Origin of the sequence: Mesorhizobium sp. M0618, from assembly GCF_040320765.1 — a bacterium.
In the GTDB taxonomy this organism is placed as follows: Bacteria; Pseudomonadota; Alphaproteobacteria; order Rhizobiales; family Rhizobiaceae; genus Mesorhizobium.
Window position 1 is genome coordinate 1 of sequence record NZ_JAMYQH010000033.1, and the last position, 56,801, is coordinate 56,801.

52 protein-coding genes, 4 pseudogenes and 1 riboswitch (1 of these 57 running past the window's edge) are annotated in these 56,801 nt (G+C 60.3%); of the genes and pseudogenes, 34 read left to right on the forward strand and 22 right to left on the reverse strand.

Annotated elements, in window-relative coordinates:
* Positions 1-550 precede the first annotated feature (550 nt).
* On the forward strand, positions 551-3,085 hold the full coding sequence (locus NKJ04_RS27560) for a two-component system VirA-like sensor kinase (protein WP_352678362.1): 2,535 nt from the start codon (positions 551-553) through the stop codon (positions 3,083-3,085).
* A gap of 814 nt (positions 3,086-3,899) precedes the next feature.
* Here NKJ04_RS27560 and NKJ04_RS27565 read toward each other — a convergent pair.
* A pseudogene (locus NKJ04_RS27565) lies at positions 3,900-4,639 on the reverse strand (oxygen-independent coproporphyrinogen III oxidase); the annotation flags it as partial.
* A 909-nt stretch (positions 4,640-5,548) separates the two neighbouring features.
* The gene (locus NKJ04_RS27570; protein WP_352678365.1) at positions 5,549-5,707 is read right to left on the reverse strand and encodes a hypothetical protein; all 159 of its coding nucleotides are present in this window, start codon (positions 5,705-5,707) and stop codon (positions 5,549-5,551) included.
* A gap of 6 nt (positions 5,708-5,713) precedes the next feature.
* On the opposite strand from NKJ04_RS27570, the gene NKJ04_RS27575 reads away from it, so the two are divergent.
* Entirely contained in the window at positions 5,714-6,532 is an 819-nt protein-coding gene (locus tag NKJ04_RS27575) for a Fic family protein (RefSeq protein ID WP_352678367.1), read from the forward strand.
* Between the two features lie 23 nt (positions 6,533-6,555).
* Complete coding sequence (locus tag NKJ04_RS27580) at positions 6,556-6,747, forward strand: hypothetical protein (RefSeq protein WP_352678370.1); 192 nt, start codon at positions 6,556-6,558, stop codon at positions 6,745-6,747.
* Positions 6,748-7,053: 306 nt separating this feature from the next.
* Here the strand turns inward: NKJ04_RS27580 and NKJ04_RS27585 are convergent, their stop codons facing one another.
* The gene (locus NKJ04_RS27585; RefSeq protein ID WP_352678372.1) at positions 7,054-8,547 is read right to left on the reverse strand and encodes an NAD-dependent succinate-semialdehyde dehydrogenase; all 1,494 of its coding nucleotides are present in this window, start codon (positions 8,545-8,547) and stop codon (positions 7,054-7,056) included.
* 124 nt (positions 8,548-8,671) lie between these two features.
* Positions 8,672-10,051 carry an aminotransferase gene (locus tag NKJ04_RS27590; RefSeq protein ID WP_352678373.1) on the reverse strand — a complete coding sequence of 460 codons (1,380 nt, stop codon included), beginning with the start codon at positions 10,049-10,051 and terminating at the stop codon, positions 8,672-8,674.
* Between the two features lie 161 nt (positions 10,052-10,212).
* Between NKJ04_RS27590 and NKJ04_RS27595 the strand changes: the two genes are divergently transcribed.
* The 4 genes from NKJ04_RS27595 to NKJ04_RS27610 all read left to right on the forward strand — a co-directional run bounded on the left by NKJ04_RS27595 (position 10,213) and on the right by NKJ04_RS27610 (position 14,130).
* A complete protein-coding gene (locus NKJ04_RS27595) occupies positions 10,213-11,031 on the forward strand; it encodes a transketolase (RefSeq protein WP_352678376.1) in 819 nt (272 codons plus the stop codon).
* Complete coding sequence (locus tag NKJ04_RS27600) at positions 11,028-12,008, forward strand: transketolase family protein (protein WP_352678379.1); 981 nt, start codon at positions 11,028-11,030, stop codon at positions 12,006-12,008. The genes NKJ04_RS27595 and NKJ04_RS27600 overlap by 4 nt, the downstream gene beginning before the upstream one ends.
* A gap of 36 nt (positions 12,009-12,044) precedes the next feature.
* Positions 12,045-13,358, forward strand: coding sequence for an aspartate aminotransferase family protein (locus NKJ04_RS27605; RefSeq protein WP_023737065.1), 1,314 nt, complete (start codon positions 12,045-12,047; stop codon positions 13,356-13,358).
* Positions 13,359-13,446: 88 nt separating this feature from the next.
* Positions 13,447-14,130 carry a GntR family transcriptional regulator gene (locus tag NKJ04_RS27610; protein ID WP_023737066.1) on the forward strand — a complete coding sequence of 228 codons (684 nt, stop codon included), beginning with the start codon at positions 13,447-13,449 and terminating at the stop codon, positions 14,128-14,130.
* A gap of 44 nt (positions 14,131-14,174) precedes the next feature.
* On the opposite strand, the gene NKJ04_RS27615 is transcribed toward NKJ04_RS27610, so the two are convergent.
* From NKJ04_RS27615 to NKJ04_RS33730, 7 genes and pseudogenes are all read right to left on the reverse strand, one after another.
* Positions 14,175-15,968: a hydantoinase B/oxoprolinase family protein gene (locus tag NKJ04_RS27615; RefSeq protein WP_352678383.1), complete on the reverse strand. Its 1,794-nt coding sequence runs from the start codon at positions 15,966-15,968 to the stop codon at positions 14,175-14,177.
* A 32-nt stretch (positions 15,969-16,000) separates the two neighbouring features.
* A complete protein-coding gene (locus NKJ04_RS27620) occupies positions 16,001-18,061 on the reverse strand; it encodes a hydantoinase/oxoprolinase family protein (protein WP_352678385.1) in 2,061 nt (686 codons plus the stop codon).
* Positions 18,062-18,078: 17 nt separating this feature from the next.
* Positions 18,079-19,068: an ABC transporter permease gene (locus tag NKJ04_RS27625; RefSeq protein WP_352678388.1), complete on the reverse strand. Its 990-nt coding sequence runs from the start codon at positions 19,066-19,068 to the stop codon at positions 18,079-18,081.
* Positions 19,061-20,035, reverse strand: coding sequence for an ABC transporter permease (locus NKJ04_RS27630; RefSeq protein WP_352678390.1), 975 nt, complete (start codon positions 20,033-20,035; stop codon positions 19,061-19,063). The genes NKJ04_RS27625 and NKJ04_RS27630 overlap by 8 nt, the downstream gene beginning before the upstream one ends.
* On the reverse strand, positions 20,032-21,534 hold the full coding sequence (locus tag NKJ04_RS27635) for a sugar ABC transporter ATP-binding protein (protein ID WP_352678392.1): 1,503 nt from the start codon (positions 21,532-21,534) through the stop codon (positions 20,032-20,034). Before NKJ04_RS27635 ends, NKJ04_RS27630 begins: the two co-directional genes overlap by 4 nt.
* A gap of 74 nt (positions 21,535-21,608) precedes the next feature.
* Positions 21,609-22,679 (reverse strand): TMAO reductase system periplasmic protein TorT, encoded by a 1,071-nt coding sequence (gene torT, locus NKJ04_RS27640; protein WP_023768625.1) that lies wholly within the window; start codon positions 22,677-22,679, stop codon positions 21,609-21,611.
* 474 nt (positions 22,680-23,153) lie between these two features.
* Positions 23,154-23,658: pseudogene (locus NKJ04_RS33730) on the reverse strand (ISNCY family transposase); the annotation flags it as partial.
* A gap of 368 nt (positions 23,659-24,026) precedes the next feature.
* On the opposite strand from NKJ04_RS33730, the gene NKJ04_RS27645 reads away from it, so the two are divergent.
* Positions 24,027-24,779 (forward strand): SDR family NAD(P)-dependent oxidoreductase, encoded by a 753-nt coding sequence (locus tag NKJ04_RS27645; RefSeq protein WP_286461381.1) that lies wholly within the window; start codon positions 24,027-24,029, stop codon positions 24,777-24,779.
* Positions 24,780-24,790: 11 nt separating this feature from the next.
* Here NKJ04_RS27645 and NKJ04_RS27650 read toward each other — a convergent pair whose 3' ends face one another.
* Complete coding sequence (locus tag NKJ04_RS27650; protein ID WP_032904552.1) at positions 24,791-25,459, reverse strand: GntR family transcriptional regulator; 669 nt, start codon at positions 25,457-25,459, stop codon at positions 24,791-24,793.
* Positions 25,460-25,867: 408 nt separating this feature from the next.
* Here NKJ04_RS27650 and NKJ04_RS27655 point away from each other — a divergent pair, with 408 nt between their 5' ends.
* From NKJ04_RS27655 to NKJ04_RS27690, 8 genes are all read left to right on the forward strand, one after another.
* Positions 25,868-26,527 carry an aminotransferase class I/II-fold pyridoxal phosphate-dependent enzyme gene (locus tag NKJ04_RS27655; RefSeq protein ID WP_352678394.1) on the forward strand — a complete coding sequence of 220 codons (660 nt, stop codon included), beginning with the start codon at positions 25,868-25,870 and terminating at the stop codon, positions 26,525-26,527.
* 543 nt (positions 26,528-27,070) lie between these two features.
* The gene (locus NKJ04_RS27660) at positions 27,071-28,375 is read left to right on the forward strand and encodes an ATP-grasp domain-containing protein (RefSeq protein WP_352678396.1); all 1,305 of its coding nucleotides are present in this window, start codon (positions 27,071-27,073) and stop codon (positions 28,373-28,375) included.
* A gap of 223 nt (positions 28,376-28,598) precedes the next feature.
* Positions 28,599-28,715, forward strand: a riboswitch (TPP riboswitch).
* Between the two features lie 103 nt (positions 28,716-28,818).
* Positions 28,819-30,654, forward strand: coding sequence for a phosphomethylpyrimidine synthase ThiC (gene thiC / locus NKJ04_RS27665; RefSeq protein WP_352678398.1), 1,836 nt, complete (start codon positions 28,819-28,821; stop codon positions 30,652-30,654).
* Entirely contained in the window at positions 30,651-31,652 is a 1,002-nt protein-coding gene (thiO, locus tag NKJ04_RS27670) for a glycine oxidase ThiO (protein WP_352678401.1), read from the forward strand. Before thiC ends, thiO begins: the two co-directional genes overlap by 4 nt.
* On the forward strand, positions 31,621-31,818 hold the full coding sequence (thiS, locus tag NKJ04_RS27675) for a sulfur carrier protein ThiS (RefSeq protein ID WP_352678404.1): 198 nt from the start codon (positions 31,621-31,623) through the stop codon (positions 31,816-31,818). The genes thiO and thiS overlap by 32 nt, the downstream gene beginning before the upstream one ends.
* Position 31,819: 1 nt before the next feature.
* On the forward strand, positions 31,820-32,593 hold the full coding sequence (locus tag NKJ04_RS27680) for a thiazole synthase (protein WP_352678407.1): 774 nt from the start codon (positions 31,820-31,822) through the stop codon (positions 32,591-32,593).
* The gene (locus tag NKJ04_RS27685; protein WP_352678411.1) at positions 32,590-33,195 is read left to right on the forward strand and encodes a thiamine phosphate synthase; all 606 of its coding nucleotides are present in this window, start codon (positions 32,590-32,592) and stop codon (positions 33,193-33,195) included. Before NKJ04_RS27680 ends, NKJ04_RS27685 begins: the two co-directional genes overlap by 4 nt.
* Positions 33,186-33,947 (forward strand): hydroxymethylpyrimidine/phosphomethylpyrimidine kinase, encoded by a 762-nt coding sequence (locus NKJ04_RS27690; RefSeq protein ID WP_352678489.1) that lies wholly within the window; start codon positions 33,186-33,188, stop codon positions 33,945-33,947. Before NKJ04_RS27685 ends, NKJ04_RS27690 begins: the two co-directional genes overlap by 10 nt.
* A 21-nt stretch (positions 33,948-33,968) precedes the next feature.
* On the opposite strand, the gene NKJ04_RS27695 is transcribed toward NKJ04_RS27690, so the two are convergent.
* The gene (locus NKJ04_RS27695) at positions 33,969-34,142 is read right to left on the reverse strand and encodes a hypothetical protein (protein WP_352678414.1); all 174 of its coding nucleotides are present in this window, start codon (positions 34,140-34,142) and stop codon (positions 33,969-33,971) included.
* Between the two features lie 83 nt (positions 34,143-34,225).
* Between NKJ04_RS27695 and NKJ04_RS27700 the strand changes: the two genes are divergently transcribed.
* Positions 34,226-34,747 (forward strand): hypothetical protein, encoded by a 522-nt coding sequence (locus NKJ04_RS27700; protein WP_352678498.1) that lies wholly within the window; start codon positions 34,226-34,228, stop codon positions 34,745-34,747.
* Here NKJ04_RS27700 and NKJ04_RS27705 read toward each other — a convergent pair.
* From NKJ04_RS27705 to NKJ04_RS27715, 3 genes and pseudogenes are all read right to left on the reverse strand, one after another.
* Positions 34,637-35,026 (reverse strand): helix-turn-helix domain-containing protein, encoded by a 390-nt coding sequence (locus tag NKJ04_RS27705; protein WP_352678417.1) that lies wholly within the window; start codon positions 35,024-35,026, stop codon positions 34,637-34,639. The two genes, NKJ04_RS27700 and NKJ04_RS27705, sit on opposite strands and share 111 nt — an antisense overlap.
* Entirely contained in the window at positions 34,968-35,357 is a 390-nt protein-coding gene (locus NKJ04_RS27710; RefSeq protein ID WP_352678420.1) for a type II toxin-antitoxin system RelE/ParE family toxin, read from the reverse strand. The genes NKJ04_RS27705 and NKJ04_RS27710 overlap by 59 nt, the downstream gene beginning before the upstream one ends.
* A gap of 125 nt (positions 35,358-35,482) precedes the next feature.
* Positions 35,483-36,435: pseudogene (locus NKJ04_RS27715) on the reverse strand (IS1595 family transposase).
* Positions 36,436-36,538: 103 nt separating this feature from the next.
* On the opposite strand from NKJ04_RS27715, the gene NKJ04_RS27720 reads away from it, so the two are divergent.
* The 3 genes from NKJ04_RS27720 to NKJ04_RS27730 all read left to right on the forward strand — a co-directional run bounded on the left by NKJ04_RS27720 (position 36,539) and on the right by NKJ04_RS27730 (position 38,635).
* Positions 36,539-36,778 carry a DUF6471 domain-containing protein gene (locus NKJ04_RS27720; RefSeq protein ID WP_352678422.1) on the forward strand — a complete coding sequence of 80 codons (240 nt, stop codon included), beginning with the start codon at positions 36,539-36,541 and terminating at the stop codon, positions 36,776-36,778.
* Positions 36,736-37,614, forward strand: coding sequence for a hypothetical protein (locus NKJ04_RS27725; RefSeq protein ID WP_352678425.1), 879 nt, complete (start codon positions 36,736-36,738; stop codon positions 37,612-37,614). The genes NKJ04_RS27720 and NKJ04_RS27725 overlap by 43 nt, the downstream gene beginning before the upstream one ends.
* Before the next feature lie 97 nt (positions 37,615-37,711).
* Positions 37,712-38,635 carry a hypothetical protein gene (locus tag NKJ04_RS27730; protein WP_352678428.1) on the forward strand — a complete coding sequence of 308 codons (924 nt, stop codon included), beginning with the start codon at positions 37,712-37,714 and terminating at the stop codon, positions 38,633-38,635.
* Between the two features lie 496 nt (positions 38,636-39,131).
* Here the strand turns inward: NKJ04_RS27730 and NKJ04_RS27735 are convergent, their stop codons facing one another.
* The 3 genes from NKJ04_RS27735 to NKJ04_RS27745 all read right to left on the reverse strand — a co-directional run bounded on the left by NKJ04_RS27735 (position 39,132) and on the right by NKJ04_RS27745 (position 41,145).
* Positions 39,132-39,782, reverse strand: a complete 651-nt coding sequence (locus NKJ04_RS27735; RefSeq protein WP_352678431.1) for a hypothetical protein — start codon at positions 39,780-39,782, stop codon at positions 39,132-39,134.
* A gap of 243 nt (positions 39,783-40,025) precedes the next feature.
* Positions 40,026-40,292, reverse strand: coding sequence for a hypothetical protein (locus NKJ04_RS27740; protein ID WP_156933280.1), 267 nt, complete (start codon positions 40,290-40,292; stop codon positions 40,026-40,028).
* Between the two features lie 712 nt (positions 40,293-41,004).
* Positions 41,005-41,145, reverse strand: a complete 141-nt coding sequence (locus NKJ04_RS27745) for a hypothetical protein (protein ID WP_352678434.1) — start codon at positions 41,143-41,145, stop codon at positions 41,005-41,007.
* Between the two features lie 373 nt (positions 41,146-41,518).
* Here NKJ04_RS27745 and NKJ04_RS27750 point away from each other — a divergent pair, with 373 nt between their 5' ends.
* The 3 genes from NKJ04_RS27750 (at position 41,519) to NKJ04_RS27760 (ending at position 44,901) form a co-directional block, all read left to right on the forward strand.
* Positions 41,519-43,174, forward strand: coding sequence for an MFS transporter (locus NKJ04_RS27750; RefSeq protein ID WP_352678437.1), 1,656 nt, complete (start codon positions 41,519-41,521; stop codon positions 43,172-43,174).
* A 387-nt stretch (positions 43,175-43,561) separates the two neighbouring features.
* Entirely contained in the window at positions 43,562-44,212 is a 651-nt protein-coding gene (locus tag NKJ04_RS27755) for an NAD(P)/FAD-dependent oxidoreductase (RefSeq protein ID WP_352678440.1), read from the forward strand.
* A 497-nt stretch (positions 44,213-44,709) separates the two neighbouring features.
* The gene (locus NKJ04_RS27760; protein ID WP_352678443.1) at positions 44,710-44,901 is read left to right on the forward strand and encodes a hypothetical protein; all 192 of its coding nucleotides are present in this window, start codon (positions 44,710-44,712) and stop codon (positions 44,899-44,901) included.
* A 176-nt stretch (positions 44,902-45,077) separates the two neighbouring features.
* Here the strand turns inward: NKJ04_RS27760 and hemN are convergent, their stop codons facing one another.
* Positions 45,078-46,439, reverse strand: a complete 1,362-nt coding sequence (hemN, locus tag NKJ04_RS27765; RefSeq protein WP_352678446.1) for an oxygen-independent coproporphyrinogen III oxidase — start codon at positions 46,437-46,439, stop codon at positions 45,078-45,080.
* A gap of 1,002 nt (positions 46,440-47,441) precedes the next feature.
* On the opposite strand from hemN, the gene NKJ04_RS27770 reads away from it, so the two are divergent.
* From NKJ04_RS27770 to NKJ04_RS27795, 6 genes and pseudogenes are all read left to right on the forward strand, one after another.
* The gene (locus NKJ04_RS27770; RefSeq protein WP_352678449.1) at positions 47,442-48,599 is read left to right on the forward strand and encodes a porin; all 1,158 of its coding nucleotides are present in this window, start codon (positions 47,442-47,444) and stop codon (positions 48,597-48,599) included.
* 18 nt (positions 48,600-48,617) lie between these two features.
* Positions 48,618-48,881: pseudogene (locus NKJ04_RS27775) on the forward strand (thiazole synthase); the annotation flags it as partial.
* Positions 48,882-48,935: 54 nt separating this feature from the next.
* Positions 48,936-49,238 carry a hypothetical protein gene (locus tag NKJ04_RS27780; protein WP_352678492.1) on the forward strand — a complete coding sequence of 101 codons (303 nt, stop codon included), beginning with the start codon at positions 48,936-48,938 and terminating at the stop codon, positions 49,236-49,238.
* Positions 49,239-49,293: 55 nt separating this feature from the next.
* Complete coding sequence (locus NKJ04_RS27785; protein WP_245261429.1) at positions 49,294-49,488, forward strand: beta/alpha barrel domain-containing protein; 195 nt, start codon at positions 49,294-49,296, stop codon at positions 49,486-49,488.
* Positions 49,466-49,834: a bifunctional hydroxymethylpyrimidine kinase/phosphomethylpyrimidine kinase gene (locus NKJ04_RS27790; RefSeq protein ID WP_245271027.1), complete on the forward strand. Its 369-nt coding sequence runs from the start codon at positions 49,466-49,468 to the stop codon at positions 49,832-49,834. The genes NKJ04_RS27785 and NKJ04_RS27790 overlap by 23 nt, the downstream gene beginning before the upstream one ends.
* A gap of 475 nt (positions 49,835-50,309) precedes the next feature.
* Positions 50,310-50,804 (forward strand): MaoC family dehydratase, encoded by a 495-nt coding sequence (locus NKJ04_RS27795; RefSeq protein WP_031194149.1) that lies wholly within the window; start codon positions 50,310-50,312, stop codon positions 50,802-50,804.
* A gap of 823 nt (positions 50,805-51,627) precedes the next feature.
* On the opposite strand, the gene NKJ04_RS27800 is transcribed toward NKJ04_RS27795, so the two are convergent.
* Together NKJ04_RS27800 and NKJ04_RS27805 are read right to left on the reverse strand one after the other, a co-directional pair.
* Positions 51,628-52,077: a type II toxin-antitoxin system VapC family toxin gene (locus NKJ04_RS27800; protein WP_352678453.1), complete on the reverse strand. Its 450-nt coding sequence runs from the start codon at positions 52,075-52,077 to the stop codon at positions 51,628-51,630.
* The gene (locus NKJ04_RS27805) at positions 52,074-52,376 is read right to left on the reverse strand and encodes a hypothetical protein (RefSeq protein WP_023778360.1); all 303 of its coding nucleotides are present in this window, start codon (positions 52,374-52,376) and stop codon (positions 52,074-52,076) included. Before NKJ04_RS27805 ends, NKJ04_RS27800 begins: the two co-directional genes overlap by 4 nt.
* Before the next feature lie 395 nt (positions 52,377-52,771).
* Here NKJ04_RS27805 and NKJ04_RS27810 point away from each other — a divergent pair, with 395 nt between their 5' ends.
* The 5 genes from NKJ04_RS27810 to NKJ04_RS27830 form a co-directional block, all read left to right on the forward strand.
* On the forward strand, positions 52,772-53,002 hold the full coding sequence (locus tag NKJ04_RS27810; RefSeq protein ID WP_352678456.1) for a recombinase family protein: 231 nt from the start codon (positions 52,772-52,774) through the stop codon (positions 53,000-53,002).
* A 372-nt stretch (positions 53,003-53,374) separates the two neighbouring features.
* Positions 53,375-53,704, forward strand: coding sequence for an ArsR/SmtB family transcription factor (locus NKJ04_RS27815; protein ID WP_245260337.1), 330 nt, complete (start codon positions 53,375-53,377; stop codon positions 53,702-53,704).
* A gap of 28 nt (positions 53,705-53,732) precedes the next feature.
* Positions 53,733-55,070 carry a serine hydroxymethyltransferase gene (glyA, locus tag NKJ04_RS27820; RefSeq protein WP_352678459.1) on the forward strand — a complete coding sequence of 446 codons (1,338 nt, stop codon included), beginning with the start codon at positions 53,733-53,735 and terminating at the stop codon, positions 55,068-55,070.
* A gap of 53 nt (positions 55,071-55,123) precedes the next feature.
* Positions 55,124-56,296 (forward strand): methionine adenosyltransferase, encoded by a 1,173-nt coding sequence (metK, locus tag NKJ04_RS27825; protein ID WP_352678462.1) that lies wholly within the window; start codon positions 55,124-55,126, stop codon positions 56,294-56,296.
* A 96-nt stretch (positions 56,297-56,392) separates the two neighbouring features.
* On the forward strand, positions 56,393-56,801 hold the beginning of the coding sequence (locus NKJ04_RS27830) for an adenosine kinase (protein ID WP_352678465.1). The gene runs 584 nt beyond the window's last position; only the first 409 of its 993 coding nucleotides appear in the window; it begins with the start codon at positions 56,393-56,395; its stop codon lies beyond the right edge, outside the window.

Here is a 56,801-nt window from a genome sequence, read left to right on the forward strand (position 1 = left end):
CGGTCCAGGCCCGGCGAGTGGGCTTTGAGCAGCACGTGTCCGAGGCGCTCCGGCCGCTGTTCGATGGTCGAGCTGACGAGCCGCCTACCGGTCCAGAGGAGCTTCTGCGACTGGAACAAGGGTTTCGCGAGGTGCTTCAGCGAGGGCAGGATCATCAAGCCGCCTCGTCTTTTTTCAGCGATCCAAGGATGCCCGCTGGACGGGATGACCCCAAGGGAAGCGTGTCGGACGCTTTCGCAGCAGCCGGCTCTAGGCACGCCGGAGTCGAGGCCGCCGCCCCGCCAGTGTTAGCTGCCAGCCAACAGCAGATCCGGCCCTCGCCAGTTGCGTTTGACCGGCCGGTATCATCCTCGGCTGCTGCAGGCGTGCGCTTGTATGCCCCTTCGATGATCTCTCGGAAGACCAGTTCCGAAAACTGCGATCAGTTGCCCGCCTTGTGCTGCCGCCTCGCCGTCGAGGTCGAAACGCCCGCGAATCAATGGAAGGTCAGCGGGCCATGGGGGCAGAGTGCAACGGCGTCTACACCGCCTATTTGAGGGGAGAGGTACACTTGGCTTTCCTGTTCCAGCAGCATCCGGCCGCACACCGACGCGATGGGGAGCTAGAATTCAAATCGGATCTTCGCAAGGCACGCACCGCGGATCAAACGCCGTTCGTTTGGGAAAAATGGCTCAGTACCGACAAAGCTTCTGTAATGGCCCTAGTGGCCTCGGTCGCGCTCTTGGTCGCGATACAGTGGCAAGACCCCCAGATCAACGAGGCGGTCCTAAGCGAACTGCGGACGATTCAGATCAACTACGCATTGCTCCAGCGAGACGTCGCCCGCGCCGACATGGTATTGGACTTCCGTTCCGTTGCTTCTACCGGGCAAGCATTAAAAAGGAACCTTCAAAACTACCAACGCCTTGTTGAGATTTCGCCCAATGAGAGCTCCGGGGTGCACTCCAGGTTGGTTGCACAGCTCAAAAATTCCCTCGGAAACACAGAAGCTGCCATCTCGGCCTCGGCCGCGCAAAATGAGCTTCTGCAAAGCTCTCTCGTACGCTTTGCTCGCTCGGCTAATCGCCTTCGGGGGGGAGTGTCGAACAGGCCTGAATTTTCCAATCTGATCCTTCAATTTTCGGCCAGACCGGGATTCAGCCTCGCATTACAAATCGATCAGTCTCTCCGCCGACTTCCTCCTAGCCAGGACCAAGTCACGGAGGATGTTGCCCGCGAGGGCCGCGCTATCCTGTCCTCAATGTTGAGGTTGGACCGCGCTGTCAATCGGATCCCATCCTTCGACACGTTCGCCAAGGCTGCCGAATTGGAGCGAGAACATCTGAAAGCCTACAGCTTCGCCAGCGCGCAAGCGCAGCGTACACGACTTTTCTTTGGCTTGGTGTCCATATGCCTCTGCTTGTTTGCGACCATTCGAGCCTCCACGCTGCATGTGCGGACGAACCGGTTGGAAAGGCGGTTAGAGCTTGAAGCGGCGATGAGTGAGATCGAAGCTTGTTTCATCGACAGTCAAGCAACGAAGGCTTCGCGGCGCTTCTCCACCGAAGCAGCGCTTAGACTCATTCAATGCGTTTTCGATGCCGATCAATGCGCGCTTGCTCTGGTGGATCCGAGTATCAGCAGGAATACCGAGTACTTTGTCGCGAACAAGCGCATGCGCGTCTGGAACGCCACGCTAATCCATGAAGTCGTCTCACTTGTACACCCGGAACAGCCAGTGTTTCGCGTCGTTCCGGCGTCGGAAGTGGTTCGGACTGCCGTAGGCACTACCGGTGTTTGTCAAATTGTTGGTTGCAGGGCCTCCGATCAGCAGGCTGCGGTTTGTATCCTTGTTTTTGAAGGAGATCGCTCACCACCCTCCACAGACGACCTCCTGGTTCTGGCGAGCGCTACTGTGCGTTTAGGCAACCATCTTGAAATGCAACGTGTACACACGGAACGTAACCTTTTTGAGAGTCGATGGGAGCATGCGGAAAGGCTGACGGCTGTCGGCACAATCGCAAGCGGCGTTACACATGAATTCAATAATGTTCTAGGAGCAATAGTCGGCTACGCAGAGATGGCTAAAGGTCTTGTGCGTCGCCCCTCGAGAATTCGGGGCCACATCGGCCAAATTATCTTGGCCAGCAACCGAGCCAAACTGATTATTGATCAAATTTTGTCACTAAGCCGAAATCGGAAGCGCGTGACGATGCCTTTCGACGTCTCGGAGAGTGTAATGGATCTCGCGCCATTGCTGCGGGTTACACTTCGTGCGGATGTTCAGTTGAACTTCAAGATCAACGAGTGGCAAACGGTGATCGAGGGCAGCCCGACCGAGATACAGCAGATCCTTATGAATCTATGCAAGAACGCGTCGGAGGCTCTCTTGAATCAGGGCCGTGTCGAGATTAGCGTTTCTCGCGCTCACGTCTGTCAAACGAAGCCCGTGGCTAAGGGCACCTTGAAACCGGGAGATTACGTTCTCCTCTCCATCAGCGACGATGGCCAAGGAATCGCAAGTTCGGTGCTTCCGCATATCTTTGAGCCCTTTTTTACCACGCGCTCTCGCGTCGGCGGGACCGGACTGGGTCTTGCTGCAGTGGACCGCCATGTGAGCGCGCTCGCAGGATGCCTTGACGTCACCTCGGCTGTTGGCCGAGGTACACGCTTCGATCTCTACTTACCGGCCTGCGCTGAGGAGCAGGTCAGAGCTGATAGCGCTTTCGGCCCATGCGATGGATCACTTGGCAACGGAGAAATCATTGCAGTCGTTGACCCCGATCCAGCAGCGTTGGAGATCTACAAGGATAAGATCGCCGCGCTGGGTTATAAGCCGGTCGGCTTCGCGACCTTCGAGAGTCTTTGCGACTGGATCGAGAGCGGGAAGGCAGCCGACCTCCTAATTTTCGATAAAGCGACTTTCCTCGGGCCAGGACAGCCCGAAGCCGTACGTACCACCCTGATGACGGTGCCCATCATCGTCGTTGGTGGAAGCGACCACATGCCGATCACATCTGGTAATCAGACCTTCGTCCTTTGGCTAGCCAAACCGGTCTCGTCCAGGACGATGGAGCATGCAATTCGTAGGATGATAATGGCATGATGCCGCCGACGCGCTCAGGATACCGAGCTACCGAGGCAGTCGGAGGCGGAGCCGGCCGGGATCCGGCAAATACAAGAGCGTCGGACGATCTCTGCGCACCCGGCTCATGGCGAGTTCCCCTCGAACACTGTCGTCGGCTTCCGCTCAAGGAAGGCTCCCCGACCACGGCAAACCTGCCGCCGTGCTCGTGACCGTCAAGGACAAGTCGCCGCGCGATGAGGTCTGCGGGCCTCCATCCTTGACAAGTCACTGCGCGCTGGCGGCCACAGGCGACGGGTAATATAAGGTCGGGACGAGGAGATGGTCGCCAATCGGTCACGCAAGATGGTTGACGAAATGACTCGAGAGCAAAGCTTGACAATCATCGCCCCATTCACGCCAGACTTCTCCTGTGCGTTCATCATCGGCTACGGCTCCTCGCTGCCCCGACAAGGCTATCGCCGCCCGGCCGGGCAAGCGATATCCAAGGTTCCGACGTGTTCCTTTCATGCTAGATTGACCTAGGCCCCGGCAGGGCGGGAGCATGAGGCTGGGTTCTCGGTCGCGGATCTGTGAGGCAAGCACGGGGTAAGCGACGGCTCGACCCACCATTGGGAAGGCCGGCTTCGGCACGGAGGTGCGGCCTCGGCGTTGAGAGGCATCGGATCGGGTGTAGCAGGACTTTCGAACTAACTGCCGACAACACACTGGATAGGCTGTTCTCGTCGTTCGGTCCAGTTCACCAACGCCTATGTCGACATTTTACGGCGCTTCACTACTAACCGGGCACCGCACGATGGCAGCTCGTTCTCTCCGGCAAAAGATACCCCCTGTGTTAGCTTCCGTGTGTCTGCTTGCCCTCACCTGCGGGATACGTAAGGCCATCCCTAAAAGCATCGAATGCGGCAGCGACAGCGCGAATCCCAAAGCGATGCTCCCGCCGTACGCGGACAAAACCGTTTTCGAAGTCCACTATTCCGTCCTTGGCCAGCATCGCCAAACGCTCATCTGAACCGCGAAGACGGATCGGATCAGATCCGTGGGCGACACAGATTGCCGGCACGTCAGCCTCGAAATCGCACAATAATCGCTCGATGATTGCGGCTCGCACGCGGTCGTCGTCTGTGAGGCGATGGCCCTTCGATGTCGCCAGTCGGCAGCTGCGATGTGCCGGATGTAGAAATCCCGTGTAACTTCGTTTTGAACGTACCCCTGGCCGATGCGGCCGATAGCCGACGCGCCGAAACAGATCAGGGTTCTGCAGGTATCGGCAGAGTAGCCCAACGAGTTACGTCGCAGGCGACCTGTTTCCTGTGCCAGCGCGAGCTCGTCGTGCGGCAAGGCGAAATGGTCGAGCCCGATCTCTCGGTAGCCGGCGGCAACCAGCGTCACCGCGACAGCCGCATGCTGTTCAGCGCGGGCAGCGCTGTGGGGAAGAAATTCCGCCTCGATGAGGCGCTGGTTCTTTATTTGGGATGGGATATGCGAGTAGCCGAACAAGGCAAGCCGGTCGGGGCGCATGGCGACCGCTGCCCTCGCTGTCTCGACCCACGACACCACCGTTTGACGCGGCAGGCGTCCCATGGTGATAACAAACCACCTTGCCGCTGAGCTCGCCTGTGTCTTTGCGTTATGCCAGTCCGTTCCGCTTAGATGTCTTGGCTGTTCCCGCCGAGACCTCACGCGCACCGTTTTGTTCCCACCATCCCTCCCCGTCAGCTCCGCCTGGGAAATTCTGCCAGCTTGCCGGATCCGACGAGATAATGCAGCGCTGGGACGGACTTTGCTCGCCAGCTAGCGACCGTGGTGATCTCTGCCAAAAGGACGAGGCCATGAACGCGATCGGCGCTAACGGTGGCGGTTTGTATAAGCCTTGGGGTGGGAACTGGGCCTTCTATGCTGGCGCCACATACAAGCTCAACGAGACAACTTCGTTCTACCTTCGGCTCTCCCGGTGACCAGCTCTCAGTAGCGTCGCGGCAAACGTTGCCTATGGGCTTCTTTTCGATTTCACAGCTACGGCCACTCCAAACTCAGCAGTCGGCAAGATGGAAGCTTCCAACGGGAACTCCCCAATGCGAACAAGAAGAGCAGTGTCGGCAGTAATCCTGCGCTTCGAACGCTCATCCTAACGCCGTGAAGCGTTGAGCTCCGAGGTTGGGCAGAGCAAGCCCGCAACACGCTCCAAGAGAACGGCGCATAGAAGCCATACGAGATTGCAGCCTAGCCTTCGGGGCCGGACGTTGTTTCATATCAGACCGGTGGGGATGAAGCCTGCCATCCAGCACCCGGTCAGTTTCAGGTCAAACTTGAACTCCCAGTCGGGTCAGAACGCGATCAACTGGCAGTCCGACGCACTTAAAAATGACAAATGGATCGCCTGCTTTTGGGCCATCCATGGGGAATTCGGGCGAGAGAGAACAAGCTCACACAGCATAAGCGAAGCTCCAGGCGAATCTTGCGCTGGCCGAGGCAGAACCATGTTTAAAGCTGCCTGTTTTCCACCTCGAACCTGCCTGAGTCCGGCCGATCGTCATAGATCGGCCAAAGCATCGGCCAGATGGCTCCCCCAATTACGGTTTGTGCATAGTTGTCAGTACGATAGGCCTGCCGAACATCGGCCATGATCATCATCGGCAGCATCGATTTGTGTCCAAGCCTGGCAGCGGTGGCAGTGCCGAGGCCCGCAAGTCCGCAATTTGGCGGAACCCAAGATCGGCCAATATGGAAGAGAGCGTACAGCGCATCGAACCGGCACGCCTACCCGATGTATCCGAAACTATCTCGGATGCGCTGGTAGAGCTGTCGGCGACGTCGGCTGTTTTGGGCAAAAGCCTGCACTCGCGTACCGCAGCCAACCTCGCCCATCTCGTGCGCATCATGAACACCTACTACAGCAACCTGATCGAAGGCCACGATACGCGCCCGCGCGACATCGAACGGGCGCTGGTCGGAAATTTCGATCGAGACGAGAACCGCCGCAATCTGCAGCTCGAGGCGGCCGCGCACGTTCGCCTGCAAGCCGAGATCGACCGCGTGGCTGCCGATGGGCAGTTGCCGGAACCGGCATCGGTAGGTTTTCTTCGATGGCTGCACGCGGAATTCTATCGCGATGCCGAAGCGCCCATGCTGACCATCAAGGGTGCCGGCCGTGAGTTCGTCACGGCGCCAGGTGAGTGGCGATCGAAGCCAGAGCATGATGTCGCCATCGGCCGGCATGAACCGCCTTCGAGCGATCGCGTCAACGATTTCATGCAATACTTTGCCATGCGTTATCGCTTCGATAAGCTGGGCAAGGCCGGACGCATCCTGACCATTCCTGCCGCGCATCACCGCTTCAACTACATTCACCCGTTTCCGGACGGCAACGGACGCGTCAGCCGATTGATGAGCCACGCCATGGCCCTCAGGCCGGGATCGCCGCGCACGGGCTGTGGTCGATCTCACGAGGCTTGGCACGTGGCGTGAAAAGCCGAACGGATTACAAGAGCATGATGGATCATGCCGATATGCCCCGCCAGGGTGATCTCGACGGACGTGGCAACCTCTCCGAACGCGCACTCGGCGATTTTACCTTATGGTTCCTGCAGGTGTGTATCGATCAGGTGAGCTTCATGACCGGACGTTCGATCTCGACACGTTGGCCAAGCGGCTGTATCGGCATGTGGAGCGCAGTGGTCTGAAGCCCGAAGCCGGCCGCCTCGTGGAGGAAGCGCTCACGCGCGGTGAGTTTGACCGCGGCGAGGCATCCCGTATTAGCGGACTACCCGAACGTACGGCGCGTCGAGTGTTCAATGACGTAATCGCGCTCGGACTATTGGCGTCGGAAACGCCAAAGGGCCCAGTGTCCCTACGCTTTCCGGCGGACGCTCTGGACGCGCTGTTTCCGGAAGCTTTTTCCGGAAACGTAAGAGCATAGGGCGCTCACGATCTTAGGTCACTTCTCCTCGGAACCGGAAAGATTTTCCACCGGATCACCGGCGGGTTCGTCATTCCGCGTTCTGAGACACGGGAAAAGCCGGCGCACTAGAGCCGAGGCCGCCGATGCAGACATATTTGGTATCGAGGTAATCCTCGATGCCCTGATGTCCGCCTTCCTTGCCGAGGCCGGATTCCTTGACGCCGCCAAACGGTGCCTCCGGCGTGGTGATGAGGCCTTCATTGACCCCGACCATGCCGTATTTCAGTCCTTCCATCACGCGGAAGGCGCGGCCGAGATCACCGGTGTAGAAATAGCAGGCGAGGCCGAACTCAGTGTCGTTGGCGAGCGCGATTGCCTCTTCTTCGGTCTCGAACCTGAACACCGGGGCGATCGGGCCAAAAATCTCTTCCTTCATGAAGCGCATCTTGGGTGTCGCGTTGGCAATGACGGTCGGCTGGAAGAACGAGCCGCCGAGCGCATGGCGTTTGCCGCCGGCGACAACCTTGCCACCCTTGGACGTCGCATCGGCAATCAGCTCTTCGACCTTCTCGACCGCCTTCTCGTCGATCAGCGGCCCCTGCTGCACGCCGTCCTCGAGCCCGGAGCCGACCTTCAGCCCGTTGCTGGCGGCAGCGAGCTTCTCGACGAATTTGTCATAGACGCCAGATTGAACCAGGAAGCGGTTGGTGCAAACGCAGGTCTGACCGGAATTGCGATACTTGGCGGTGATCGCGCCGGCGACGGCACGCTCGAGGTCGGCGTCATCGAAGACAATGAACGGCGCGTTGCCACCGAGCTCCATCGACACTTTCTTGACGTTGACCGACGACTTCTGGATGAGAAGCTTGCCGACTTCGGTCGATCCGGTGAAGGTGATCTTCGACACCAGCGGATTGGCGCAGATCTCGTCGCCGATCTCGCTTGCCGAACCGGTCAGGATGTTGACGACGCCCTTGGGAAAGCCGACCTCCTCGGCAAGCGCCCCCCAGGCAAGGCCCGAATATGGCGTCTGCGAGGCCGGCTTGACGACCGCGGTGCAACCGGCGGCAAGTGCGGGACCGAGCTTGCGGGCCAGCATCGAGGACGGGAAATTCCACGGCGTGATCGCGGCGATGACGCCGACCGGCTCCTTGGTCACCAGAATGCGGCGATCCGCCCAGGGTGACGGCACCACGTCGCCATAGGTGCGGCGGCCTTCCTCGGCGAACCAGAGAATATAGGCCGCGGCCGAGCCGATCTCGCCCTTCGATTCGAACAGCGACTTGCCCTGCTCGATGGTGAGCAGTTCGGCCAACACGTCCTGATTGTCCATCATCGCGTCATGCAGCTTGCGCAGCAGCTTCGAGCGCTCGAGCGCGGTCGTCTTGCGCCAGGTCTTGAAAGCTTCTGCGGCGGCTTCGATGGCGCGGCGGGTCTCGGCCTTGCCCGACTTCGGCACGGTGCCGATCTTGAGACCGGTGGCCGGGTTGTTGACGTCGACCCTCAGTCCGCTGTCGGCCTGCACCCACTCGCCGTTGATGAGATTGGCCTGCCGCATGAAATGGCTGGTTTTCTGAAGCATGGTCTGGCCTCCGTTCGGATAAGACAATCAGGATCCTGTATGCTGGCTGCGGCTCGCGCTTGCCCAAGCGCCTTTCGCGCGGCCGGCCCCTCCAGCGATGTCTCGCCGCGTCGCCGGGCGGGGTTCATGCCGACTGGTCAGTCCGCGCATGGGCCGCCGCGGTCTCATCAAGAGCCGCGCGAATGCCATCAACCATGTAATCGATCTCTTTAGGGGCGATGACGTAGGGCGGGCAGATTGCCAGCACGTCGCCCATGTTGCGGATCATGACTCCGTGCTCGCGGCACCGCCGCTCGACATCGGTGCCAATTCGCAGCTCCGGCGCAAAGGCGCGACGGGTGGCGCGATCCTCGACGATCTGGATCCCCGCTATAAAACCGCGGCCGCGGACCTCGCCGACCAGTGTATGGTCGTTGAGCGCGTCCGCGAGCGCCGCATGCAGATAATCGCCGAGACGGCGCGCCTGGCTCACGAGATCGATCTCGCGGTAGATCCTGATCGCCTCGGCGGCGACGGCGGCTGTCACCGGATGGCCGGAATAGGTGAAACCGTGGCCGAACACGCCGACCTTGTGGGCCTCATCGGCGACGCACTGGTAGACCTTGTCGGAGATAATGACGCCGCCAATGGGCAGATGACCGGATGAAAGCCCCTTGGCGACCGACAGCATGTCCGGTTCCATGCCAAAAGTCTGGCTGCCGAACCAATTTCCGGTGCGTCCGAAGCCGCAGACCACTTCGTCGGACAGCATGAGGATGTCGTATTTGCGCAGCACCGCCTTAACCTTTGGAAAATAATCCTCCGGTGGCACCAGCACGCCGCCGGCGCCCATGATCGGCTCGGCGATCATCGCGGCGATCGTCTCTGGCCCCTCCGCCAGGATCAGGGCCTCGAGTTCCTGGGCCAGGCGCGTGGCGTAGTCATGCTCCGCCTCGGCCGGCAGACCGTCGAGATAGTGAAAAGGCCGCGCCGCGAATATGACGGGAAGCGGCGGCAGGTTGAAGGACTTGTGCATATGCGGCAGGCCACTCAGCGCCGCGCCCATGATCGTACTGCCGTGGAAGGCGCCAAACCTGCTGATGATCTTGCGTTTCTCCGGGCGCCCCCGCGCGGCCTGGTAATACCAGGCGAGCTTGATCATCGTATCATTGGCTTCCGAACCGGAGCCGACCAGAAAGACGCGCGCGTGGTCGAACGGCGCCAACGCGGTAAGCTGCTCGACGAGTTCGACGGTGGGCTCGTTCGAGCGGTGGTTGAAGGTGTGGTAGACGGCGAGCTTGCGCATCTGGCGGTCAGCAGCGACAGCCAGCCGGCTGTCGCTGAAGCCAAGCGAGGCGCACCAGAGTCCGCCCATGCCCTCGATGTAGCGGTTGCCCGCGTCATCCGTGACGGTCGCGCCTTCGCCGGCCACGATTGTCAACGGACCATGATCCTCATGCAGGCGTGGATCGGTTTGGGAATGAAAGTGCCTGGCCATGTCCAGCACGCGCGATTCGTTGTTCATCAAAATTCTCCTTGCGACCAGATAGGCGGTTGCTTCGGCGAGGAATATCTTATAACTTATAAGTTGTCGAGAAAAAATGATCCCGAGAGTGACGTCCAATGGCCAACCCGCCCACTCCTTCAAACAACGCCCTGCCCCCCGACGCGGAGCGGATCGCCCTGTTGCGCGACAGGGCAGAGTTCGTCCGGCTCGAGACGCTGCGCCTCATCCAGATCGCCAAGGTTGGGCATTATTCGTCGGTGTTCTCCTGCGCGGAAATATTCGCCACGCTCTACTATGATGCGATGCGGCTGAGGCGCGGCGAGCCGCAATGGCCGGATCGCGACCGCTTCCTGATGGGCAAGGGACATGCCGCGGTCGGCCTTTACCCGCTGCTGGTCGACTGGGGCTTCTTCTCCAAGGACGTCCTCGATGGCTACACCCGGCTCGGCAATCCGCTTGGCGATCATCCCGACATGCGCAAGGTGCCCGGCGTCGATTTCAGCTCCGGCTCGATCGGTCATGCCTTGTCCGGCGGCCTCGGTATGGTGCTCGGCGCCCGTGCGGCAAACCGGCGCTTCGATGTCTATGTCCTGCTCGGTGACGGTGAGATGCAGGAGGGCCAGGTCTGGGAAGCGGCGCTGTCTGCCGCCCATCATAGGGCCGGCAATCTGATCGCCGTCGTCGATCGCAACGGGTACCAGCTCGACGGTCAGGTCGACGACATCATCGGCATCGAACCGTTGGCCGACAAATGGGCGGCGTTCGGCTGGCAGGTGCACGAGGTCGATGGGCACGACGTCGTCGCTCTCGCGACGCTGCTGCGACAGTTGAAGGCCGAGGCAGACCGCACCCGGCCCGTCTGCATCATTGCCAAGACCTCCAAAGGCAAGGGCGTTGGTTACATGGAAACCGAACCCGGATGGCATCTGGGCTATCTCGCGCCATCGGACGAGGCCTTGGCCGCCGAAGAGATCAAGCGTGGAGGCAAAACACAATGAACGGCCCGATCGATACCAACTCCTGGCAGTACCGCCAGATCAACGCGCGCGCGCCTGGCCTGAGTTACCTGGCCAACGCGCTCATTGATCTGGTCGAAGACGGTTATCCGGTCGTGGCCGGCACGGCCGACCTTCAATATTCCAACGGGCTGGTGCGGTTCGCGCAACGCTTTCCCGAACGCTTCACGCAATTTGGCATTTCCGAGCAGAACATGGTTTCGGCTGCTGCCGGCATGGCCAGCACCGGCGCCATGCCGTTCGTCGCTACATTCGCTTCTTTCCTGGCGCTGCTGTGCTGCGAACAGATCAGAACCGACGTCGCCTATTCGGCGCTGCCGGTGCGGCTGATCGGTCATCATGCCGGTATTTCACTCGGCTTCTACGGCACCTCCCACCATGCGACGGAAGATCTTGCCATCATGCGAAGCATCGCCGACCTCACGGTCGTCGCGCCGGCTGACGGCCCGCAACTGGCGGCCGCCGTCAAGGCGTCTGTCAATCATGCCCAGCCAATCTACTTCCGCATTGGCCGCGGCCAGGAACCGCTGGTCTATGAAGACGACGGCGTCGACTTCCAGTTCGGCAAGGCGATCGTTCACGGCGAAGGATCGGACCTGACCATCATCGCCTGTGGCTCGATGGTCCATCCCTCAAGGGAGGCTTACCGCGCGCTGCGCGCGGGGGGCAAATCCGTCGGACTGATCGACATGCATACGGTGAAGCCAATGGATACGAAGGCAGTGCTCTCGGCCGCGGCTCACTCCCGCTTCATTCTAACCATCGAGGAACACAATATCCTGGGCGGTCTGGGCGGCGCCGTGGCGGAAATCCTGGCGGAGGCGGGCAGCCCGGCACGGTTGATACGCCATGGCATCCGCGACGAATACAGCCTGGTTGCGCCGCCAACGCATCTCTACAAGCACTACCGGCTGGACGCGGCGGGAATCGAGGCCACCGTTCTTGAAGCCCTCGGCTGAGCCGGCGGACAACCATAGCCATGCACGGACATTCCGATGACCGATCAGAATAACACCGCCCGACTCATTGAGCGCGCCGGTGCGGTGATGCCGGGCGGATTGCTCAGCCCGAGCCGCAGGCTCGGCGCGCCGCATGTATTTGCCCGGGCGCAGGGTGCGTTTCTCTACGACGTCGATGGACACCAGTACACCGACTTCCACTGCGGCTTCGGCGCCAATGTGCTTGGCCACTGTCATCCGGCGGTGCGTGAACGCATCGCTGCGGTCTCCCAGGACATCGATCTTGTCGGCGCGGGAACGATGCGGCTGGAGATCGAGGTGGCGGAGGCGCTGGTCGACTGCATCCCTTGCGCGGATCTCGTCGCCTTCTGCAATTCCGGATCGGAGGCGACCTATCATGCCCTGCGCCTTGCCCGTGCCGCCACCGGTCGCAAGCGCATCATCAAGTTCCAAGGCGGCTATCATGGCTGGCACGACTATGTCGCCATGAACGTACAGTCGCACGCGCAGGCGATCGGCAAGTACGATCCCATCAGTGCTGGCATCCTCGAGGATGCCGCCCGTCACACCATCGTGCTGCCTTACAACGATGCCGGCGCCGTCGAGGATTATCTCAAAGCCAATCCAGGCGATGTCGCGGCGATCATCATCGAGCCAATCGCTCACAATATGGGGTCGGTGATCGCGACGGATGTTTTCCTGCGCGAGCTGCGTCGCCTGACCAGCGATCATGGTGTCGTGCTGATCTTCGACGAGGTCATCACCGGCTTTCGCCACGCGCTCGGCGGCTATCAGTCGATCGCCGACGTCACGCCTGATCTCGCGACCTTCGGCAAGGCGGCCTCCTCAGGCTATCCCGTTGGCGTGGTGGCCGGTCGTCGCGATCTCATGGCGCTCGTCGGCCGGACCGGGGAAGGATCCGTGTTCATGGGCGGTACTTTCAACGGCACGCCGTCGACGCTCGCCGCCATGCAGGCGACGATCGAGGAGCTGTCGAAACCAGGCTTCTACGACCGCCTGTTTGCCCTCGGCGCTTTCATGCGCACGCAGCTGGATGGCATTATCGATCGCCTCGGCCTGCCCGCGCAGAGCGCCGGGTTTGGCTCGGTCTGGCTGATCTATTTCCTCAGCGGTCCTTACCGCGACTACCAGGACTTGCTGGGCAACGACGATGTTTTCGATCTTGCATTCCGCAGAGAGATGGTGGCGAACCGGCTGATCGGCCAGCCGCTTCCGCTCAAGCGTCTCTACCTGTCAGGGAGCCATGACCGGGCGACAGTCGAGAAATCGCTGGATATCATCGAGACAATCCTGCGCAAGCTCTCCGCTGGGAAACCCGCCAGCTCCTAGCCATGTTTCGCAACGGACTTATAGGATATAAGAGCGTCTCGCACTATCCGTTGTCGATTCGGTGCGGCCAAGATTGCAGCGGTGGACCATGAGCACGATGCAGCCAATCGAGCAAGGCAGTCTGTCGGCGAGGACTTATATCTCGCTGCGCGAAGCCCTGATCGCCGGCAATTTCCGGCCCGGCGAAAGACTGTTGATGCAGGATCTGGCGCAACGGCTGGGCACCAGCGTCACGCCTGTGCGCGAGGCCTGTTTCAGGCTCGTCAGCGAGCAGGCGCTGGAACTGCGGTCAGGGCGGTTCATCACGGTTCCAGAGCTGACCCGGTCGCGTTACTGGCAGGTCCGGCTCATTCGCATCGCGCTCGAGGGACTGGCGGCCGAACTCGCCGTTGAGCATGTTTCGGAGAAGGACATTGCAAAACTGGTCGAGATCCATCGCGATTTCGTGGCCGGCGAAACGTCCGGCGATGCTGACCGCGCCCGTCGCGCCAATCGTGAATTCCACTTCGGGGTCTACCGCCTGTCCAAGATGGATATGCTGATCGCCCAGATCGAAAGCCTGTGGGTCTCGATGGGCCCTATCCTTAACGTGTATTATCTGCAGGCCGAGAACGATTACATCGGCGCGGAGGAGCACGAGACGCTGATCGAAGCGTTCCGGACCCGCAACAAGAAGGTGGCGCGCAAGGCGATCGAACGCGACATCGTGCGCGGTGGCATGAACCTGTTGCGGTATTTCGACGAGCAGGACGCGGCCGCCAAGCGGGCGTGATCGAAGCCGCCGGTCATTTGCTGGCGACCTCTCTTCGCGCTGGCTCAGGCCGCCCGAAGGCGCGCGGTGGCATCCTGGTCGACGACCCAGACGCCCTGCTCGGCGTCCAGCACCAGGGCAACCTTGTAGGACTTGCGAGCCGCTTCGCTTGTTAGCCAGCCGCGGCCAACGCTGGCCGCGACACGGCGGACATCGCGCTTGGTCGGGTCGCCGTAGCCGCCGCCGCCACAGGCAACGAACTCGATGCGCTCGCCGGCGCGGCACGCCTCCTCATGGAAGGCCGGCAATTCCACCAGCTTGCCATTCGTGCCGCGCTTGGCACTGCGACTTGCTTTGGCGTCACCGCCGCCCAGCACGCCACGCGGCGGAAAGGTTGTGCCATCGGCCGAGTAGACCAGTGTCATCTCGTGGTCGACGGGATAGAAGACACCGCCCACCGCGGGAGCGCCCTCGAACTCGCCAATGCCTTGGGTATCCGCCACCACGCCGCGCGATTCAATGATGATGGGATACATGGATTCGTCCACCTCCACGGAATCCAGCGCGATCAGGCCGCCATTCGCCGGCCCGCAATATGTCAACCAGCCGTCATAGCCGTGACGCGCGCCGCCGCCGGCGTAGCCAATGAAGACCTGGTTGACGTAGGGCTGCCCGTCCTTGAACGGATCCTTGCCCGAAATCACCCCGATCCCCGCCGGCAGGTGCGAGCCGCTCTCGGCCTGGCCATAGGGTTCTCCCATCGTCGAGAACACGCAATTGCCGGCGATGATCAACCGGTCGTTGACATTGGTGGTCGCCACCGAGGTGCCTACGGGGTAGCGGGGTTTGCCAACCACGCTTCCCTCCCGCATCAACACCTTGATCCGGCTCTTGGCGCCCTCGTTGTGCGGGATGCCGTCGTCGAGATTGTTGAAGACGCCAATGCGGCACGAGCCCGTGCAGGTGTTTTCCGACAGGTTGAGACCGCCAGGGACGTTATCCATGTTGTCACGCACGTCGACCGTGATCTCGCCGGCTTCAGGGTCGACATCGATGGTGATCCGGACCGGGATCCCCTCCTCCGCCACGCCGGGGACCGGGTCATGGCGGACCTCGTAGGAGAACTTGCCCTTCGGCAATTTGGCGATCTCGGCCATGGCGCGACGCGCACCGTAGTCGAACCAGTCCTCGACGAAATCCAGCAGCGTGTCGCGGCCGTATTTTTCAAGCAGCTCCAACAGACGGCGTCGACCGGTCCTGCAGGCGCCGATCTGGGCTCGCACGTCGCCCAGCCAGATGTCTGGAACACGGTTGCGCATCATGCCGATGCGCAGGATGTCCTGCTTCTCCCGGTGCTGTTCGACCACACGCACGCAGGGAAAGTGGATCCCTTCCTCATAAACGTTCTTGGCAAATGGCAGATAGGTCGAAGGTGTCGGCGCGCCAGTATCGGCGTGATGGGAAAGCGCCACGGCCCAGAACAGCGGCTTGCCGTCGAAAAAGATCGGCATCGCCATGATCAGGTCGGCATGATGGGTGCCGCCAGTGTATGGGCAGTTGTTGAGGAAGATGTCGCCGTCGGCGATATCGTCGAACAACTCCGTTATCGGACGGGTCGCCAGATCCATCGACATGACGTGGATCGGCAGCGCGTCCTCGGTGGAAACGAGGCGGTGATCATAGGTCAGGATCGCACAGCTCAGGTCGCGGGCGTTCTTGATCACCGCTGAGCGGCTGGCCCGCATCACGACCAGCGTCATTTCCCGCACCACCGCCTCGAACCGGCTTTTGAGAACCGACATCAGGAACGGATCGACGCGGCGCGTTGGCGTCTCCAGGCGAATGACAGGTGAATTCATTTTACGATGCCTTGTTCGGGAAGGTTTGAGTCTCAATCGACTGTCACGACAATGTTGCCTTGCGGGTCGACGCGCCCGCGGTGTCCGTCCTTGAGGAAGGCGGTGAACGTCGTCGCCTCCACCAGGCATGGCCCATCAAGCGCCGCCCCCGCGCCCAGCTGGTCCATGTCGTAGACAGGCAGAGAGCTCGTCCGCCGGGTTTCGTGCAAATAAGCTGGCCGATGGGTCTTGGCGACCGGCGCCGTCGCCTGGTCGGCTAGCCTGAAGTCCCTCCAGGCGTCCTGATTAGCCCGCTTGCCCACCGCGCGCAGCTTCCAGTTGGTGAATTCGACGACGTCGCGGTCGGATCTGATTGAATAAATGCGTTCGTGCATCTGATGGAACGCTTCGACGAGACCTGGCAGTTTCGCCGCGTCGAGACGCGCCTCGTTGGCTTCGAAATGGACCTCGATCTCCCAGGATTGGTATTCGTAGCGACCAAGAAAGGAGAACTCGAAACGCCGGAGATCTGGCTCAACACCGGCCTGTTCGAGGAATGCTTCGCCCGACACCTTCAACCGCGCCAGGATGTCGGAGACGCCGGCGGCGTCGAAGCGCCGGGTCGAGGTTAGAAAAACCGCGCTTTCCTCGCGCGTGATATCAGAGATCAACCCGCCGAACGCGCTCAACCCAGCCATGAAGCGCGGGATCATGTAGCGTTTCAAGCCCAATATGTCGGCCATCTCGGCGATGTGGATGGCGGTCGCACCGCCGCCGCAGACAAAGAAACTGTCGCGTGGGTTTATGCCCTCGCGAATGGTGATTTCCTCGATGGCCCCGACCATGTTGTGGTTGCTGGTGGTCTGGATGGCGTAAGCCGCGTCGAGCAACGGGATGCCGAGCCGCGTCGCGATGCTCGCGACCGCTTTCTCGGCCAGATCGCGGCTGATCTTGATCCGGCCGCCGAGAAAATAATCCGGGTCAATGATGCCGAGCACGACATTGGCGTCGGTGACCGTCGGCGCGGTGCCGCCCGCTCCGTAGCATGCCGGCCCCGGCCGCGCGCCAGCGCTTTGCGGCCCGACACGAAGCAGGCCGCCATCGTCGACCCAGGCAATCGACCCGCCGCCGGCGCCAACCGATCTCACATCGACTTTCGCGATCCCCAGCGAGTCGTCGTGGATCATGCTGTCCGGGGTGACGATGATCTGGTGGTCACGCAAAGCCGAGACGTCGAAGGTGGTGCCGCCCATGTCACCGACGATGACGTTGGCTTCGTCGCTCAGCGCCAGCGCGGCCATCGGCGCCAGCGTCGGCCCCGACATGACGCTGTAGATTGGCCGCCGCAGCATCTCGGCGGGAGGCATCATTCCACCGACGCAGTTGGCGAGCAGCAGCTCGCCCTGGAAACCCGCCTGCGAAAGTGCTTGCCGCAAGTCCTCGATGTAGGTGCGCACGATCGGATTGATCGACGCGTCGATAGCGGCCGCGATGATGCGCTTGTACTCGCGCGACATCGGATTGACTTCATGGCTAAGCGTGACCGGGATCTCCGGCCATGCCTGCGCGATGATATCGCGCACCGTTGTTTCATGGATGGGATTGACGACCGACCAAAGCAGACCGACCGCTATCGCTTCGACCCCATAGCGCCGGAAGTCGGCTATCGCCGCCTCGACATCGGATCTCGACAGAGGCGTGAGCTCCCGCCCGCGCGCATCGACGCGGCCCCGCGCCGTCTTCGTCAGGTGGCGCGGGACATAGGGCTCGGGATAGTCGAGCCGCCACTGGAAGGCGCCCTTGCGCGGCCCCTCGCGCAGGACGAGGATGTCCTGATGTCCTTCGTTGAGGATCAATCCGACCTTGACGGTCTTGCGCTCGACCAGCGCATTGGTCGAGACGGTCGAGCCGTGTACGATCAAGTCGATCTTGGTCATGAACGTCGCGGGATCGAGCCCGTATCCGGCCGCCGCCACGTGCAGCACGTTGATGAATCCCTTCTCGAATTCGCCGGGCGTGGTGGGCGATTTGAAGATCGAGATTTTCCCACCGGGCTCGGAAACCAGGCAATCGGTGAACGTTCCGCCGATATCGATGCAGACTTGATAAGCCATTTATAGGTCCGAAGCTGTTAGCGTTTCTTGTGATCGCGGCCCAGTATCAGGCTGGCCAGAATGATGAGGCCCAACAAAACCTGCTGGAGATACCCGTCGACCTGCATGAGGTTCATGGCGTTGGAAATGACCGTGATGAACAGGGCACCGAGCAGAGCCGCGGTGACGCCTCCCTCTCCGCCGGTGAGGCGCACGCCACCGACCACCGCCGCCGCTATCGATTCCAGGGTCAGGTTGCCGCCGAGATTGGGCTCGCCCGATCCGGTGCGCGCGGTGAGCAGCATGGCGCCAATCGCGGCCAGCAGCGAGCAGACCACGTAGTCGATCGCAACGACGCGTCCGGTGCGAACGCCCGCCGCCTTCGCCGCGCGAGGGTTGGCGCCGATGAGATACAGGCCGCGGCCGAACACGGTGAAGCGCAGGACCAGGAACAGCAGTGCGAAACACAGCGCGGCGAACAGGATGGGCACCGGAATGCCGATCAGCCGTCCCTCCGCCAAGGCGTCCGTAAAGGCTTCGGGAACGCCCGGCACGGGAAAGCCGCCGCTGACGGTTGACGCCAGTGCCATGACAATGTTGGCCATGCCAAGCGTCGTCACCAGTGGATTGATGCCGATACCGGCGATGAGGACGCCGTTCAGCCCGCCGATCAGCAGCCCGACGCCAAGGCCAGCGGCGATCCCCCACAGGATGGGCATATCGCCGCTTCCGGTCATCACCATCGCCGATATGACGCTGACGAGCGAGACGGTAAAGCCAAGCGACAGGTCGAAGCCGCGCGTCAGCAGCACCATGGTCTGCGCCATGGCAAACAGTGCGAGATAACTCGTCTGGATCGCGATGTTCCAGAGATTGCCGCTTGAAACAATGCGCGGGTCGAGCAGACCGAGACCCAGCAGGGCCAGGAATACGAGCCCCGGCAGCTTGGCCTGCGACGCGAACTGGCGGATGTCCGGGCGAGCGCGGTCAAGAACAACCGGAGCCGCCATGTCTGGGCGATCAGACATTGGCCCGCCTCCCCTGAACAATTCGGTCGAAAGCCAGTGCGCCGATGAGCACCGAACCCAGCACCAGCGTCTGGAACTTGCTGTCGATCTGCGTGAGGTTCATCGCATTGGCAATGATCGCCAGGCACAGCGCCGCCATGGCGACGTTCTCGGCGCGGCCTGAGCCGCCGCGCAATGAAACGCCGCCGATCACCGCTGCGGCGATCGTCTCCAGTCCGAGCGTCCCGCCGATCGTCGACTGGCCGGAACCGATACGGGCGGTGATCAGCACGCCGGTGAGCGCGGCCAGGAGACCGGAGAGCACATAGGCGGTAATCAACACACGGTGTGTGCGCACTCCCGACAGCCGGGCGGCACCGACATTGCCGCCGACGGCGTAGAAGTGGCGCCCGAGCGCGGTCCGACGCTGCAGAATGATGGCGATGGCGATCACCGCGATCGCCAGCAGCAAGGCCGGCGGCAGGCCAGGCACCTGCCCTCGCCCGATGGCATCGACGAAGGCGTCGGAAACGCCATAGATCGGGATGCCCTGCGTGTAATAGAGCGTAATTCCCGCGACGATCGACAACGACGCCAATGTCACCATGAAAGGTGATAGGGAAAGCCGCGCCACCAGCGTGCCGTTTACCAGGCCAACACAGGCGCCGCTGGCCAAGGCCAGCGCCACCGGCACCAGCAGCTGGAGCCCATGCGCATCGGGCATCGCGGCCATTGCCGCGGCCGTGACCACGGACGCCAAGGCCATGGTGGCGCCGACCGACAGATCAAAACCGCCCGTGGTCATGACGATCATCTGACCGATCGCCGGAACCGCCAGGAAGGAGAAATTGCGCAGGACGTTGAGGATGTTCAGGCGGTTCAGAAAACGCGGTTCGACGATCGCGGCCGCGGCCGCGACCGCGACCAGAAGCAGGATGACGATCCCGCCGGTTTCCAGAAAACGGCGCCGCAGCGTGTCAGGGCTCATGCTGCCTCCGTGGCGCCGGTATCGGCGTCGAAATAGTGACGCAGCACAGTGGCCTCGGTGATGCCGTCGGCTTTGAGTTCGGCGACTATGCGCCCTTCGCGCATGACATAGACGCGGTTGGCCAGGTGAACGAGCTCTGGCAGTTCGGACGATGACAGCAGAATAGCCGCGCCATTCTCGACCAGGCTTTTCATAAGCCTGTAGACCTCGCTTTTAGCGCCCACGTCGATGCCGACCGTCGGTTCATCGAAAATATGGACCGAGACAGGACGCATCAGACCGCGCGCCAGCACGAGTTTCTGCTGGTTTCCTCCCGAAAACGACGACGCCGCGCGTTCCGGCGCCATCGGTCGTAGACCCAGTGTCTTCAACGGCGCGGCTATCGCCCGGCGCTCGCGCCAGAACTTGAGCAGTCCGGCCTGGGACAGTCTCGGGTCGTCGAGCGCGGCCATGGTCACATTCTCGCGGCCTGGCCGGCCAAGCGCCAGTCCCTCGGCGCCGCGATCGGCCGGGTAGTAACAAAGTCCAGCACGCAACATGCTGTGCGGCACTGGCGCTCTGACCACCTCGCCATGGAGTTCGATCTCACCGGACGTCACACGCTCCAGGCCGAATACGGCTCGGCAAAGTTCGCTACGACCGCAGCCAACCAGGCCCGCCAGGCCGACGATTTCGCCAGCTCTGACCACGATGGAGGCATCGGATAGGGTGCCGGAGACACTGATCCCCCTGGTCGCCAGCACGATTTCGGCGGGGCGCTGGCTAATTGATGGATAAAGTCGTTCGACCGGCTGGCCGACCATCATCTCGATCAGGGTCGCGTCCGATGCCGCGGCGATGGCCACTGTGTCGATCTTGCGCCCTCCTCGCAAGACCGTGACACGGTCCGCGAGCCGACGGATCTCGGCCATGCGATGCGACACATAGATGATGCCGACGCCCCGCGCCTTGAGGCCCGCGATTGCGGCGAACAGTTTTTCCGCTTCACCGTCGGTAAGCGACGCGGTCGGTTCGTCGAGGATGAGTATCTTGGCATCCGAAAGCATGCCCTTGGCAATCTCGACCATCTGCTTTTGCGCCCGGGTCAGCGTTTCGATCTTGCTGTCCAGCTCGACGTGAAAGCCAACGTCGCGGAAGCGTTCTTCCGCGCGGGCACGCATCGCGCGCCGATTTAGGAAAAGCCTTCCCTTGATCTCGCGTCCAAGAAACAGGTTCTCCTCGACAGTGAGGTCGGGGACAAGACTGAATTCCTGGAACACAGCCGCCACCCCGGCATCGCGGGATTTCTGTGGGGTCAGCGCGGAAACGGTTTGGCCGTCGATACGGCAAGAGCCTTCGGTCCAGCCGTAGGTTCCCGCTATCAGATTGATGAGCGTCGACTTTCCGGCGCCGTTTTCGCCGAGAAGGGCATGGACCTCACCGCTCAGCAGCGTGAAATCGACGCCGTCAAGCGCCACCACCCCCCCGAAACGCTTCGTCATACCCGTAAGTTCAAGCATCGCTGACACCACCGAACTCGAAGCAAAACGGGCGGCAGGCCAAGGCCGAGGTCTACCGCCCATCGAAGATGCGACTATTGTACCGAAAATTCAGGCTTCCACCCATCGGGCGCGAAAATCTGCGTCGGGTCGATTTTGTCGACGTTGTCCTTGGTCACGATACCCGGCGCGACCAGCAGAACCTTCTCATAGTCCTTCTTTTCCAAGGCGCGCACCGCGAGGTCGACGCTGATGCGGCCCATCATCACCGGATACTCGGCGGCAAAGCCAAGCACCTTGCCTTCCTTGACCAGCTTCAGCATCGTCTGGTTCTCGTAAGACGACATGATCACGACATCGTCGCGGCCAGCGTCGGCGACGGCGCTGACGGCCGCTTCCGCCGCAGCAGCCCCGCCCCAGATGACATTGAGATCCGGATAGGTCTGCAGGGCGTCCTCGACGAGGCGCAGGCTTTGCGGAACGCCGGGCTCACCATAGAGCTCGGCCGCGAGCTTGATGTTGCCGGTTTTGATGCTGTCGCGAAAGCCCGCCATATAGCTCTCCGCCCAACCCGATCCCTGCGGACCCGGCAGGCCGATTGCGGTCGTCTTTTTGTCGCCGAGATACTTCTTGAGGTACTCACCCTCCTGAAAACCCTTCTGGTAGGTATCGGGCGTGATGCGCGCGGTGATCGGAGTTTCCAGGATGGGATTGGCGACGGCGATCTGGACAAGACCCTTGGCGTCGCCCTCCTTCAGCTTGGCCGCCAGGCCGGCTTCCGAGATGGCGGCGACGAGGATGCCCTGGGCACCCGATGCGACGCAATCGTCGTATTGAGACAGCTGCTTGGGCAGCGCGTCATAGCCGCCAGCCTGCAGGACCGTCACTTTGACACCCAGGCGCTTTGCTTCCTCAACGATACCGTAGTCGACCGAGACCCAGTAGCTGTCCTTGAGGTGCGGAAACAAGACGCACAGGTTCCAAGGCTTCTCGGCCTTTTCCAGCGGCACATAGTCGAGTGCCTCGACTTTTTTCAGATCGCCGCCTTTGGCCGCGTTGATCTTGAAGGGCCACCAATCCTTGGCCTGGGCGGCGTTGGGCAGGACGGCCACGCCGGTGACGAAAGCCGCCGCGAGGATGGATCGGAAAGCGTGATTCTTGGTCATGTGATTCCCCATTTTCGTGTGTTCCCGGGTCCGGAGCCGGCGATTTCGCCGGCTCCGCGGTCTGCCTTGGGAGCAGAGGCTTGCTGGCGGATCGTAGTACCGTCTAGGCGAGTTCGCCTTCAGGGCCATCCGCGCCGTTGTTCATTTTCACAGTGCTACCGTACTACTTATAAGTTATAAGTCAACAGGGTTTTCATTAGCCGGTGCTCAGCCGGGAAGGTGTCTTCAATCGCGGTTTCGCTGCCTCGACCGGGATCACAATCCATTTGACGAAAGACGAGGTCGGAGACAGCAACCATGCAACTGGCCGCGGCGATGTGGGCTTCCTCGCGACCGACCGGTATGCGGCTTGTCGATCGAGTTGCCTGACATCAAGCGCCGGCGAATAAGTCAAAGCGATCAGCGTGGCCTTCGAATACAGAGCCATTGGTCAGCAGCCACACTTCGCTATCGACCAACGTCATAGGGTCTTTAGGGAGGAGATGTGCCCAGTGCATTCGCGTGCTGCAACAGCCGCGCTGAACCGCACCGCAGCGTGCCATAACACGCTGCGGTCGGATGATTGTTGAAATGACGGTTCCCCGCGCACGACCGTGCCGCTTTCCAACTTCTCTCGTCTGGCGCTTGCCAGCCTGAGTTCTTCCTAGAGGTCGGCGCACGGATTGCGGGTGTTGTCTTGCGACTTCATTCTCCCGGCAGCCGGGCATAGGCCCGCAACGTGGAGGCTTCTAAATGGAACGCGGGTTCCCGATGCTTAGTGGGTGGTGCTGCTTGAGCAGGGCAGGGCAGCACAGCCTCCGCCGGCAGGCCGTCGCGGCCGGTTCCCTTGATAGCGTGCCGGCGCAAGTCCCGCGTCACCAGGCTCGCAAATCGCGATGCACGTCCAGCCATTGCGACATGGTTTTGCCAGCTGAGAGGCCGATCCCGTGTGCGGCGAACAGTCGAAACACTGATTGGTCGGTGTGCGTTCCTGGCGTATTGTGCAGCACTTCTGGCATTACTGGCCTTGCGGGGATGACGAGTCGGTCATGCGACAAGTATGGATGTCCCTATCGGAATAGCCGGTCCGCCTTATCGGTCGTCACACCCGCATATCGCTCCGCTTCTAGGGAACACCCCATCACGCGAGGAAAGACATGGCCACATGCGCAGCATCGCCAATCTAGCCGTTGGGCGGACGGCCCGGCGCTTGGGCCAGTCCACCGGCTTTAACCTGCGTCACAACTTGATCCAAGTGATCCTAGGTGACGACAACGTTGTTCGTCATCATTTGATGGGGCGGGGATTGGCCCAAAAGTGAGCCCCCCAAACTGTGCGGTTGCCAAATACGTAATGGAGTGAATTGGAATGATCATCGTAACAGGCGCCACGCACGGGATTGGGCGGGCCTGCGTGGAGAAACTTGCGTCTGCCGGTTCCAGAGTGGTGGCGACCGGCCGAGATGCAGAAGCGGGCGCGGCGCTCGAACGCGCCAATCACGGTGTCACGTTCGTTGCCGGTGACATCATCCGTGAAGACGATTGCCGCCGTGTCGTCGACCGTGCGCTTGAACTTGGCAACGGCCGGCTCGCGGGGCTCGTGAACAATGCCGGCATGTCGAAGCGCATTGCCTTCGCCACCGCCACCCAGGACGATTGGGATGAGGTCCTTGCGGTTAATGCACGCAGCGTCTTTTTCTTCATCCGTCATGCGCTGGACGGCTTGCGGCTCGGGAGGGGTTCAGTCGTCAACATGGCCAGCATCGCCGGAAAGACGGGCGAAGAAGGGCTCGCTGCCTACTGCGCCTCAAAGGCCGCGGTCATCGGGCTGACGCAGGCGCTCGCGCTGGAGTTCGGCGAGGAGATCCGCTTCAACGCTGTCTGCCCCGGCCAGATCGAAACACGCATGATGGGCAACATCATAAGCGATGCACTGCGCAAGAAGCAGCTCGAACTGCGGATCCCTGCCAACCGCTTCGGTGCCCCTGAAGAGATCGCTGATGTGGTCGCTTGGTTACTTTCGAATCAATCGAGCTATGTCAACGGCACGGTGGTGACTGTAGACGGCGGGGAAACAGCCGGCCTGCGCACACCGCGCGTCGCGCAGATCGATGGTGCTTAGGGCAATTCAGCTCAGCCGGAGCCGCGCTCGTCGAAATAGCGCAGAAAACCATGTGAGCCTCGCTGGATGTCGTTCTCGATCGCCTCGCGGGCCCTCTTCCTGTCGCCAGCCCTCAAGGCCTCGATGAGATGGTCATGTTCTTCCGCGCCGGTGTACCCGCGCGGAATTTCCCGATCGTAAACGTTAAGGATTGGACCCATCGAAGCCCACATGCTTTCGATCTGTCCGATCAGCATCGGCATACGCGACAGGCGGTAGACGCCGAAGTGGAAAGCGCGATTGGAGGATCGCGCTTCCTTGATATTACCGGCCTTATGGCTCTCTACAAATGAGGCGCGGAAGGTCTCAAGCTGTTCGAGATCGGCGGGGGCAAAATGGTCGGCAGCGTGTTCTGCCGCAAGCCCTTCAAGTGCCACGCGGATCAGCTTGATCTGAATGTAGCGGGCGCGGCTGAGGTCTGGCACCGCGGCGAACCTGCCGGAGCGCAACTCGAGCGCCTGCTCGCTGACGAGCCGCAGACAGGCTTCGCGCACCGGCGTAATGCTGGTTCCGAGCTGCTCGGCAAGATCCTGCATAAGCAGACGATCGCCCGGCGCGAAATTGCCTATGATCAAGCCATCCCGCACCTTGCTGTAAATCCGCGCGGACAGGCTGCCCATCTCCTCGGGCTGCATCTTCATAGGGCCCATGGGACTCCCCTCGTCTCTGCTGCAGCTCTACGGAAATGTCGATTGACGCGTTTCACTACGTTTATAAGTTATAATCGCTGCCTATATTTTGTTATTCAGCGGCAAACAAGTACGTGCACGTTAATTGTCTGCAGCAAACATGTCCGTTTTCATAATTATTTGTGAAATTTTGTTTCATATAAAAACAAGGAGACCCTTCTTTTCCGATTCTGACAATGGAATGTGACGACAGAAAAAGGCGCGATCTCATCTGCGTGGCATGAGTTGGTGTGCGAGAGATGATGACATCTGGAGGAGCCGGGAAGCTTACATGTCAATTTCCAGTCTGATGGGCAGAAATTTCCGATTCTGAGGCGACTCCGAACCGGCTGGACCGACGATGACGTCGGCAGCGTCAAGATGATCCGGCAGGCCAGCAAGTCCAAAAGCTGCGTATGGCGTTTGCAGAGCGTTTCGCCGCCGAAGGGCTTCAAGGGCTGTTGCGCGACAAGACGCGTATCGGGAATGTACGGTCCGAAAGGCGCCGGCATTGCCGCGGAACTTGGCATCATGGATCGTCCAACCCTCATCGAAGGGACGCTAGGTAAGGCGTTCGGCTCGATGGGGGGTTATGTGACCGGACCTGCCTCCATTGTTGACAGCATACGAAGCTTCTCGATCGGTTTCATTTTCACCACGGCGCTTGCGCCAGCGCTTGCGGCTGGTGCGCTGGCAGCGCTGCGCCATCTTCGCGATTTAGATTCAGAACGAATTGATCTGCACCGGAAAACGAAACTTTTAGTCGGATTGCTGAAAGAGGCGGGCATCCCCGTCATGCCGACCCGAAGCCACATCATTCCTGTGCTTATTGGTGATCCATTCCGTTGCAAGGAAGCGTCCCGCCAGCTTCTAGATCAGCATGGAATATACGTTCAGCCAATTCTGGCGCCGAGTGTTCCGGTGGGAACCGAGCGGTTCAGGGTGACGGTTACGCCTGCCCATAGTACGACAGATATTCGGACGTTCGTCGATGCGCTCAGGCAGGTTCTGCTGCGGGACAATCTTGGCAAGGCTGCCTAATGTAAATGCTGGGAACGACAGGGCGCGCAGCCTCAGACCTGATTATATCAGCCGGGCTCGCCGAGGTGGAAGCGGCGGTCCGCGATCCGGTTCTGACGCCCGATCGCATCTTCGAATGTCATCGGAAAGCAGTTCCGTAACCCGCAATGACAGCTTTCGCGATCTTAAATGATGTGACTCCATGATTGAATGGGGCTGTTTGACGACTCGCTGCTTACACATCGGCCGGTTCCAGATTCAGGGCTCACCATGAGCCGGTATGACCAGAGCGCATGTTCTTGTGCTGCGAGTTTGATGTGGCTTGGCGTGCCCTACCCGAGAGGTAGGCCACGCCAAGGCCCACGGGATCACACACGAGCAAGCCTCCGACGCCGCCCTAATCAACAACGCTGCAACAGATCCTTCAAATCAATTTACAAGATTTTTACAACCGTCAGTCGTTGACAATGGTACGGCACCGCGAGTCTGAGGTCCGGCACGGCCATAAAAGTGACGCCGGTACCCTCGGACCGCCGCCAGCACGCAACATCGGGATTAACAGCAATGGTAAGAAGAAGAGCGCTCATATTGGTCGAAGGCCATAGGGGTACTGGTCAGCTATACGTCCAAGCGGCTCAGTGTCTTGGTCTTCATCCAATTACTCTGACGGCTGATCCACCTCGGTACGACTATCTTTCGGCGGAAAACGTTGAGGCAATCCGTGTCGACACTGGCAATCTCGAAGCGTTGGTCCGCGAAAGTTCGCGGCTGCGTGCTACCCACGACATTGCTGGCATTACTGGCTTTGCCGGGGACCATGAATCAATCTATGCGACAGTTGGCAAGCTTTGCCGGCATTTCGATCTACCGGGACCGAACCCTGAATCGATTGAACGAAGCTGCGACAAATTCAAGCAACGCCAACTCCTCGCGCAGGCCGGCGTTCCAATACCGGCTTATCGGTTGGCAACGAATGCGGCGGAGGTAGAAAGCTCGGCTGCAGAGATCGGCCTGCCCGTGATTCTTAAGCCGGCAGTAGGCAGCGGCAGCATGGGTGTCCGATTGTGCCGCAGCCTCGAAGACGTAGCCGAACATACGACCTATCTATTGGGCGGAAAGCACATATGGCGGTCTACACCGAAAATACTCGTCGAAGAATTCGCACAGGGCCCGTTCTATAGCATTAATGTTATGGGGAATGAGGTCGTTGCGATTTGCGCCAATGACTTTGGTCCCCTCCCCCATTTCGTCATACGTGAGGTGACGTATCCGGCCCTGCTAACCGATCAGGAGCGTGAGCGCATCGCCGATGTTTCGCTGAGCTGTTTGCGGGCTCTCGGCCTTGGCTGGGGGCCAACTAACATTGAACTCCGGTGCACGAAACGCGGTCCAGTTGTCATTGAAGTCAATCCGCGTCTTAGTGGCGCGCCCGACCCTCAACTGGTCCAGTTAGCTTACGGTGTCGACCTCGTCACCGAGCACATCAAGCTTGTCATTGGCGAGGAATGGGATCTGCGCAAAAAGCATTCGCATACTGCGGCCGCGCGATTCCTGCTTCCTGATCAAGATGGCACCCTCGACTGGATTGGTGGCGACACTCAGGCAGCTGCTATATTAGGTGTGGCCGAGGTCAAATTGAATGTTGAACCCAAGACACCGATCGTCAGGAAGGGGGATTTCCGAGACTGGATTGGACATGTCATTGCCACTTCGCCCAGCCGTGCTGAAACCGAGGGCGCCCTTCAGCGAGCGGTCGCCTTGATCGATTGGTCGATCACCCCTTTTCCGGCGACAATAGGAGGTGATCGAGAGCACGATGTTTGTGGGGCGTTCGGGCGGCCCACCAGTTCTGTTCCGATCAGGCAATGACGGCTTAAGATCCTTGAAACGCAGCAGTTCCGTCTACGTCAATGTCACATCAAGTTTGACGAGGCAAATGCAGCTTTGGCCACACCTGCCCTATCTCCCGCGGAACTTCTCCGCGACCCGTGGCGAGGCCGTCGGGCCAATTTGGGCCCAATTTGATTGCCGCCCACCGCCGCCGCAGGACGAACACGCGCTTGACAAGACAACCCCGGCCCGTTCAACTTGAGGCATTCACCAGGGGAGTCCCGGCAAGGGGCTGAGATACTGCTGGCTTTCGCGGCGCAGTGACCCGTTGAACCTGATCCAGTTCATACTGGCGTAGGGACGGTGCAAGCGCTCTGCGGGAGTTCACGCCCGAGGTCCTGTTTCGGCAGGTAGACAGAAGCGTCTTTTCATCCTTCCGGCACAGAACTGGGTCTCCAATGCATGAGCAAAGGAGCCTCAAGATGAATGCCCTCACCCCCGCCGTGTCGACGGGACCGCTGCCTGCTTCGCGTAAGATCCACAAGCCCGGTGCCATCCACCCGCAGATCAGGGTGCCGATGCGCGAAATCTCCGTCCATCCGACAGCCGGCGAACCGCCCGTCACCGTCTACGACCCGTCGGGCTCCTATACCGATCCGGCTGTCGAAACCAGCATCCAAAAAGGCCTGGCCCGGCTTCGCCACGAATGGATCTTGGCGCGCGGCGATGTCGAGGACTGCGACGGCCGCCACGTCCGGCCGGAAGACAATGGATACGCCACCGGCGAGCGCCTGACACCGGAATTTCCGATACGCAATCGGCCGCTCAAGGCCAAGCAGGGCAAGGCGGTGACCCAACTTGCCTATGCGCGCGCCGGCATCATCACGCCAGAAATGGAGTTCGTCGCCATCCGCGAGAACCTTGGTCGCGAGATCCTACGCGGCAAGCTTGAGCGCGACGGCGAGGCTTTCGGCGCGACGCTGCCCGATTTCGTCACGCCCGAATTCGTGCGTGACGAGGTGGCGCGCGGACGGGCGATCATCCCCGCCAACATCAACCATCCCGAGAGCGAGCCAATGATCATCGGCCGCAATTTCCTGGTCAAGATCAACGCCAACATCGGCAACTCCGCCGTCACATCATCGATGGCCGAAGAGGTCGAAAAAATGGTCTGGGCGATCCGCTGGGGCGCCGATACGGTGATGGACCTGTCGACCGGCCGCAACATCCACAACATCCGCGAATGGATCGTCCGCAACGCGCCGGTGCCGATCGGCACGGTGCCGCTCTACCAGGCGCTCGAGAAGGTTGGCGGCATTGCCGAGGACCTGACCTGGGAGGTCTACCGCGACACGCTGATCGAGCAGGCCGAGCAAGGCGTCGACTATTTCACCATCCACGCCGGCGTGCGGCTGCATTACATCCCGCTGACCGTTGACCGGGTCACGGGTATCGTCTCGCGCGGCGGCTCGATCATGGCAAAATGGTGCCTGCACCATCACCGGGAAAGCTTCCTCTACGAGCACTTCGCCGAGATCTGCGACATCGCCAGAGCCTACGACGTCTCCTTCTCGCTCGGCGACGGTCTTCGTCCAGGCTCGATCGCCGATGCGAACGACGCGGCGCAATTTGCCGAGTTGGAAACGCTCGGCGAACTGACGCAGATCGCCTGGGCGAAGGATTGCCAGGTAATGATCGAAGGCCCCGGCCACGTGCCGATGCACAAGATCAAGCAGAACATGGAAAAGCAGCTCGCCGTCTGCGGTGAGGCTCCGTTCTACACGCTTGGCCCGCTGACGACCGACATCGCGCCGGGCTATGACCACATCACCTCCGGCATCGGTGCCGCCATGATAGGCTGGTTCGGCACCGCAATGCTTTGCTACGTCACGCCGAAAGAGCATCTCGGCCTTCCCGACCGCAACGACGTCAAGATTGGCGTGATCACCTACAAGATCGCCGCCCATGCAGCCGATCTGGCGAAGGGCCATCCGGCAGCGAAAGTCAGGGATGATGCGCTTTCGCGCGCGCGCTTCGAGTTCCGCTGGGAGGACCAGTTCAATCTGTCGCTCGACCCGGAAACCGCGCGGTCCTTCCACGACCAGACTTTGCCCAAGGAAGCGCACAAGGTGGCGCATTTCTGCTCGATGTGCGGACCGAAATTCTGCTCGATGCGCATCTCTCACGATATCCGTGCCGAGGCGCAGAAAGAGGGCATGGCGGCGATGGCGGCGAAATACCGCGAGGGCGGTGATCTCTACCTGCCGGCGGACGAGACCGGCGCGCCGCTCATAGCTCAGCCACGTGAGCCATCATGAAGGTCTTGGTCAAAGGGGCCGGCGTTGCCGGCCTCACCGTCGCCTTCGAGTTCGCCGCACGCGGCGCGGTGGTTACCGTTGCCGAGACAAGGACTGCCCTTAGCGGCAATGCGTCGTGGTTCGCCGGTGGCATGTTGGCACCGTGGTGCGAGCGTGAAAGCGCCGAGCAGCCGGTGCTGGATCTCGGACGCGACGCCGCCGACTGGTGGGACGCCGCAACGCCCGGCTTGGTAGCACGACGGGGAACGCTGGTCTTGGCCGCGCCGCGCGATGCGCGCGAGCTCGACCGGTTCGCCAGCCGCACGACGGGCTATCGGCGCGTCGAGGAAGATGAAATTGCCTTGCTGGAGCCCGACTTAGCCGGCCGCTTCCGCCGCGGATTGCTCTTCCCCGACGAGGCTCACCTCGACCCACGCCCGGCGATGGCGGCACTTCATGACAAGCTTGCGACCATGGGTGTCAAATTCCACTTCGGCTGCGACGCCCGGCCTGTTTCGGGTTTCGCCCGTCAGATAGACTGTATGGGAATGGCAGCGGCCGATGACAGGCTGCGCGGTGTTCGCGGCGAAATGCTGATTCTTCGCACGCCTGATGTCTCGCTGTCGCGGCCGGTCCGTTTGCTGCATCCGCGCTTTCCGCTTTATGCCGTGCCGCGCACCGATCACCGTTTCATGATCGGAGCGACGATGATTGAAAGCCAGAGCGCCGGACCGGTGACGGCGCGTTCCATGATGGAGCTGCTGGGTACCGCCTATGCCCTCCACCCGGCCTTTGGCGAGGCCGAGATCGTTGAAACCGGTGTCGGCGTCCGCCCAGCCTTTCCCGACAATTTGCCGCGCGTCGAAACGAACGGTGAAATCATCGCGATCAACGGCCTCTATCGTCACGGTTTTCTCCTGGCTCCCGCCATGGCGCGCCAGGCTGCCGACCTGGTTTTCAGTCAAGACAGAACCAAGGAGCTTGCTCATGAAACTGATGGTCAACGGCGAAGCGCATGAGGTTGCCGCCACCACGCTGGCCGGGCTGCTTGCCGCGCTTGACTATGAGGGCGATTGGCTCGCGACCGCCGTCAACAACGACCTGGTGCAGAAAGCCAACCGGGCGGAATTCCAGTTGAACGACGGCGACCGGATTGAAATCCTCTCGCCCATGCAGGGCGGCTAGCATGTTCGACCTTCTTGGAACGACGCTTCCCTCCCGACTGCTTCTCGGCACGGCTCAGTATCCTTCGCCGGCCATCCTTGCCGATGCGGTCAGGGCATCGGGCACGGCGGTGGTGACCGTCTCGTTGCGCCGTGAGATGGCAGGCGGCAGGGCCGGCGAAAAATTCTGGTCGTTGATCCGATCGCTCGGCGTCAGAATCCTGCCCAACACTGCTGGCTGCCACTCCGTCAAGGAAGCTGTCACGACTGCGAAGATGGCGCGCGAAGTTTTCGGTACCAACTGGATCAAGCTCGAAGTGATCGGCAACCATGACACGCTGCAGCCGGATGTTTTCGGCCTGGTCGAAGCCGCCCGCATCCTGTGCGAGGACGGCTTTGATGTATTCCCCTATACCACCGACGACCTCGTCGTCGCCGAGCGACTCCTTGCGGCGGGCTGCAAGGTCTTGATGCCCTGGTGTGCACCGATCGGTTCCGCCCTCGGGCCGGTCAACATTCCGGCCCTGCGCTCAATGCGCGGGCATTTCCCGGGCGTTCCGCTGATTGTGGATGCGGGGCTCGGACGGCCGTCGCACGCGGCGACTGTCATGGAACTCGGCTTTGACGCCGTGCTCCTGAACACGGCGGTCGCCAGGGCGGCCGATCCGGTCGGCATGGCGCGCGCGTTCGGCAAGGCGGTCGAGGCCGGTCGTGAAGCTTTCAGCTCCGGAATGCTCGAACCGCGCGACGTCGCCATACCATCGACACCGACCATCGGCAGGGCAGTATTTTCATGAAGCTCGATCCCTTCTACCTGATCCTCGACAGCGCCGCCTGGATCGAACGGCTGGTGCCGCTTGGCGTTAAGATGGTTCAGTTGCGCATCAAGGATAGGGACGAGGCCACGCTGCGGACGGAAATCCGCCGCGCGAACGGCGTCTGCGCGGTCCATGGTTGCCAACTGATCGTCAACGACTATTGGCGCACGGCAATCGAGGAAGGCTGCGACTTCGTCCATCTCGGCCAGGAGGATTTGGCTGCGGCCGACCTGCTGGCGATTAAGTACGCCGGATTGAAGCTCGGGCTTTCCACGCACGATCATCTCGAACTGGAAACGGCCATCGCTGCCGAGCCCGACTATATCGCGCTCGGCCCCATCTATCCCACCATCCTGAAGCAGATGAGATGGGCGCCGCAAGGGCTCGAGCGGATCAGCGAGTGGAAGCATAGGGTGGCGCCGATCCCATTGGTCGCCATCGGCGGCCTGAACCCCGACCGGCTCGACGGTGTCTTCGAGGCCGGTGCGGACACCGCGGCGGTGGTCACCGACATCACGTTTAATGCCGATCCCGAAGCGCGCACGCGAGAATGGATCGAAAAGACAAAGCCATGGCGCTGAGGCGAGAACCGCATGTGCTCGTGGTCGGCGGATCAGACTCCAGCGGTGGGGCTGGAATTGCACGCGATATCGAGATGATCTCTTCCATTGGCCTGCGCACCTGCCTTGCTGTCACCGCGCTAACGGTGCAGACGCACCATGCGGTCATGGAAATCCACTCTATGCAACCCGGTCTGGTGGCCGGTCAGATGCGTGCGGGGTTGCAGGCCAACAAAGTGGCGGCCATCAAGATCGGCATGCTCGCCACGGTGGAGATCGTCATTGCGGTTGCCGGAGTGCTGCGCGAAAATCCGCAGGTGCCGGCAGTGCTCGACCCGGTGCTGGCGTCGACGTCAGGCCGGGCGCTCCTGGAAGCCGGCGCCATCGCCGCCCTGAAATGCGATCTGATGCCATTTTGCCGTCTGGTCACCCCCAATCTCTTCGAGCTGGCACTCCTTGTTGGCTCGGAGCGGGCAGTGGATGAGGACGGCGTAGTGTGGCAAGGCCAAGAATTGCTGGCAGCCGGCGCGCGGGCTCTGCTGATCAAGGGCGGCCATGCATCGGGACCGCAATCAACCGATATTCTGTTGCGCCCCGATCAGGAACCAGTCCGCTTTGACACGCCGCGTCTTGCCGGATCGATGCGCGGGACGGGCTGCATGCTGGCCAGCGCGATTGCGGCACATCTGGCGAAGGCGCAATCAATCGAGTACGCCGTGCGCCAGGGCAAGCTCTTTGTGTTAGAAAAGCTTCGGAAAACCCCAGCCGAATAGCCGTAGAGCCGGCTCAAGCGTTCAGCGGCTGACGCTGAAATGGAAGCCGTAGCCCTCCTGCCCTTTTTTCACAGGGCGTGACGGGATGAGGCCGCTTTGCAGACCGGAATTCAGCGGCGCCGAGACAAGCTGCCCTGCCAGGCCGGGAAAGTAACGGGACTCTTCCTGCGGCGAAGCGCACTGCCAGTCAGGCATGGGGATGCACTTGTGCGGCCTTATGTAGCAAAAGCACCAACTTCCCGCACGCGCTTTTGAGTGGGTTCCCATAAAATCCGGGGATGCCGAGAGTAGCGCCCATCGTCCGTTCCACCCGATACGAACACGCCATCAATACGCTGGTGGCGAAGCGCTCGGAGATATCAGGCGCGATCCGGTACAACGGGGCGAGCCTGGCTCACCAGCTACCGCACATAGACGCGGTGCTGGCGATCCTCGGCTACAAGGGCGACCCGGCGCTTATCGTGCCGCTACGGCGCACGCCAAGCCGGTTCCGCAAGGGCGAGCTTTACCGGCTCATCTTGAAGCACGAAGCGGACGGCAGCGCGTCGAACCGTGAGACCGCAACACGCATCGTAGGGGCGAAGGGGTGGGATGCCGCACTCGTGAAGCCGCTCATGAACAATATCAAGACGGCAAAGGGCTGGCGGCGACGGAAGGCCAAGCGCCTAGAAATGGCAAACGGTGGGGGACTAACCCACCGCCGCCATTGGCGTATGCACGATGACACGGCCTTGCTCTTGCTGGCTTTTGCTGAAATGGATGTCGATGTTTTGGCCAAGCGCAGTAAGGTAATTCACTAGCCGGTCTACGCTGAACACCGAAAGCCGACCTCTTGTGATGTTGGATACTTTCGCCTGATCAGTGCCAAGGATCGCTGCAACTTCCTTTTGCGTCAAACCCTTCTCTTCGATGAGTGCGCAAATCTCACGAGCAATAGCGATCTTTAGCTCGTCTTTTACATCGTGCTGAATGCCCAGATCAGCGTAAATGTTTCCAGAACTTCTGGTGAAGGTGACGGGCTCACCCTTTCGTCCTGACATTTTTTTGCTCCGCAATTCTTTGCTTTCGTTCTTCTTCATAGTGCTTCTGTGCCTCTTTGAGGCGCGACCTTACGAGGTCCATCTCACGGCGTGGCGTCGCGATGCCTCTCACTGATTTTTTCTGAAACGCATGAAGCACATAGACGCTTTCATGGAATCGGACCGTGTAGACAGCGCGGTACGTATTGGTGTCGAAATCTGAGATGACCTCCAAGACGCCTGCGCCCTTGAGTCCTACGAGAGGCACGACGTTGATTGCCTTGCCTCCAATCTGCGCAGTTTCTATCGAAAACCCTATTTCGTCTCTGACCTCTTTGGGGAAACCACGAAGTTCAACGAGGGTAGAACCCAAGAAAATTGCTTCCTTCACGTTCGATGCGCTCCTGTTTGATCGCTGCCATATTTTTTTCCATGGTTATTCTCCCTGTCTCTCTCTCTGGTCGTCACTCAAACAAAACACTAGAGCCGTCTATATGCCAGTTTTGGCATAGTCGGTCAAGCATTGCCTCGCTGCCAGTAGCCAGCCCAGACCCGCGACACCGAATGATTGAGCGCGCCGCCAAGGAGGGCGAAGGCATTTCCGCCATTTGACCGGCGACGGTGATCTTCAAGCCATGCGGCATGATTGGCGTACTGGTAGAGGTAGCGGTGCGAAACGTGGTGGTGCTGACCGGCGACCATGCGGCGAAGGCGGCTGAAATAGCTTTCCACCATGTTGGTGTGCTTGCCGTGGCCGTCGCTGTAGCTTTCCGAGTGATTGATACGGGTCGAAGCATAATCAGCCTCCAGCGCGTCCCAATGATTGGCTTCGTCCGCGAACAGCTTGGAACCGGCCAGCATGCGAGCGCGGGCAATTTCCACGCCTTCGGCCTCGCGATGACGGATGAACGTCAAGGTGCGGCCAGCGCGCTCGCGCAGGGCGATTACAACGCGGCGGCGGTCTGACTGGTGTTCCTTCATGCGACGGTCCTTGCGGTCCTCTACGCGGTTCTCAGGGCGCACCACGCCACCAAAGTAAGCACCGTCAATCTCGACCTCGCCTTTGAGGGTTTCGTCCTTGGTTTCAGCCGACAGGGCTTCGCGCAGCTTGTGAGCCAGCACGAACGAACGTCCAGATCGCGAGAGAACTGGACCGCCGACATGCCCTTCGCGCCGTTGACGAACAGGCAGATCGCAGCGAGCAGATCGACAAACGACAGCTTGCGCGAGGCGAAGATCGTGCCGCTCGTAACCGAGAACTGCGCACCGCAAGCGGCGCACTTGAACTTGCGACGGGTCGGAATGTCGTAGTGATCCAGGCATCCGCATTTCGCGCAAACAGGCTCGCCTTGCGTCGAAGCCCAGCGAAGGCGCTTGAACGTGTCGTAAGCCTTTTCCTCGCCACCCTTGTAAATCTCTTTGAGGGAGAGGGTGCGGCTTTCGGCGGAAAGGAGGAAGTGTTGGGCCATTGTCCTCATATCCGGTGATATTGTTCACCGTATATGCGGACTTGTACCACTAAATACAAGGGCCTATATCATCGAATGTGATGATATTTTGGAGCTAGACCGAATGGCCGCGAAAAATGACCCGCAAACCGTCGAGTATGAAGGCCGCGCAAAGAACCTTCTGAAGGCTGAGTTGAAGCGGAAGGGTGTCACCTACGCCCAACTCGCGGAAAAGCTGGCGTCTATGGACATTCACGAAACGGAGCGTAACTTGAACAACAAAATAAGCCGGGGGGGCTTTAGTGCTGCGTTCTTGCTGCAATGCTTAGAGGCTATCGGGGTGCATTCTTTGCAATTGGATTAGTCGCGGGCATCGGCCTTGCGCTGCTTTTTCTCGTTTGGGCTGTGCCGGCTTTTCGCGAACCAGAGATTGCTAAGGAATACTATCAAAACTGGGAAGCCGCAGCCCGCGCCGAAGACTATAAAAATGACCAAGACCCCCACTTTTGGGTTCGCGAATTTTATGGGTTCGTGTACGCGGAGGACTCCCTTGCGCAGTGGCTTATGGCGGCACTCGGTATCGCCGCAACGGGTATCAGCCTCCTCGCGCTCGTTTGGCTGAGACGCGCGTGGAGGGAAGCGAAGCGAAGTGCGGATGCTGCTGAGAGGCAGATCGAGGACGCGGCGACGAGAGCCAAGATGGAGTTGCGCGCCTACATCGCCGTCTCTCCAAGAGGCATCAACCAGCTTATCGGCAACCGGGATGTCATGGGGCATGTCGAAGTTAGCAACGTCGGACAGCTGCCCGCCCGCAACGTGTCCGTTCACGTTCGCATGGGCTTGTCCGACAAGCGGATAGATGATCTGGCGGAGCTTCCAATAGGCGACGACACCGCGCCCAGCCGGGTGGACCGAGTCATTCATCCTAGGGCGAGTCTCGTCCAAGGTTGTGAAGAGCGGGATCGAGAAGACATCGATACGATCGTGCTTAAGGGCGGATACATCTACGTTTGGGGCGTGGTGCGCTACAGCGACGGGCATAACGAGCGACGATTCACCCGCTTTTGCCATCGATACGCAGTTGCTAGCCGAAATCGAACGTTCGATGAGGATGGGCCTGACTTCACGCCGAGTGAGACAAGAAGCATCATCGATGCCGAAAAGGCCCGCTACCATCAGATAGGCAACGACGCCGACTAGAATAACGGCCGCCGACCGCGCGATCACCGCGCTGACCGGTTGTGGAGTCTTCACTTCTCCCGCAAGATGAATGCCTGTGCATTCTGGGGGGATTGCGATGCTGAAGCGTGTTTGGGATGGAACCGTTTCGCTCTGGGTTACGATTGCAATCTGTTCGTTTTTGCTTTTGGTCACGGCGCTGGGTTTCATGTCAGCCCGCGCCTATGATCGCGCTACCAAGGACTATCAGACCAGTCGCGCATATGATGAAACCCGCCGACAATTTGAGCAGCGATGCGCGGGTCTTGAAGACAAAGAAATCTTCAACTGCCTAAAAGAGCAGATAGAGACCGCCCGCGAGCCCAGCCGCTCCGAGGAAGACGTAGGCGCTCAAAAGGAGATGGCCCGATGGGCGCTCGCTCTCTTGGTGGTAAGTGGCGTTTTGGGGGTGCTTACGCTTATCGTAACTATCGTCGGCGTTATCTTTGTCCGCAATACGCTGGAGGCGACCCGGCTCGGGACTAGTGCCGCCGTTGATGCAGCGGAAGCCGCAATCGAGAACAACAGGATCATCCAAGCAGAACAGCGACCATGGGTAACACTCGAACGGGAAATTCCGTGTCAATTCAGCGCCTCTGGCAACACTGGAATGTGCAACTGGAAGTACGGCATTCTCAATCGAGGGAAGCTCCCCGCTCAAAGGGTTCGCATCAACCAAAAGTTGGTTCGTGGGGGGATTGCCCATCCCTTGGAAGATGCCTTCCGTGCCTTTGTTGACGAGGCGCGCCGCAATGCTCTCAACAGAGGTGGCACGGTTGTTTTCCCAAACAACGACGCTAGACCTGACACAGACTGCATGTGCGCGGGCTTTTTCGAGGCTCCAGGCAACGAATACGCGCTGTTCGTTTGTGTCACTTATCAACACGCGGGGGGCGTCGGAATCGATGCTAATCTGCTGGGAATAAACGCTAGCCGAAACCCCAAAGCTCTCCCCCATCAGCATGACTTGCTGAGCTTCGGAGGGGAGAGGATAGTAGAGTAGTGAGGCGGCCCACGCCGCTCGCGCCCACACGGCGCGCCGCCTAGCTCACCGTCCTCTCCTTCGGAGGCGGCTCGACGCGATTGGTGCTTTTGCTACATAAGACCGCACTTGTGCCTCCTGGCGAGTGTGAGGCCGCAGGAGCGAGGCATGTCAGCGCGGCGGGGGCCGCCGGATCTGGCCCCGCAGTGCTGGAGCAAAGCAAAGGCCGGTTTGAGTGGGTGGGGAGAGAGGGCCGCGCGCCTCTCTTCCCGCTACATAGGAAAGGTGCCGCTAGGCACATCCATGTCGGCGCAGCCGTGCCGCGAAGCGGCCCAAGAAAGAAGAGCGTACAAAACGGAAGCACCGAAATGCCCGCCAGCGGCCGTAGGAGCATCAGCAACGCGCCGCCGTCAGGCGGGATGCGGAACGGACGGCCCCCGGCGAAGGGCGCCGTTCTCTTTGAGCTGCGACCCTGGTGAGCGCCTTCGTGCCTAAAGCTGTGCCGTCGGGCTAAGCTTCAGCTTAAGATCGTTCTGAAAAGCCGAACATGGTTCGTCGAGGTACCCTTGAGGGAAGGATCCTTGTCGGGTTCCCTGTTTTTCGACAAAATCGCCCTGCAGAATTTATATTGCGATTTGGCGGCATCGCACTGCTGGGTGTCCGCCTTATAGCAAGCGTGGACCAAAACGGCTCCCACGTAATCATGCTCGACGTTGTTGGAAGAAAGGTGGGTCTGAATGTCTTGGAGAATGGCAACTCCATGGTGCATCCCATCTGCTCCGGAGTAGGTCATTACGAGTTGACAGGGTCGTTCAAAGCCGCTTACCGAGCCGCTCCCTGCAACGTTCTCGTAGGTGCCAGACAAATCCGGGGCCGACGTGAATGTCACCTTGAAGGGGTGGGTGACATCCGTAAAGTCGGGACCGTAGTACACCGAGAGATACCACTCGCCCTCTGTAAGAGCGTTGGGGGCTTGCCCGAGCCCAAGGCGCTGCATGCTCTTGTCGATGACAGTCCGAACGACGTTGGACGTGCCCTGCTGGATGCCTTCGCCGAAGCCGGTCCAGATGAAGGCGCCTACGGCCAACACAGCCACACCCAGCAGGCCGAACCTCGCACCTGTTGACTTCGTTTCACGCCCGGGCTCGATTTCCGGCTGGTCCTGCATCCGCCCCTCGCAACGCTCGTCGGGAACAACTTGGGACCCGATTATGGGCCCCAAGGGATCGGTCAGCAGGCTTCCAGATGAACTTTCTTCTTCATGTGCATTCCTCCTCGACTCAAGGGCACTTGCCGTGCGGAGCCGAACACACGCAGTACGGAGATGATAACCCGATTGCGGCTTTCAAGTGTCCTCGCATCCCCCGAGGGCGCCACCTGATCTCTCGGGCAACCTTGTTCGGCGCCGCAGTTATTGAGGCGGCCGGCTTGGAAGCAGTTCCTTATGGCCCTCATGCATAAACCAGAGCACCCGTTTGAGATGACTGCGAAGGGCCTTACGGGCGCGGATTGGCTCTTTGACCGGATCGATACCCAGTACATCCAGCGCCATCTCCTCTTCGCTGGCACTGTCGGCGCAAGCGTCCATGAGCTTCAAATAGAGCTCGAAATGCTTGTCATCATATGCGGTTAGGCTTTCCGACCAGGGGACTTCCGTTGCAATGGTTGGATCAGGCATTGGGCGCGATCTGCTTTTCATCCATGTCTCGCTTTGGCGATGAACCAGGCCGCCGTTCCAATTCAGAATATCTCCATCTAGCGCACTTTCAACCGTTCTCGGCCTTCTTCGGACAGTGCCCAATCGTTGCATATGGTCGTGGGTTCCAAATTGGCGCGCGGCTGCTCGCGACCAATACATCCTCAACTTGGCGAGGCGATGTAACGCCCGGCTGAACCAGAATGGCGCGGCTATTGAGCATCGCCGATTGGATCGAACCTCTTATTTTAGCTTCGTGATAATCTTGTCTGGATGCTTGCAAGCGTCCATCATGCCGCCGTACATACGCTTAAGGATCTCGCCCATCACCGTACGAGCAGCAAACATTTCCAAACTCGATCTTGCAACTTGAGGCTTTGCCGTTACTGCATAGCTGCATTGCACAAAGTGTGTTTGCGCATTGCACAACTTTTAGCCATTAAGCTTACAGCTGATGCACGCGATTGTTTCCTCCCATTCCATCGTATCAGCTGTTCCCCTCTGAAGGTTTTGACTTTACATACCTCGGTTTTCCGATGGCCCTTTGTTTGGCGGTCGCCACGTCGTTAATTCGAACGCGGCTCGATCGCCGGTTCAGCCATCAGGCTTTGGAACCCGTTCTGCCCGGCCGACCCCTCCCGACAACAGTCTGACCTTCGCCAGCCTTCTACGGGCAAGCGTTCGCGCCAAAAGTTCAAAGCCGCGTCCGTAACTCGACGATGAAAGCCAATGTCATCAGGTCGAGCAGAAACTCGTCGATCGCATGTGTGAGCGCATCAGACTTTTGTCCGAACTGAAGGAGCAGGGCGCGCGCGTCTTCGATCGCGGCCTGCAATCGTGTGCATCTATCAGGGAACTGATCCTGTCAAAGATCTGCAAGCGTCCTCACTTTTCGGAAGCCACACTCAGCATCGAACGCCGCTGATGAGTGAGTTTCCAACGAAAGAACAGGGTAACGTTTCGCGAAAAATCGCTCGGCAGCGCGTCGAACGAGCATGATGCCTCAAATGACATGTGAATTCCGGCTCACCAACATGTCGTCGAAGGCGAGTGAGCCGGCCATTTCTGCGTCCCGGCCGCCTGACAACTGGTCAGGAGGAACTGTGGCCACATTCGTCGTAGGCAAATGGGCCATCTATTCTTAAGCCGCCACGGTTCAGCCTAGATTACATGGGAAGCGACAATAACGGAAAGAAAAGGTTCGCAAAATGAGTAGGGTGGCTGGATTAAACGAAGATTTGGCTGCACCAACGACCTTTGGGCCACTTCTGCAGCCGACCTTTCGTTCGATCTGGCTCGCCACGCAGGTTTCAAGCCTCGGCTGGTTGATGCAGACTGTCGCCATCAGCTGGCTGATGGCAACGATCTCGACTTCCGATCTGATGGTTGCGTTGGTTCAGGCTTCATCGAACCTGCCCGCTTTCGTCTTGTCCGTTTTTGCCGGAGCTCTCGCCGACAATTTCAGCCGGCGCAGGGTGATGTTCGCCGGTCGGTGCCTTATGGTGACTGCCTCCGCGATGCTGACCGCATCGGTGGCGCTGGGCTTTGTCAGTCCGTGGATGATCCTCGGCTTCAGCTTCTTGATCGCAAGCGGCGGTGCTCTCAACGATCCGGCCTGGCAAGCGTCGGTTGGCGATATTGTGGATCGACGCGATGTTCCCGCTGCCGTCACCCTGCTTTCTGTTGGATTCAATACCGTCCGGACTGTGGGCCCGGCGCTCGGCGGCATTGTAGTTGCCTCGTTTGGCCTTATGGCGGCATTCGCGGTGACCACGCTCACCTATTTCGTACCCTTGGCCACTATTTGGCGCTGCAAGTGGAAGGTTCGTTCTTCCCCTCTTCCACGCGAGTCGATGAGGACGGCGATCTATGACGGGCTGCGCTTCACGGCGATGTCATCGGAAATCAAGGCCGCGATCGCGCGCGGAACCCTCTTTGGCTTGGCGAGCATCGCCATACTCGCGCTGCTGCCGGTGGTTGTCCGCGATCAGCTGGGAGGAGGCCCGCTCGCCTATGGCGCGCTCATGGCCGGCTTCGGGACCGGAGCCGTCTTCGCTGGCCTCTCCAACAGCCTGTTCAGACGGAGCTTGTCGCAGGAGCGGCTGATGAGGCTCTCCTGCGTCGCCTGCGCGGCGTGCTCACTTTCCCTGGCACTGACAACTTCGATCGGGGTGGCGGCAATTGCACTCGCTTTGGGCGGCGCGGGTTGGGTCACCGCCTGGTCAGGGGTCGGTGTGAGCGTGCAGCTGGCAAGCCCGCGCTGGGTCGTGGGGCGCACCATCTCGATCTACTATGCTTTGATAGATGGTGGCATCGCGCTCGGCAGCTGGGTGTGGGGCACGGTGGCCGAAAACCATTCGCTGGCCCTGGCGCTGGAGGGTTCCGCTGCCTCCCTGATGTTCGTCGCTGCAGCCGGCGTTCTGTTTCCTCTTCGCGAGCGCCGCGACTCAGAGCCCGATCCTCTGGAGGAATTCGATGCCCCGGCTGTCGCTCTCAATCTGAAGCCGAGAAGCGGCCCGATCGTGGTCAAGGTCGAATATCTGATAGCCGAGAGAAATCTCGAGGCTTTCCTCGACCTCATGCGGCAGCGGCGTCATGTACACAGCCGGGTCGGTGCGCGGAATTGGACGCTCCAGCGGAACTGGCAGAAGCCACTGCAATGGACGGAAACGTTCCGCACGCCGACCTGGACGGACTACCTTCGCCTCAATCATCGTCTGACGGAAGTGGACAAGGAACTGGACGAGCGTGTCTTCCAGTTGCACGCGGGAGAGGAAGCGCCTCAGATGACACTTTCCATCGAGCGACCGACAAGCTCGGCCCGCAAGCCCGAGCACTCAGCTTTTCGCCATCCCCGTCATTGAAGCCCGGCCGGCACAGAAAACGCAATTCTTGTATATCGCGCTCAAACCGGTGCGGGAGACGGACAATCCACCAAAATTCGATGATGGGTGGCAGAGAAGAACCCCAGGCTGAGAGTGCGACCGATCGGTCCCCACGGTGAAGCGGAGCCTGGGGCTACAGCGGCACGCGACTATTGCCGCGTGTCACCTTTTGAATTTAAAGTCTTCCTCAGTCCGCCTCGCTGATCCGGGCCAACGCTATCTTGAGGTTGGCATTTTGTCCCGCCAGCTCGCTGAGACGATCACGTTCGGCGGCGACCACATCCGGACTGGCGTTGGCAACGATGCACCAGCGCGGAGCGTGCTGTTGCTGGAAGCAGGAAGGCATGATCGGCCAAGCCGGGAGAGGTGCTGCCGGCAGTAGCGAACGGGCTGCTGCGTCAGCTTGGTGTCTGGACACCGTTCGCCGAGGCCGGCTTCGTTGAAAATCGTGCGCTTGTTTCGGTGTGGGCCAATGAAGTTCCCAGCGAGCGGCACGGCATGTTTTCCGCTCAAGGTGCCGGCTGGCAGCTCGACCGGACGCGATTCGACCGGCTGATGGTGCAGGCGGCCAAGGCGGCAGGTGTGGACACGCGGTTTGGCTCGGCCGTGGGTTCGGCAGTGCGCGACGATCAAGGCTGGCTGCTCAAGCTGGCCGATGAAGCTATCGTTGCCCGCGCACGTGGTTTGGGCGACCGGTCGCAGTTGGAGGCCGGCGCGATGTTTCGGCGCCAAGCTCACCATGCACGGACTCTTGCCGCCTACACACGCTTTTTCGACCGCGCACCGGGCGATTGCAGCATGGTCGTCGAGGCGCGTCCCGAAGGCTGGTGGTACAGCGCCGACTTGCGCGTGCCTCACCGATCCGGATCTGGGCAGCGAACTGCGCAAAGCCGGACATTGGTACCGCGCTTTAGCCGCAACGCAGTCCATCGCGCCGCTCGTGCCGCCCAACGCAATCGAGACCGCCAGCATGATCAAGGCGGCGGGAACCGCAACGATCGATCCCGCCGCCGGTGACCGCTGGGTCGGCGGGCGACTGCCTGTTCTGTGCCGATCCACTGTCATCACGCGGGATCGTGCATGCACTCCGCTCAGGGATCCTGGCGGCCTACGCGGCATCGGACATGCTGGACGGGCGTGGCGATTCGCCTGCGCCCGCTATGCAAAATCGCCACACGCGGCTTTGCCGATTAGCTCCCGGCGCTGGCTACCCACTATGCAGCCGCCGCGCGATGGGACACGCCTTTCTCGCAGCGGCGGCGCAGCCATGTCTTCCACGCGTATAGCATCGAAGGAGGGAGGTCAGAGGTGGTCTCGGGACGGGGTGCTCGGCATTTATGAACCGACCGAGCGCCAGCGAGTGGTCGTCGGCGGGCTCAATGGCGGCATCAGGTCAGGGAACTCGACCTCCATGATCATCTCCGATTTAATTCAAATTTGTCTGTATATATTGACGATTGCACTACCTTCACCTCGTAGACGGCAATGCGGGCGGGTAGAGAGGGTTCTATGATATGATAAGCGATTTTTCCGCCGCCCGAGTGCATTTAGATCGAGCGTATGACTACCTTTGTGGGGATGACCCGATGAGTCAAAGGGGCCGCGAAGCCTTGGACCTGCTAATTGAGGCGGTTGCCGTCGAAGAGTTCAAGCAGCCAGGCCAAAGCGCTGAGGTGCTAAGGTTTCCGATCGGGCGCCGCTGCTGAGGTAATCTCCACGGCCGCCATGTAGCCTCGCGGGTGAGGCGCTCACGGCAGGGACTCGCCGCCCCGTGAGGGCCCGGAACGAACGCATTGGCAAACGGAAAGCCCACTTGCCAGACCAGCGCCCGGCCGGCGTGGCAAGTAGGCCGGCGGTTCCAAGCGGAGACATTGATGCCGGACTATGTCGTGCTTTGCATCGCATTAAGCTGCTGCGGGATATACGTAACGCCATCCCTAAAAACATCGAATGCGGCAGCGACAGCGCGAATCCCAAAGCGATGCTCCCGCCGTACGCGGACAAAGCCGTTTTCGAAGTCCACTATCCCGTCCTTGGCCAGCATGGCCAAGCGCTCAGCCGAATCGCGAAGACGGATCGGACCAAATCCGTGGGCGACACAGATTGCCGGCACGTCAGCCTCGAAATCGCACATTAATCGCTCGATAATTGCGGCTCGCACGCGGTCGTCGTCTGTGAGGCGATGGCCCTTCGATGTCGCCAGTCGGCCAGCTGCGATGTGCCGGATGTAGGAATCCCGTGTAACTTCGTTTTGAACGTATCCTTGGCCGATGCGGCCGATAGCCGACGCGCCGAAACCGATCAGGGTTCTGCAGGTATCGGCCGAGTAGCCCAACGAGTTACGTCGCAGGCGACCTGTTTCCTGTGCCAGCGCGAGCTCGTCGTGCGGCAAGGCGAAATGGTCGAGCCCGATCTGTCGGTAGCCGGCGGCAATCAGCGTCACGGTGACAGCCGCATACTGTTCAGCGCGGGCAGCGCTGTCGGGAAGAAATTCCGCCTCGATGAGGCGCTGATTCTTTATTTGGGATGGGATGTGCGAGTAGCCGAACAAGGCAAGCCGGTCGGGGCGCATGGCGACCGCCGCCCTCACTGTTTCGACGCACGACTCCACCGTTTGACGCGGCAGGCCGTAGATGAGGTCGAAGTTGATGCGGCTTACTCCATGCCGGCGCAGCATTTCCACGGCAGCCGACGTCTGGGCCTCGCTCTGGATCCGGTTGATCGCTTTTTGAACAATGGGATCGAAGCTCTGTACGCCCAGGCTCGCGCGGTTCACGCCGGCCGCTCCCAAGCCTTCCGCCATCTCGGGCGTGAGCGTGCGTGGATCGATCTCGATGGCGACCGTAGCTGTTTTCGAGATGGCGAAGCGGCATCGCAGGAACTCCATCAGAGCGAGGAACTCGGCTGGTCCGATGAGAGACGGCGTTCCGCCGCCGAAATGTATGTCGCTCACGGGCAACGTCTTCGGCACTCGCACCGAAACCAGACGGATCTCGTCACGCAGCGCCGCCAGATAGTTGAGGATGGGCGCATCACGGCGGGTGATGGTGGTTGGGAAGCCGCAATACCAGCAGGCTGATCGGCAGAACGGAACGTGCAGATAGAGTGACACCGGATCATCAGCCGGCAGGTTCCTGAGCCATTCCTCATAAGCCTCGGCGCCGACCGCCCCAGAGAACTCCGACACAGCCGGATAGATAGTGTACCAAGGCAGCCGGGCCTCTAGAAATTTCGTGGTCTGCAACGGTCACCGTCCCATGCTGATAGCATCCAACCTTACCGCTGCGCTCGCCTGCGTCTTTGCGCTATGTCAGTCCGTTCCGCTTTGGGCTCGAAATTTTTTAGCAATGGGCGCCGTTCAGTCTTGGCTGGACAGCGATGGTCTGAGCGCACTCGGTCAGCGTGGTGTTCCCGCCGCAACCCTCACGCGCACCGTTTTGTTCCACCGTACCTTCCCTTCATCTGCGCGTGGGAGATTCTTCTGAGCGCAGATGCCGCATCCGGCGAGACAATACGGTGTTGGGACCAGACTTTGCTCGCCAGCTAGCGCCGCCCCATAGTGATCTCTGCCATCTCGATGAGCTCGTTGTGTGAATTGCTGGCAAGAAGCATTAGCTGTGGCGCGCCGCTTTCAGGACGAGAACCTGCTCGACGCGACCGTCAGGTCCGCCGCACTGCCAAGGCTAGCGCCTACTGATTCAGTGGTGCAAGGCTGCGGCGCGTGGTTATCGACCATCAGCTCGCCAAAGTGACGGCGTCGTACCGGGCGGTGGCCGCCGCATGATGCCTCAACGGCGGGGCTCACAGCAAACAATGCCGTCGCCATTAAGCCAAACTGTCGCGAAGCGAACAGACGAGCCGTAGCCGAAAGATTTGCCGTTCCTGCTTGGGTGGATCCGCAAGGCAAAAAGAACGGAAGCGGGAACCAAGGTCCGCCCGCACATTTGAGCTTCAAGCCGCAGCTGGGTCGTCAGGATGGTACGTCATTTGCAGTAGTACCCTTTGTAAGGCCCACCGCGGAGGTGAAAAGGGGTGATTGTATAAAAATGTTGTATGACCGTCCGGGAGTGATAACTGCTTAATATATGTGACAACAAGTCTCAGTCACATTCTAAATTCTCCTGAGTATTATCACGACAGGTGCAGCAACACTCCTAGAATTCAGCTTGATGCGCTATCAATCGTTTGCTTAGCAAAAATCATTTATCGGTCTCGATTCCTTTTACTATTTAGACGGAGATCAACAATGACCATTGGGAGCCTCCTCCTCGGCTCAACTGCGGCACTGATCGCCGCTTCCGACGCTCGCGCCGTGATCATCGCCCCCGAGCCTGATCCCACTGAGTACCTCAAGATCTGCGACGTCTACGGCTCCAGCTACGTCTATATTTCAGGCACCGAGACCTGCCTGCGCATCGGCGGCTATCTTAGCTACTACGTGGGCTTGGGCGATGTCGGATTGTTTTACCACGCAAGAACCTCAGATGTGAGGACTGGTGAGGATCAGGGTACATGGCAAAACAACACGCGCTTCACACTGAAAGCTTGGACCGGCCAGGAGACCGAACTCGGCACGTTGAAGACCTACACCGAAACCCGCGTGAATTTCGGTAACCGCCACACTTCGGTTTCGGACAGTTCTCGGTCCTATGCCTTCAACGGAGACAGCATCTTGACTTTCGCCTGGATTCAGCTTGGTGGCCTCCGAGTTGGTAAGGACTGGTCGGCCTTCGACATGTTTATTGGCGGCGCGGGTGACGTACTCAACCAGACGCCGGTTCCGTACGGCGCTTTGGATACCAATGTGGTCCAGTACTACTTCGACGCCGCGAACGGCTTTTCCGCCGTGGTTTCGCTCGAAGAAGGCTCAGGCGTGGTGGGCACAATCGACAACTACGCTCCGCACATAGTCGGCGGCTTGAAATACACACATGGCTGGGGAGTGATCACCGGCGTTGCTGGTTATGATAGCAACTACGAATCGGTAGCCGCCAAGGTCCGTGTCGACATCAATGTCACCAACGAACTGTTGCTGTTCGGAATGTTCGGCTACGGTTCCAATGGCAAGCTCAACGACGACTCCATGAACGCGATCGACGCTCATGGTCGCGGCTTCTATAAGATTTGGGGCGGGAACTGGGCTTTCTGGGCTGGCGCCGCTTACGAGGTCAACGAGACAACTTCGTTCAACCTTCAGCTCTCGGGTGATCAGCTCAAGAACTATGGTGTCGCTGCGAACGTCGCCTATGCGCTTCTTCCAGATTTCACAGTTACGGCTGAACTCGATTACGACCGCTACGGAGGCTCCGCCGTCGGAAAGGTGAAAGCTTCCGAAGTGAACTGGGCCAATGCCAACAAGAAGAGCAGTGTCGGCGGTATCCTGCGTTTCGAACGCTCATTCTAATGCGATGAAGCGTTGAGCTCCGAGGTCCAGTTGATGCGCGGACATTTCCCCTACATTCCGTTGATTGTGGATGCACGGCTCGGACGGCCGTCGTACGCTGCGACCGTCATGGAGCTCAGGTTTGACGCCGTGCTCCTGAACACGGCGGTCCCGAGGGCGGCCGATCCGGTCGGCATGGCGCGTGCGTTCGGCAAAGCGGTCGATGCCGGTCGTGAAGCTTTCAACTCGGGAATGCTCGAACCGCGCTACCCACCGACGATCGGCAGGGCCGTCTTCTCATGAAGTCGTCGACGTGCCGGCTGGATTGACCGGCTGGTGCCGCTCGGCGTGAGTCTGGTGCAGCTCCGGATAAAGGATATGGACGAGAAAGGACTGCAGACGGAAATCCGCTGCGCGAACGACGCCTGCGCGGTCCATGGTTGCCAAGTGAGCGTCAACGACTATTGGCGCACGGCAATCGAGGAAGGCTGCGACTCGTCCATCTTGGTCAAAAGGATTTGGCTGCCGCCGATGCTGACGATGAAATACGTCGGATTGAAGCTCGGCCTTTCGATCCACGATCACACCGAACTGCGCCAGTGGCCGAGCCGGAGTATGTGGCGCTCGGCCCAGTCTATCCAACTAGCCTCAAGAAGATGAATGGGCGTCGCAAGGGCTCGAGCGGATCAGCGAGTGGAAGCACCAGGTCGCGCCGATCCCATTGGTCTCCATCGGCGGCCTCAACCTGACCGGCTCGAAGGCGTTTTTCGAGGCTGGCGCCGAAAGCGCAGCCGTGGTCACCGACCTTGCGCTGAACGACGCCCCAGAAGCGCGCACGCGAGAATGGATCGAAAGACAGAACAATAGCGCTGGGGCGAGAACCGCATGTGCTCGTTGTTGTAGGGTCTGATTCCCGCGGTGGGGCTGGAATTGCCCGCGAGATCGAGACGATCGCTTGCCTTGACGTGCGCACCTGCCTTGCTGTCAGCGCGCTGACGGTGCAAACCCAGGAAGACGCCTTGGAAATCCAAGTTACGCAACCCGGTCTGGTGGCGGATCAGATGCGCGCTGCGCTTCAGGCTAACAGAGTGGCCGGCACCAAGGTTGGCATGCTCGCAACAGCTGAGATCATCGTCGCTGCGGTTGCCGCTGTGCTGCGCGAATATCGGGCGCATATCGACAGTCCAGATCCGGTGCTGGCTTCCACGTCAGGCGAGCGCTTCTTGAAGCAAGCGCCATCCCGCATCATGAAGTAGCATCTGATGCCGCTTGCCGTGTCGACACCCAATGTCATTGAACTGGCGCTGCTTGCCGGCTCACAGCTAGCGGCCAATGAGGTCGGCGCGCTTCAAGAAGGACCACAAGCCATCCCGTCTGCTGGACTACTCCTCCACCATTCGAGACACGGATGGTTCCTATCCAGACAATTGATTTTATCAATCTGCGACAATACCGCATAGCGGCGCCGGCGGAATGATCACCGGTAGCAAGACGAGCTGTTTTCAGTGGCCTGCAGGACGCGCACCGCGACCGAGGTACAAGCCAGCTCGTCTGCAGCCATGTTCGGATCGGCCCGCATCGGTGCGGGATTGCCGGCGGAACGCTCTATTCGTGCAGCTGTGACGGCAGTCATCTCACCGGGGCCATCCTGCCGATGGATGGCCGGCAGTCGGTGCAGCATGGGCTGACACTGTTCACGGAATGAAGCCGCTCGCGCTTCGGACGTTTGAAATGGAGGACATTAGCTTGGAACCGATCAGTCTCGACGAGCTTCTGGCCAGCGTCGGCAAGGAAGTCGGCGTGTCGCCGTGGCGGGTGGTCTCGCAGCGGATGATCGACCAGTTCGCCGAGTCCACCGATGACCACCAGTTCATCCACTGCGATCCGGAGCGCGCCAAGCGCGAGACGCCGTTCGGCGGCACCATCGCACATGGCTTCCTGTCGCTTTCGCTTTTGTCGGCGATGACTTTCGAGACCATGCGGCCGCTCGAAAACTGCAAGATGGGTGTCAACTATGGCTTCGAATCGCTGCGCTTCCTGGCGCCGGTGAAAACCGGATCGCGCATCCGCACCCGTTTCGTACTGGCCGACGTCAAGGTCAGGCCGTCGGGCTGGGTGCAGACGGCGCTGGGCGTGACGATTGAGATCGAGGGCTCGAAAAAGCCGGCGCTGACCGCGCGCTGGTTGACGCTGACGCTGATCAAACGCCAGCCGGAGGCGGCCTGAATTGTCAACGAGCGTCAGCAGAGACGATCTTCACGTGCCGGGGCGATGTAGGCGACCAGTGCGCACCGATCGGCAACGCGGCCACGGGGGTCGGCTAGATAGAGTGGCAGGAATGCCTAATCGGGGCTCCGTCTCGGAAGGGGCGTCGATGTATCCGAAGCGCTTCGGCTTTCGGCGCGTGCATTCCTTCTTCACGAAGGTCCATGCAGAATTCCCGACCACGGGGTCGAAAGATCGGCTTGTGATCGGAGTGGGCAGATCCTCCCCGACTGAATCTGCCAATAGGGTGTTATCGAGTCAACCGGGTCGAACTTGAGGTCGCGGGTGTCGCTGATCGGCTGCTCGTCGAGCTCGAGAGCTGCCAGCTAAAGGCAGAACACGGCGATGCCAAGAGCTCCGCAGTTGATGTGGACGCCCAGAGCTGGGAGTACAGACCGACGAGTTCCCGGCGGGCGAATTTGCCATTGGTAGCGCGCCAGACCAGTCGCGAGAAAGCCTCGATGAGAAGGCCCCGAGCCGCGCGCGGCATCGACTACGTTTGGCGAGAGGCCTTCGAAGACGAGAGCGAGTGTAAGATGGACGAGCTCGACACGCATATCGCGCAGTCCCTGCGATCACGCCTTGTCCGCGGCGCTCGTGCGTGCGAACTGTTGGTAGATCGAGCTGACTAGATGAACCGGGATGGCATTAAAGCGGAACTGGAAGAGACGCCCTGGCCGAACTAAGCAAGATCAATCCAGCCATCGCTAAAAGGTAGGCGAACACGAGGCGTTCGGACTCCGTGCCGCTGAAATCCTCAAGTTGAATCGGCCGGTCGTTGGAGCTAATCATCACCCGCTTGGCTTCCAGAGCTACGGAGCGGGTTGATTACCTGAACGTCCTCGAAGTCCTTTTCATTGTCGGTCACTACGACACACTCGTTGGCTTCGGCTACAGCGGCAATGATTGTGTCTAGGGCGCTCCGCGAACGGCCTCTGGCTTTGCCGTTGGCCATCAGCCGCGCCCACACGAGGCCAGCTTTCTCGTCGAACGATAGCACGCGGCCAGCGAACAGCGCTTGCGGGCCTTCGGAGCCCTCGAACCAAGTTTCAAGGCTGCTGCGCGTTTTCCCCTTCGGCTTCTCTAGGATGACTCGGCGAATTTCGGCGACAGTAAGCGAAGCAATGAAGAGGTCTTCGTCCTTCTGCGCGCCCATCCAGGCCAGCAACGAGCCCGAAGGCTCCGGCTTTATGACGTTGCTGATGATATTGGTATGAAGAAGGTAGCGCGTCACAGGTCGATCTTGCGCCCCTCTTCGCGCGGCCGGCTGAGGTCGAGATTGGAGCCAACCAGAGGCGAGCGACGCAACGCGGCGAGAATGCTGCCCGCTTTCGGTGGCTCACCCGCCACGGCTTGCTGTATGGTCCGACGAAGCTGTCGGGCATCCGGCCCGCTCTCCGTTAATTTTCGGGCAAGAGTTCGCAGTAGATCGCGGTCTGCGTCGAACGCCAGGATCTCGAACCGCGCGATGCCGCGCTCAGCCAGGCGAGAGCGATAATTCTCGATGGCTCTCTTCTGTGCAGTGTTGCCCATCGCGTGCCTCCGTTCTCTATCCGGATATATAGCCATGGCTTCTTCGGAGCACAAGGTGCCCCGTCATCGGCCAGCATGGCTCCTGCGCGACGCGCGTCATTGATCACAAAGAATTTCCATCTTGTCGAAGCACTGTGACTTGGCATCATTGTCGCGAAACGGAGTATTTCGCGTCAGGACAGGAACGCGATCATAGCGCGACCGAAACGTGCAACAGCCGAAAAGCTTCGTGTGGTCGCCGGCGCGGCCCGCGAATCGGCTGTGCCTGCGTCGCCGAAGCCCGATCGACGCTTCGTCAATCTGGTCCGGCTGCTGGCGCGACAGGCCGCACGGGATTTCGTTCAAGCCGAAACGGATAGCCAAACCGACCGCGTCCCGGAGTAAGGGGCCGCCTCATGAAGGTCGCGCTTGGCGCTCGCTACTCAACTGACAATCACCGAGACGCCTCGATCGAGGATCAGTTGCGGCTCTGCTGCTTGCGTGCTGAAAAGCAAGGCTGTCGTCGACAGCAATACCCACCGCGCGATCTGCGGCGCGTCGCTGTTGCTCCCGGCCTTCAGGAGCTGATCAGCGATGCGATGCAGGGCAAATTCCTGATCGTGCTCGCAGAGGCGATGGATCGCTGACCATGACCGCTGCAAACCGGGAGCAGGCCAGGCTGGGCAAACGTTGCAACAGATCCTTCAAGGAAATTCATAGACTCTTAGCAACTCCGGCTCGCTGTGAATGGTAGGCTTTTGCAACGTCTGAGGTCAGTGGTTCCAAACCGTGGCCCCGCTTATCTTCGACTCGCCGAACTGCTTGCAATTTCGGCTAAAGGCCCAAGAAGAGCGCCCATTTGTTTGTTCGACACAGGATATCGCCGGTCGTCACGGCCACCGAGATTTGTCCGGTCGTTGGACACCCTTCGAAATCTGCAGCTTCTGTGGAGAACGCGAAATGAGAAATTCGGTAGGACTTGGTCCTGAGCCATGATGACACTGGTTAGTCGCCTACGCATGGCAGCGCATCCAGACCGCCTTCGAATCCTGGGCCTTTGTGCGCATGCGGACCTAACTGTCTGCGAGCTAGCGGAGATTCTGGGCGTGTGTCGAGAGCGGGTTGCGCGACACGTCCGGCTGCTCGCCAGAGCCGACTTTCTTTGCTGCAACGAACAGCCTCCGTGGCGCTCGTACCATCTCAACGCAGGATCCAACGACGGCGGGCTGGTTCAATTATTGGTCGATCTCCTGCCCCATCGCGACGGCTATCATAAACAGGACCTGCAGCGGCTCGAAGCGGTACGAGACACGCGGCCGAAGGGGACCGCGTGCTTGATCGTGAAATAGGTCAATCCAATTGGAGCGCGAAGCTACCATGGACAACTCCGCAGACGGTGCGATCGCACAGCCCGACACCCACGGGCGGTCTTCCTTGGCCGCGGTTGATTGCCGCGTTCACGAGCTGCTTCTGAGACAGGAGCGGCAGGAGCGGACGACCCTCAAGCTCATCGCCTCAGAGAACTTTGCGTCCTCGGCCGTGCTGGAAGCGAACGGCTCGATTTTCACGAACAAGTACGCCGAGGGGTACCCCGGTGCGCGCTACTACGCTGGAAACGAGATCGTTGATGAGCTTGAGAATCTAGCCATTGAGCGCCTGAAAACACTATTTGGCAGCGAGCATGCCAACGTCCAGCCTTATTCCGGCTCGCCGGCCAACCAGGCTGTCTATCGTGCGCTTTTGAGTCCCGGTGACAAAGTCATGGGCTTGCCCCTTCCGGAAGGGGGCCATCTGACTCATGGTTGGGCCATCAACTTTTCCGGTACTGACTATCAACGCGTGCCCTATGGGTTGGATGAAACGACACAGCAGATTGACTATGACCGCTTGCGCGAGACAGCCAAGCGGGAACGGCCGCGGCTCATTTGGGTCGGCGGAACTGCTTACCCGCGTGTCTTTGACTACGCGGCAATGGCAGAAATTGCCCTGGAAGCGAACTCCTATCTCGTAGCCGACATTGCGCACATCAGCGGCCTGATTGCCGCGGGAGCGCACCCGAATCCCGTGGGCCATTGCGACGTGGTCAGCAGCACGTCCCACAAGTCGATCCGCGGTCCCCGCGGTGGCTTCATTTTGTCAAGGAACGAAGATCGCTATCAGGCCCTGTATCATACAAAGAGCAAATACAATCTCGCCAGACGAATAGACCGGGCGGTCTTCCCTCACCTGCAAGGCGGGCCTCACATGAATGCCATCGCTGCGCTAGCGGTTGCCTTGCACGAAGCCGCGAACCCGTCCTTCCGAAGCTACGGCCAACAGACGGTCAAGAACGCCAAGGCTCTGGCACATGCACTGCTTGAGCGAGGTCATGACCTGGTGACCGGGGGGACGGACAATCACATGCTGATCCTTGATCTTCGCAATCGGCCACTATCGGGCAAGGCCTATGCCGAGCGACTAGCAAAGGCAGGAATTATCACAAACTTTAATATGGTGCCTGGCGACCCGCGGGATCCGGCGGTCACAAGCGGAATTCGCCTGGGGGCACCAGCAGTGACGTCAATGGGCATGCGCGATGTGGAAATGGAGCAAATTGCTGGCTTCATTGACTCCGTCCTCCAGCGGCCAGACGACGAAGATCTCCATGCCTGCGTGCGAAGAGACGTTGCCGACTTGTGCGCTGCGTTCGAGGTCCCGGGCATCTCCAACAAGTAAGGTGGGCCAAGCAAAATGCCCATACCACATCCAACACCCGAAGCGAGGTATTCATGGCTAGGCAGTTCGTGTTCTCTTCCGAATCGGTTGGCGCGGGGCACCCGGATAAGTTGGCCGACAACATCTCGGATGCCATCCTCGATGCCATCCTCCGCACAGATCCCAAGGCGCGCGTCGCCTGTGAAGCGTTGGTAAAATCAGGGATAGTCGTTCTGGCTGGCGAGATTACCAGCGATGCCCAGGTGGATTACAGCCAAGTTGCGCGCGATACGATTCTCGACATTGGGTACGACGACGAGGCCGTCGGCTTCGACGGCCGGCGTTGCTCCGTCGTCCATGCCCTCACCGAGCAGTCGCCCGACATCAGCCAAGGCGTTGACGAGGGAAGAGGGCAAGACCTCCAGCAGGGAGCGGGAGATCAGGGCCTCATGTTCGGCTACGCATGCCGCGAAACCGATACCCTGATGCCTTTGCCGATCCAGCTCGCTCATCGCTTGACGAAACGGCAGGCGTATGTCCGGAAGGCACAGCTTGGCTGGTTGCGTCCTGACATGAAATCCCAAGTCTCAGTGCGCTATGAGGGGTTGCGCCCGGTCGCCCTGGATACCATCGTCGTGTCGACGCAACATGACGAGCAGGTCTCGCAAGAGACTGTCCGCGAGGGCGTCATTGAGGAAATCATAAAGCCTGTCCTGCCTACCCACCTGGAGACGGAAGGCATCAGAATTCTGGTCAACCCGACGGGGCGGTTCGTAGTCGGCGGGCCGCGCGGCGACTGCGGTCTCACTGGACGCAAGATCATCGTCGATTCCTATGGCGGGATGGGTCGTCATGGCGGCGGCGCCTTCTCGGGCAAGGACCCGTCCAAGGTTGACCGCTCAGCTGCCTATGCGGCCCGCTATGTCGCAAAGAACATCGTCGCCAGCGGACTTGCGGACGTGTGCGAGGTGCAGCTTGCTTACGCAATCGGCGTGGCCAGTCCGGTTTCCGTCATGGTCAACACGTTCGGGACAGCCAGGGTTGAGGAAAGCAGGATCGAGAGCCTCATTCTCGAGTTGTTCGATCTCAGACCGAAAGGCATTATCAAGATGCTTGATCTCTTACGCCCTATATACCGCAATACAGCGACCTATGGCCATTTCGGCCGTGAAGAGCCTGATTTCACCTGGGAGAAGACAGACAGGGCGGACGAATTGCGTCGCGAGGCAGGACTCGCCGCCCCGTGAGAGCCGCCGGCGAACGGAAAGCCCATTTCCACCGGGCAGAGCCGCGCCTGGCAGGCGTGGCAAGAAGCCGGCCCGGGTTTTTTGGCGGAGACATTGATGCCGGATTATGACGTGCTCTGCATCGGCAATGCGATTGTCGACATCATCGCCCAGTGCGAGGAGGAATTCCTCGAGACCAACGGCATCATCAAGGGTGCGATGAATCTCATCGACACGCAGCGCGCCGAATTGCTCTACAGCCGCATGGGCCCGGCGATCGAGGCCTCCGGCGGCAGCGCCGGCAACACGGCGGCAGGTATTGCCTCCTTCGGCGGACGCGCCGCCTTCTTCGGCAAGGTCTCCAACGATGCGCTGGGCGAAATCTACGCGCACGACATCCACGCGCAGGGTGTCGCCTTCGACACCAAGCCGCTCCAGGGCGAGCCGCCGACGGCGCGCTCGATGATCTTCGTCACCCCCGATGGCGAGCGTTCGATGAACACCTATCTCGGCGCCTGCGTAGAGC

Excerpts from the sequence above, each read along its gene's own strand:
- NKJ04_RS27655 (WP_352678394.1), top strand. The coding sequence starts at position 25,868 with ATGATCCGGCAGGCCAGCAAGTCCAAAAGCTGCGTATGGCGTTTGCAG.
- NKJ04_RS27750 (WP_352678437.1), top strand. The coding sequence starts at position 41,519 with ATGAGTAGGGTGGCTGGATTAAACGAAGATTTGGCTGCACCAACGACC.
- NKJ04_RS27805 (WP_023778360.1), bottom strand. The coding sequence starts at position 52,376 with ATGGGCAACACTGCACAGAAGAGAGCCATCGAGAATTATCGCTCTCGC.
- NKJ04_RS27630 (WP_352678390.1), bottom strand. The coding sequence starts at position 20,035 with ATGAGCCCTGACACGCTGCGGCGCCGTTTTCTGGAAACCGGCGGGATC.
- glyA (WP_352678459.1), top strand. The coding sequence starts at position 53,733 with ATGGACAACTCCGCAGACGGTGCGATCGCACAGCCCGACACCCACGGG.
- NKJ04_RS27725 (WP_352678425.1), top strand. The coding sequence starts at position 36,736 with ATGCTTAGAGGCTATCGGGGTGCATTCTTTGCAATTGGATTAGTCGCG.
- thiC (WP_352678398.1), top strand. The coding sequence starts at position 28,819 with ATGAATGCCCTCACCCCCGCCGTGTCGACGGGACCGCTGCCTGCTTCG.
- NKJ04_RS27680 (WP_352678407.1), top strand. The coding sequence starts at position 31,820 with ATGTTCGACCTTCTTGGAACGACGCTTCCCTCCCGACTGCTTCTCGGC.
- NKJ04_RS27660 (WP_352678396.1), top strand. The coding sequence starts at position 27,071 with ATGGTAAGAAGAAGAGCGCTCATATTGGTCGAAGGCCATAGGGGTACT.
- NKJ04_RS27625 (WP_352678388.1), bottom strand. The coding sequence starts at position 19,068 with ATGTCTGATCGCCCAGACATGGCGGCTCCGGTTGTTCTTGACCGCGCT.
- NKJ04_RS27720 (WP_352678422.1), top strand. The coding sequence starts at position 36,539 with ATGGCCGCGAAAAATGACCCGCAAACCGTCGAGTATGAAGGCCGCGCA.
- NKJ04_RS27700 (WP_352678498.1), top strand. The coding sequence starts at position 34,226 with ATGCCGAGAGTAGCGCCCATCGTCCGTTCCACCCGATACGAACACGCC.
- NKJ04_RS27615 (WP_352678383.1), bottom strand. The coding sequence starts at position 15,968 with ATGAATTCACCTGTCATTCGCCTGGAGACGCCAACGCGCCGCGTCGAT.
- NKJ04_RS27570 (WP_352678365.1), bottom strand. The coding sequence starts at position 5,707 with ATGCTGCCGATGATGATCATGGCCGATGTTCGGCAGGCCTATCGTACT.
- thiO (WP_352678401.1), top strand. The coding sequence starts at position 30,651 with ATGAAGGTCTTGGTCAAAGGGGCCGGCGTTGCCGGCCTCACCGTCGCC.
- NKJ04_RS27645 (WP_286461381.1), top strand. The coding sequence starts at position 24,027 with ATGATCATCGTAACAGGCGCCACGCACGGGATTGGGCGGGCCTGCGTG.
- NKJ04_RS27690 (WP_352678489.1), top strand. The coding sequence starts at position 33,186 with ATGGCGCTGAGGCGAGAACCGCATGTGCTCGTGGTCGGCGGATCAGAC.
- torT (WP_023768625.1), bottom strand. The coding sequence starts at position 22,679 with ATGACCAAGAATCACGCTTTCCGATCCATCCTCGCGGCGGCTTTCGTC.
- NKJ04_RS27605 (WP_023737065.1), top strand. The coding sequence starts at position 12,045 with ATGACCGATCAGAATAACACCGCCCGACTCATTGAGCGCGCCGGTGCG.
- NKJ04_RS27815 (WP_245260337.1), top strand. The coding sequence starts at position 53,375 with ATGGCAGCGCATCCAGACCGCCTTCGAATCCTGGGCCTTTGTGCGCAT.
- NKJ04_RS27620 (WP_352678385.1), bottom strand. The coding sequence starts at position 18,061 with ATGGCTTATCAAGTCTGCATCGATATCGGCGGAACGTTCACCGATTGC.
- NKJ04_RS27735 (WP_352678431.1), bottom strand. The coding sequence starts at position 39,782 with ATGCAGGACCAGCCGGAAATCGAGCCCGGGCGTGAAACGAAGTCAACA.
- NKJ04_RS27810 (WP_352678456.1), top strand. The coding sequence starts at position 52,772 with ATGAAGGTCGCGCTTGGCGCTCGCTACTCAACTGACAATCACCGAGAC.
- NKJ04_RS27600 (WP_352678379.1), top strand. The coding sequence starts at position 11,028 with ATGAACGGCCCGATCGATACCAACTCCTGGCAGTACCGCCAGATCAAC.
- NKJ04_RS27590 (WP_352678373.1), bottom strand. The coding sequence starts at position 10,051 with ATGAACAACGAATCGCGCGTGCTGGACATGGCCAGGCACTTTCATTCC.
- NKJ04_RS27760 (WP_352678443.1), top strand. The coding sequence starts at position 44,710 with ATGATAAGCGATTTTTCCGCCGCCCGAGTGCATTTAGATCGAGCGTAT.
- NKJ04_RS27610 (WP_023737066.1), top strand. The coding sequence starts at position 13,447 with ATGAGCACGATGCAGCCAATCGAGCAAGGCAGTCTGTCGGCGAGGACT.
- NKJ04_RS27740 (WP_156933280.1), bottom strand. The coding sequence starts at position 40,292 with ATGCCTGATCCAACCATTGCAACGGAAGTCCCCTGGTCGGAAAGCCTA.
- NKJ04_RS27650 (WP_032904552.1), bottom strand. The coding sequence starts at position 25,459 with ATGAAGATGCAGCCCGAGGAGATGGGCAGCCTGTCCGCGCGGATTTAC.
- NKJ04_RS27730 (WP_352678428.1), top strand. The coding sequence starts at position 37,712 with ATGCTGAAGCGTGTTTGGGATGGAACCGTTTCGCTCTGGGTTACGATT.
- NKJ04_RS27795 (WP_031194149.1), top strand. The coding sequence starts at position 50,310 with ATGGAGGACATTAGCTTGGAACCGATCAGTCTCGACGAGCTTCTGGCC.
- NKJ04_RS27695 (WP_352678414.1), bottom strand. The coding sequence starts at position 34,142 with ATGCCTGACTGGCAGTGCGCTTCGCCGCAGGAAGAGTCCCGTTACTTT.
- metK (WP_352678462.1), top strand. The coding sequence starts at position 55,124 with ATGGCTAGGCAGTTCGTGTTCTCTTCCGAATCGGTTGGCGCGGGGCAC.
- NKJ04_RS27580 (WP_352678370.1), top strand. The coding sequence starts at position 6,556 with ATGATGGATCATGCCGATATGCCCCGCCAGGGTGATCTCGACGGACGT.
- NKJ04_RS27635 (WP_352678392.1), bottom strand. The coding sequence starts at position 21,534 with ATGCTTGAACTTACGGGTATGACGAAGCGTTTCGGGGGGGTGGTGGCG.
- thiS (WP_352678404.1), top strand. The coding sequence starts at position 31,621 with ATGAAACTGATGGTCAACGGCGAAGCGCATGAGGTTGCCGCCACCACG.
- NKJ04_RS27770 (WP_352678449.1), top strand. The coding sequence starts at position 47,442 with ATGACCATTGGGAGCCTCCTCCTCGGCTCAACTGCGGCACTGATCGCC.
- NKJ04_RS27705 (WP_352678417.1), bottom strand. The coding sequence starts at position 35,026 with ATGAAGAAGAACGAAAGCAAAGAATTGCGGAGCAAAAAAATGTCAGGA.
- NKJ04_RS27685 (WP_352678411.1), top strand. The coding sequence starts at position 32,590 with ATGAAGCTCGATCCCTTCTACCTGATCCTCGACAGCGCCGCCTGGATC.
- NKJ04_RS27585 (WP_352678372.1), bottom strand. The coding sequence starts at position 8,547 with ATGCTTCAGAAAACCAGCCATTTCATGCGGCAGGCCAATCTCATCAAC.